This is a genomic window from Nocardiopsis nanhaiensis, from assembly GCF_054778635.1.
Genome location: NZ_BAAGZJ010000055.1, coordinates 1 through 50135, shown reverse-complemented (window position 1 = coordinate 50135; position 50135 = coordinate 1). Strand labels below are relative to the sequence as shown.

Genomic DNA, 50135 nt, shown 5'->3' with positions numbered 1-50135 from the left:
TGTGCCAGCGCATCCTGGCGCTGAACGCGGCGATCTGGCACAACTGGCTGATCGGTGCCCCGGTCAAGCGGTCACTGGTGGCTTACGACCACTGACCAGGACACATTTTCCCATCAACGATCTAGCCCTTCATCTCCTCCAGAGTCTTGCCCTTGGTCTCCTTGACGAACTTGAGCACGAAGAAGAACGACAGCAGGGCGAAGCCGGAGTACATCATGTACGTGCCGGCCAGATCCCAGTCGCGCAGGCTCGGGAAGCTCACGGTGATGAGCCAGTTGGTCAGCCACTGGGTCGCGGTGGCCACACCCATGGCGGCGGCGCGGATGCGCAGCGGGAACATCTCGCCCAGCAGCACCCACACGACCACACCCCACGACAGGGCGAAGAACAGCACGAAGGAACTGGCCGCGATCAGCGCCATCACACCCCAGCCGAACGACAGGGACACCTCGTCGCCCTGGACCACGGCGTTGCTGAACGCGAAGGCGGCCAGGGCGAGGGCCACCGCCATACCGGCCGAACCCACCAGGAGCAGGGGTTTGCGGCCGATGCGGTCCACCAGCAGGATCGCGATGACCGTACCCACGATGTTGACCACCGAGGTGAACAGGCTCAGCAGGAGCGACTCGGACTCGGCCACCCCCACCGACTGCCACAGGGAGCTCGAGTAGTAGAAGATGACGTTGATGCCCACCAGCTGCTGGAAGGCGGAGACCGCCATACCGATCCACACGATCGGCAGCAGGCCGTAGCGGCCGGTGAGGTCGCGCAGCTTGGGCCGCACCTCCGAGCCCAGGGCCGTCTGGATCTCGCCGATGCGCCTGTCGATGCGGGCGTCCCCGCCGCCCTCGACGCCACTGAGGATCTGGCGGGCCTTGTCCACGCGCCCCACCCGGACCAGGTAGCGCGGAGACTCGGGGATGACCAGGCTCAACCCCAGGTAGACCAGGGCGGGCAGCACCTCGATGCCCAGCATCCACTGCCAGGCCTGTACCGGGCCCAGCATGTTCTGCGCGCTGCCGTCGGCCGCCTGCGCGATCGCGTAGTTGACCAGCTGGGAGCAGGCGATGCCCAGCACGATGGCCAGCTGTTGCAGGGAGGCCAACCGGCCGCGGTAGGCGGCGGGTGAGACCTCGGCGATGTAGGTCGGCGCGATCACTGAGGCCAGGCCGATGGCCATACCGCCCAGGATCCGCCAGGCCGTCAGGTCCCAGATGCCGAACGGCAGGGCCGAACCGATAGCGCTGATCGCGAACAGCACACCGGCGATCTGCATGGCCCGGATCCGGCCGAGACGGTCGGCGACCCCTCCCGCCGCGGCGGCACCCACCACGCAGCCCAGCAGGGCTGAGGCGACGGTGAAGCCGAGAACACCCGCTCCCACGTCGAACCGGTCCTGGATGGCATCGACGGCGCCGTTGATGACGGCGCTGTCGTAGCCGAACAGGAAGCCGCCCATGGCGGCGGCCGCCGCGATCATGGTCACGTGGACGAGGCTGGCGTCCTGGCCGGACACGCCTCCCCCGCCGTTTTTGACTCGACTCACTCTGCTTCCTCCCCTGAGCACGCCCGACGGCCCGGGCTGGCACCACGATGCAGCACGGGTCTGGGGTACGCGTGAACGCAACGCTGACGTGGCCAAACATGCTCGGATGCCTGGCTCTCAGCTGGACGTTGGGGACCTTACTACTGAATCTTTCCCTAAGGTGCCATCGGGGGTGCCCTAAGTCACCGAATGGGATGACTATTGATATTAACCCTGGTCGTGGCCGGATGCGGTCACACCCCGGCCAGAGCGCACCCCACCAGGCACACAAGACTTCAGGCGGATTCTTGGCGGGTTCGTCGACTGCGCTGAAACGCTCCCAGGACCCAGGATCGACTGCGTGACGACATTCGACCCCTTGGCCGAGAAGGCCCTTCGCCGTGAGACACCCACCCGCGACGAACTCCTGGAGGTGCTGACCAGCAGCGACGACGACCTGATGGACCTGGTCGCCGCCGCCTCACGGGTCCGTCGGCGCTACTTCGAGCGCCGCGTCAAGCTCAACTACCTGGTGAACATGAAGAGCGGCCTGTGCCCCGAGGACTGCTTCTACTGCTCCCAGCGCCTGGGCTCACAGGCCGAAATCGTCAAGTACACCTGGCTCAAACCCGACGAGACCCGCCAGGCCGTGGCCCACGGGGTGAAGGCCGGTGCGAGCCGCGTGTGCCTGGTGGCCAGCGGACGCGGACCCACCGACCGCGACGTATCCCGCCTCGCCCCCGCCGTCGAGGGCATCAAGGACGAATACCCCGGCGTGGAGGTGTGCGCCTGCCTCGGGCTGCTCACCGACGGACAGGCCGACCAACTCCGCGAGGCCGGGGTCGACGCCTACAACCACAACCTCAACACCTCCGAAGAGCGCTACGCGGACATCTGCACCACGCACGACTTCGCCGACCGGGTCGAGACGGTCGAACAGGCCAAGCACGCCGGACTCTCCCCCTGCTCGGGCCTGATCGCGGGCATGAAGGAGACCGACGACGACCTCGTCGACGCCCTGTTCGCCCTGCGCGAGCTCAGCCCGGACTCGGTACCGGTCAACTTCCTCATGCCCTTCGACGGCACACCCCTGGAGGGCACCTGGGACCTGACCCCTCAGCGCTGCCTGCGCATCCTGGCCGCCACCCGGTTCGTCTTCCCCGACGTGGAGGTGCGCCTGGCGGGCGGCCGCGAGATCCACCTGCGCTCCCTGCAGCCCCTTGCCCTGCACGTCGTCAACTCGATCTTCCTCGGCGACTACCTCACCAGCGAGGGCCAAGCGGGCAAGGACGACCTGGAGATGATCGCCGACGCGGGTTTCGTGGTGCAGGGCGCCGGGGAGCCGACGCTCCCGGACCAGCGCCACGACCTGCTCAGGACACGCCAGCGGGGCGCTGGAACCGCTCTTCCGCCCAACGCCTGACCGCTGGCGTGCCCGGTATGTGGTCGGTGCCGTGCCCCCACGGCACCGACCGGTCTCTGGGTATCCAGGGACCTGGTCAGGCCCGCGCCTGGACCTGGCCCTGCTCCCCCTGCCACAGGGGGACCTGCTGGTAGTACTGCGCCTGTTCGGCCATGGCCACGTCCTCCTGGCGGTCACGGACGCACTTGGCCAGGGTGAACGTGGACGTGATCACGAACAGCACGCTCACACCCAGGAAGGCGCGGATCCACGGGTCGACGGGCAGGTAGATGATCCCGGCACCGACTCCGGCGGCCGAGACGGCGAAGGCGATCATCGCCTGGAGGTAGAACTGCGGGGTGGTGCGCGGTTGAGGGGTCGGTGTGTTCATGCACCCATCGTGGCCGCGACGGGCCAGCCCCCGCCTGAGCACTCCTACTCAAACGGCAGGTGGGTACCGGTACTCAGACCGGGACCTGGGTACGGTCGGGGACGAAGGCGGACAGGTCCACACCGGGGTCCTCCCCCATCGCCAGGCGGGCGGCGACCAACCCCTGGAAGGGTCCGAAGGTCAGTCCCTGCGTGCCCAGGCCGGTGGCCACCACGACCCCGGGCAGGCGCTCGACCGGCCCGAGCAGCTGTTCACCGTCGTGGGTGCCGGGCCGGAAACCGACCCGGGTCTCGGCCACGGTGGCATCGGCCAGCCCCGGCAGCACCTCCAGCGCGGTGGACAGGTTGTGCAGCAGGCCCGTGGCCGTCACCCTGTGGTCGAAGCCCGCCTCTGGCTCCAAGGTGCCCCCGGTGACCACCCGGTCGGGGCCGAACGCCAGCGCGAAGTAGTCGCGCTCACCGAACCGCACCACCGGCCAGTCCCGCGTGTCCGTGCCCGGGAGCGCGAAGTGGGTGATCTGCCCGCGGAGCGGGCGCACCCCCAGGTCCACACCGGTCTCCGCCAGCAGGCGGCCCGACCACGCGCCCGCGGCCACGATCACCGTCGGCGCGTCCAGGTCCTCGATACCCACCCTGACCCCGGTCACCCGCTGCCCGTCCCATCGCAGCCGGGCATCGCCCTTGAAGTAGTGCAGGCCCCGTTCTTCGGCGGCGTTGAACAGCGCGGACCGCGCCAACCGGCCGTTCAACCGGGCCATCCCTTCGATGCGCAGCCCGCCGTAGGATTCGGGCACCAGCGGGAAGTGTGTGCGCGGCTCGCCCTCGGCCAGCCGCTCCACGCGCCCCATCGACGCGAATTCCGGGCGCTCCGACAGGGAGTTCAGGAGTTCGAACCCGCCGTCGCCGCCTTCGCGGTCCACCGACATCCCGCCGACCACCTCGTAGCCTGTGGCCTGCCCGTCCTCGGCGAGTTCGGCCATGAGCTGCGGGTAGTGCTCGGCCGCGCGCGCCTTGAAGTCCCACACCGGTGGCGTGTCCCAGGGAAACGGCCAGGGGAAGATCACTCCCCCGCCAGCCGCGGTGGCCTGCCCCACACGGGAGGGGTCCACGAGCGCCGTGGAAACGCCCTTCTTGGCCAGGTGGAAGGCCGCGCTGGCCCCCACGATCCCGCCGCCGACCACGATTGCGTCCATGCGCCCCACCTTGCCCCGGCCAGGGCCTGCGGACAAGCCGTTCGGCCCGCGTGCCGGTCCCGGAAACCGGGTAAGGGGCCGCGATAGGCTGCGGCGTCCCCGACAGGACACGGCCCCCTTCTCTTTCCTACTCCAGGAGGTCGCATGGACGGATACACCTACCACGGTGTCGCCCTGATGCGCCGCCCCAGCCCCCGGCTGGAGGAGGGCATCGTCACCCACATCGCCCGGACACCGGTGGATCCGGTGCTGGCCGTGCGCCAGTACACCATCTACCAAGAGACGGTGGCCTCAGCGGGCTGGCGCGTGCACGAGGTCGACCCGGCGCCGGAGCACCCGGACTCGGTGTTCGTGGAAGACCCCTTGGTGGTGTGCGAGAACCTGGCCGTGGTGACCCGGTCCGGTGCGCAGGAGCGCCGCGGCGAAGCCGAGGGGGTGGCGGCGGCCGCGCAGACTCTCGGCCTGCGCGTGGCCCGGATCGAGGCGCCCGGAACGCTGGACGGCGGCGACGTCCTCCAAGTCGGCGAGAAGGTCTACGTGGGGGTGGGCGACCGGACCGACGAGGAGGGCGCCCGCCAGCTCGAGCAGCTCCTGGCGCCCCTGGGCCGCAAGATCCAGCGGGTCGGCCTGGGCAGGGCACTGCACCTGAAGTCCGCGGTCACCGCGCTTCCCGACGGCTCCCTGGTCGGCCTCCCCGAGCTGGTCGACACCACTGCCCTGCCGCCGATCCGGCGCGCCCTCGAGGAGCCGGGGGCCCACGTGCTGCCCTTGGGGGGGGCGACCGGAATACGTGACGAAGCGGCAACAGAGCTTATGTCCCCTGGTGAGGCTCCTCCACCGGCACGCCGTCCGGCTGGCCGTCGACGACGGTGAGAAGGGCACGACGTTGATCGCTGTTCAGCGGCGTGGAGCGCGCCGGTTGTACGGGTCGTGTTCGGCGGTGATCCGGGCAGCGGTCTCCTCGCCCAGGCGCACGTACTTGCCCAGGGTGGCCAGGTGGGCGTGGCGTGATTTGGCCTGGAGTTCGGGGGCGCTGCGGCCTTCGGCGGCCAGGTGCTTGAGGGCGGAGTGGCGCAGTTGGTGCAGCGTCCACCCCTGCCCGTGCGGGTCGTACTTCTTCGAGGCCTGCTTGAACAGGTACTCCGCGCGCGGGTAGGACAGCCGTCCCCGGCCGGTGGTGGGGTCGACGTCGGCCAGGGCGCGGGCTCGGGCGCCGGCGGTCGGGGAGCGGCGGTTGGAGCAGAACACCGGGCCTGTGGTGCGCCCGTTCAACAGCCGGGGCAGCAGGCGGGCGGTGGGGGTGGCCCAGTGCACGTACTCGATCGCACCGCCCTTGGAGCGAACCCGGGCCCGGCGCATGGCCATGTCCAGGTCACCCACGTCCAGGGTGAGGATCTCCTCAGCGCGGGCCGCGGTCTCGTACAGCATCCGCCACAGCACCTTCTCGCGCAGCCTCACGTCCGGGTCGGTGAACAGGGCTTCCAGCCGGGCGGCGGGGACGGACTTGTCACCGCGGCGGGGCTCCTTGCGCCGCTCCAACAGATGGGTGGGGTCGGTGGTGAGCCACTCCCGGCGCGCGCAGTAGGAGGCGAAGGAGCGCAGGGCGGCCAGGTGCTTGTTCCACGTGGCCGGGGCCGCGCTCTCCCAGCGGGCCAGGGCGGCGGCCGCCGCGTCGGGGGTGAAGGCAACCTCGACCGGCGCGGAGGGTCCGCACACGGCCGCCTGCTCCAGGGCAACAAGGGTCTGGGCGTAGGCGCGGCGGGTGTGCGGCTGGCCGCGGAACCGGTCCAGGAACTCGGCGCTCGCCTGGGCGAGGGTGAGGGCGCCGGGGCGGGGCAGGGGGTGGACGGTCACAACACCTCCCGGCTGGTGTGACAGAGAATGTTACGGAGTCACCTGCGGCCGGCGAACACCTCGACGCAGGCCGCGCGGGGCACACCCGGATCCGTGTGACAGAGAATATTTGATTCTCTGTCACACGGCTTGTCGGTGTCAGCGATGCAGCATCAGGGCTGGAAGTGCGTGCCGTCATGCTCACATGTCTTTGCGGTTCGTCGCGCCTCCGGGATTTCAGGTCAGTGCGCTGACTTCCACGTGCCAGGACGTCTCTGCCGGTGCACGCGCAGCCGTCGGTGGAGTCCGTCTGGCCCGGTTCACAGCGGCAGCAGGGTGCTGGCCAGGCCCAGGGCGGCGCATACGCCCAGCACCCGCAGGATCGGCCAGCGCAGGGCGAAGGTCAGCATGAGCGCGATGAGGGTGATGACCACCGCGACCGGGCTCACCGAGGCGACCTCGGGCACGGTGATGTGCAGGGGGCCCCAGTCCCAGGTGCCTGTGGTGGTGAACAAGGTGTTGAGGGCGAAGTACAGGGCGAGGTTGGCGATGACGCCGACCACGGCGGCGGTGATACCGGTCAGCGCCGCCGAGATCGCGGTGTTGTGGCGCAGGCGTTCGACGTAGGGGGCGCCCAGCAGGATGAACAGGAAGCAGGGCACGAAGGTCACCCACGTGGTCAACAGCGCCCCCAGGGTCGCGGCGGCCCAGGGGTCCAGGGTGCCGGGGTCGCGGTAGGCGGCCAGGAACGCCACGAACTGCACGACCATGATCAGCGGGCCCGGGGTGGTCTCGGCCAGGGCCAGGCCGCGCACCATCTCTCCCGGCGCCAACCACCCGAAGGTCTGCACGGCCTGCTGGGCGATGAAGGACAGCACCGCGTAGGCGCCGCCGAAGGTCACCACCGCGGTGAGGGAGAAGAACAGGCCCTGGGTGGTGAAGATGCTCTCGGATCCCAACAGCAGGGCCACTACGGCTACCGGCGCCGCCCACAGCCCCAACCCGATGGCCAGGATCCTGGTGAAACGGCTCGCGGTGGGCCGGTCGTGGTGCAGGGCCTCGTCGGAGATCAGGGGCGCGGGCCCGTCAGCGGCGTCGCCCACGCGGGCGGGGCGGGCGAAGTCGGGGTCGCGGCGTGAGAGCAGCCAGCCGACCAGGGCGGCCAGGGCGATCACCAGTGGGAAGGGCACGGCGAACAGGGCGAGTGCGGCGAAGGCGGCCACGGCCAGGGTGATCAGGGCCGGGTGGGTGAGTGATCGTTTGGCCACCCGTAGGACGGCTTGGGCGACGATGGCCAGCACGGCCGGGGCGAGTCCGGCGAAGGTGGCGGTGACGGCGGTGGTGTCGCCGAAGGCGACGTAGATCGCCGACAGGGCGCCCAGGGCCAGGATGCCGGGCAGCACGAACAGGGTGCCGGCCGCGATGCCGCCGCGGGTGCCGTTGAGCAGCCAGCCGAGGTAGATCGCGAGCTGTTGGGCTTCGGGGCCGGGCAGCAGCATGCAGTAGTTGAGGGCGTGGTTGAAGCGCTGCTGGCCGATCCAGCGCCGCTCCTCGACCAGGGTGCGCTGCATGACGGCGATCTGCCCGGCCGGGCCGCCGAAGGTCTGCAGGGAGACCAGGAACCACACGCGCAGGGCCGTGCGGAAGGGGACCAGGTCGCCCACGGGCGCGGCGTCTCTCCGCGCTTCCCCGGCGCCGCCGGGGGCGTCGTCGGATTCGGTGGTGGGGTGGTGGGGGTCGGTGCTCATGCGGGTTCCCGTCCCAGGAGGCTCTGGCGCCGGTAGTACTCGTACAGGCCATCGAAGAGGGGACCGGTGACGGCCAGGGTGCGCTCGTCGCTACCGGTCATCGACAAACCGCGCAGGACCACGTCCAAGCCGGGGGCCTCGGGGGCGTCGTAGCGTTCGTCGTCCAGGTCGGCCTCGTGGACGACCTCGGCGATCTTCCACAGCGCCGCGTCGGTGAGGTCGTAGCGGCGCAGGATGGTCTCGAAGCTGCAGTCGCCGCCGTGGTGGCCCAACTCGACGCCGCGCATGTCGAAGGCGGTGGCCTGCTCGGGCACGTCGGCGGGGTCGGTGACGAACACGAACTCGGCCTCGGGGTCGATGCGGCGGCGGATCAGCCAGGCGCAGGCGGCTCGGTCGATGTGGATACCGGCGCGGGTGGACCACTTCATGCGCTCTCCTGTTCGGTGTGGTCTGGATGTAGGGCCTCGACGGCCTCGCGTGCGGTGCGGCGCTCGGGCGGGGGGAAGTAGTCGCGGCGGGCGATGCGGCGCAGTTGGGTACGCAGCCGGCGCATCGCCCGGAGGCGTTCGGGTTCGGGCAGGCTACGGGCGTGGGCGGCCTCGGCCCGCACGGCGCGGTATTCGGCCGCGCGGGCCTGGGCCATGGTCTGGGCCAGGTGATGTTCCTGGGCCCGGGCGGTGGGCCGGGCCAGCCACACGGTGGCCGTCCCTCCGGCCTCCACGACCTCCTCGGCGATCCAGTCCAGGTGTTCGCGGGTGCGCGCATCGGCCGGCAGCGCGACCAGGCCGTCGCTGATCTGGGCGGGGCCGAGCTGTTTGAGTTTGCGCCACACGCTGATGCGGGGGGTGGAGGGCTCGCGCGGGATCCGGTAGCTCAACAGCACCCACTCGCCCGGCCCCTGCGCGGCGGGCTCAGCGTTCATTGCCGGGCCCGTCTGCCCACACCGATCACGCGGGCGATCCAGTACAGTCCGGCTGCGGCGATGAGGATGAACACCGTGTCGTCGAGTGGGTCGGCGATGGGTTCGAGCAGGCGGTCCAGCACGTTGACGTCGGTGACGAACGCCCCCCAGGCGAACGCGCCGATCAACAGCAACACGAAAGCAACCCAGTCCAGCGCGTTTTGCGGTCGCAACGCAGGGACTCCTCTCCTGGTGTGGTCCTCGATCGATCGGAAGTGGCCGCTAGCCGGTGGGCTCGACCTGGTGCTGGTCCACCGCGTTCCTCAACGCCCTGGCGAGCGTGGCCGCGTCATCGTTGGCCCAAAAGTGCATGTAGAACAGACGCGGTTGGTCGTTGAGGGCGTGGTTGTGCAGCGCGACGATGTCGATGCCGCCCTCCCGCAGCGCCTGGATCACCCCCTGGACCTCGTCAGCGGTCATGACGAAGTCGCCGTTGACCGCCGCCTTACCCCCGCCGGTGGGCTGGAAGTTGATCACCGTGGCCACCCCCATGCCTGAGGGCAGCACGTGGTCACCGGAGGTGACCTGGCCGGTGCGGGCGAAGGAGAACTTGTACACCCCGCCCTGGGCGCGGCCCTGGGTGCCCATCGCCTCATCCACGGCCGCGGTGTCCAGATCCAGCTCCTGCGACGGCCCGTCCTGGGCCTCGCGCGGGGTGGCGGTGGCCTCCAACGCCTCGTCGACCCCTTGTGCGAGCGCGGCCGCGTCCTGGCCGTGGGCGTGGAAGTGGGTCCACCACACCGCGGGCTCGTGGTCGAGCAGGTGCTGGTGCACCGCGGTCTGGTCGATGCCGTTGTCCTGCAGGGCGTCGGTGACCCCGGGCAGCTCCTCCTCGGTGACCACCAGATCGCCCATCATCATCGTCGTGCCGTCCTCATAGCGGGTGAAGGCCGCGTAGGAGCCCAGGGCGAACCCCGCTCCGATCTGCACCCCCCGGGAGGTCACGTCCAGGTCGGAGCGGGGAAAGCCCACCCGGTAGACCGTGTCATCGGAGAGCTGTCCCTCCCGTCCCAGCGCGTCGGCCACCTGCGCCCAGTCCTGGGCCTGTGTGGTGGCCGGCTCGACCAGGGCCTCGGACGATTGCTGGTCCTGCTGTTGCTGGTCCGCCTGGCCCGCCGAGCAGGCACTCAGCACAACCACCAACCCCAGCGCCAGGGCCGCCTTCGACCTGCTGTGGTGCGTGATCACATCCACTCCTTCCCCCGTACCTCCACCGAACATGTAACCATGGTTTCATAACTATCCGTATGTGGGGTGTAGGAAACAGGGAGTGTGCGGGCGTGGTGTTCTCCATGACCGGTGTCGGATTCGACCAGCAGGGGGCTCCCCTCCTCGACGGGATCGACGCCGAGGTCGGCCAGGGGCGCCTGACCATCGTCACCGGCCCCAGCGGCGCCGGGAAGACCACACTGCTGCGCCTGCTCAACCGTCTGGCGGAGCCCACCCGCGGGCACCTCGCCTTCCACGGCCGCCCGCTGGCCGAGACCGACGTGCTCGCCCCGCGCCGCCGTGTGGTGCTGGTCGCCCAGCACCCGGTACTGCTCACCGACAGCGTCGCCGCCGAACTGCGCGTCGGGCGCCCCGACCTCGGCCAGGCGGCTGCCGCCGATCTTCTGGGTCGCCTCGGCCTGCCGACCGGTCTTCTCCACCGCCCCACCGCGGGCCTGTCCGGAGGCCAGGCCCAGCGCCTGTGCCTGGCGCGTGCCCTGGCCCTGCAGCCCGAGGTGCTGCTGTTGGACGAACCCACCAGCGCGCTGGACGGGGCCGCCGCCCGGGTCGTGCCCGAGGTGGCCCGCACCCTCACGGCTGCCGGAACCAGTGTGCTCGCCGCCACCCACGGCCGCTCCTGGATCCGCGCCGCCGACGCCGTACTCGTCCTCGACCACGGCCGCCTGGCCGCACACGGGCCACCCCAGAGCCTGGACTACCTGATGGAGGGACCATGACCGCGGCACCGTCATGGGGCGTGGTCGCGCTGTGCACCGTCTTCGTCGCGCTGGCCCTGGCACTGGCCCATGCCCAGCGTCTGGCCCTGAGCCGGGATCTGCTGTGGGCGGCGGTCCGCGCCGCGTTGCAACTGGCCGCTGTCGGCGCGGTGCTGGGTGTGCTGTTCGCCGTGGCCGGGCACCGCCCGGTCGGCGGCCTCGGCCGGGCGCTCGCTGATCATCACCATGTTCTTGGACATGCGGGGCTGGCGGGTGCAAGCGGAGCGGCGGGGCCGGCGCATGGTGCGTCCGGTGCGCAGCAGCTTGGCCAGGTCGCGGCGCAGCTGGCCGCGGCCCTGGACGTAGAGGGCCTGGTAGATCGTCTCGTGGCCCACGCGCATCTCCTGGTCGTCGGGGAAGTCCCGGCGGAGCAGGTGAACGATCTGCTCGGGGCTCCAGCGCTGATCCAGGCGCTGTTGGACATACTCGCGCAGCCGCGAGTTGGCGTCGAGCTTGCGGGTCTTGGGTCGCTTCCTGCGCTCGTCCGTGCGGACCTGGGCGGCGTAGGGGCCGTACCGGTGTTTCTTGATGGAGGCGTAGTAGGAGCGGTTGCGGCGGACCTCGCGGCTGATCGTGGACGAGGCCCGGTCCAGCTCGGCGGCGATCGAGCGGATCGAGGACCGCAGACGCAACATGTCGGCGATCTGCGTCCGCTCCTGCTGGCTCAGGAAACGCGAAGAGCCCGGAGAGGCCCCGGGGCCCCTGAGGGGTGCCACGGGCCTCTCCAGGCTCTTGTGCGCTCTGCGACCGTTGCGCCAGACCTTGCCGGTACGCCGGTTGATGCCGACGATCCGGCAGGCCTCTCTGCTGCTGTAGCCCTGGTCCGTGAGCCGGAAGTATTCCTCCCGCTCACGGACGAGCTTCTTGCGCCCCTGCGGTATCCGGCGTTCTTTGCGGATCTCGTCGTCCATCGCACCCCTTCAGAGATGGGGTGTTGCAACGACCACTAGAACTCAAGGGCCAGCTAGGGGGCGTTTCTCTAGGCGGTGACGTTCCCTCAGGCCAGCGGGACGTGGACTGAAGGTCAAGGACCTGTGAAGCTGGCCGCGGTGGCCTGAGGGCCTCACGGCGTGTCACCGCTCCGGCTTGACAACTCCATCGGGAATCTCCTCGACTCGTGATCGATGACCGGGACGGGCACCCCGGTCGCCTGCCCTGATGCGCTGGGTGATGCGGTGCACGGAAAGGCGATCACCCTTCCGTGGTCTTCAGCGGCCCGACGATTCCTCGTTCTCGGTCATCGACGTACCAGTGCTCGGTGATCAGCCGCGGATACCGGGCCTGTAGCGCCGCCATGCTCGTCTCCACGGCATCGTCCTCGGCGAATACGGGAACGAACGCCTCCGGAACGGCCGGTTCGGGCGCTGCGTCCGCCACCAGGGCATCGAGGATCCGGTTGCGCAGCTCGAACGGGTCCTGTGTTTCCCGCAGGGCGGGCCCGTCCGTCCAGCACAGGGTCCAGATGCCCGCCAGCGAGAACGACCTCTCGATCCCCACCGCTTCAGAGGGCGGTTGAGTGGGGGTGACGTCAGCGGCGCCAGGGAGCAGGACGGGCAGCCCGGCTTCGAGCTCGGGGCGGATCCACAGTCCGAGCAGCCGGTTCGATCCCGGTTCATCCCCGAACTGCCGTCGATGGTTGACCAGATAGTCGCTCACGTTCTCGACCGCGGACCTGACGTCGTCCACGCTTCGAACCAACAGGAGCATGTTCATCGGGTACTTCCCTTTCCTGGAGTGAAGTGGCGCTGCACGTGCCCGGTCGTCATGTGCTCAGCGGTGCGGACGGACAGCTGCCCTCGGGGGTGACCGTGGCCGGAAGCCAGGGCCGCCAACCGGTGGAGGTGTAACGGAGCCAGGGTTCATCGGGGCGCTCGCGTGCGGCGAGACCGACCCAGTCGTGGTCGAACATGTGGCGCAGCACGGTGTGACGCGCAATGAGGGTGTCCAACCGCTGCAAGGGTGCCTGCACGATGGCGAGCAGGCGTTGCGGTTCGTGCCTGGTGTGGTGGCCGTCGGTGAGGGACTGCCAGGGCAGGCCGGACCGAAGGTCGCCGGTGTGACCGGTCATGACACCGAGGCCACCGCCGACGACATTGTGGAGGGCCTTGCTGCCGGCGCCGAAGGCCTGGGGGTCGGTGGCGGCGAAGTAGTACTGGCTGTTGATCCAGTGCGCGACGACGAGCGGCGCCGTGAGTATGGTCTCCAGGACGGTGCCGGCCGGGTCGAGGTCGGGGTCGTAGTCGTGGAGGAACAGACGGCCGTGCAGGTCGATGCCCCGGGTGAGGGCGCGGGGTGCGATGAGGAAGGCCGCGTTGTCGGCCAGACCCCATTCGGGGAAGACCTGGGCCCAGTCACGGGCGCGTGTGCGGGTGTGGCGCGCCGCGTGCCGTGGGCGGGGCCGGGAAGGTGCGCCCGGTAGGGTGGCGCAGCGCTCGGCGGCCAGGTGTGCGCCGGCCGTGCGAAGATCGGCGGTGAGCCGGTCGACGTCCCGGCGGTGGGTGTCGGGCAGGAGGTGGGTGTCCAACAGGCGCACGGTGTCGGTGGTGGTGTCGTGTTCGGCCGGAACGAACCGGGTGTCGTCGGGAATGCCGATGCCGCGTTCGGCGAGATGTCGGCGAACCTGCGGATCGTTGAGCAGGGCGGCGGCGGCGCGGGCGTTGGGACCGCCGGGGTGCCCCCCGCATGCACCGCAGTCCAGCGCGGCCTGGTAGGGGTTGTTGTCGGTGTGGGCACGGTGCCCACAGAATACGACGAGGCGTGCGAACCCCTGGGTCAAACCCATCAACGTGAGAATGCCTTCGGCGGTCGCGGTGCGCTCCTCGGAGGTGAAGGCGTCCTCGAGGGAGATCTCGGTCGCAGGGTCGGGGGTGATACGGCGGGTCCACCACGCGCGGGCGGCGCCGACGGCACCGGGAGCGAAGGTCTTGGCCGCGGCCAACGGGCCCAGGAGCCAACCGGCCGATTCGGCGAGCACGAACGGCGCCACCAGGTCGTCCTTGGCGGCGTGCAGGGAGTGGTCGGCCGCGGCCAGTACCCGGCGGCCGGTCAGCGACCGTTCGGCCGCGCGCCGTCGACCCTCGCTGGGGCGTTCGGTGACGGTGTGCCGGGGCGTGATCGGGCCCGGGCACTGGGCACGAGCGGTTCCTCCGGCGAGGTCGCGGTAGCGCATGGCGACGGCGAAGAATCCGGCGAAGCCCAGGGTCTGGTAGTCACCGAGCGCTTCCAGGTGGCGGCGCAGTCCCTCGGAACGGGGATCGATGCAGCACACCACCTGTGCCCGCGGAGGGGCGTCGGTCCACTCGGGCACCGAGCGGCTCAGGGTGCGCAGCAGTCGGCTCCGGTAGTGGTCTTCGTAGGCGTCCAGCCAGACGAGGGCTCGTTGCTCCACCGGGAGTCGGTCGAGGAACCGCGCCAATTCGGTGCGCTGTGCCGCGTCGGTGTCGGTGATCTCCAGGGCCGCCAGAAGGTGGCGGGCCCGATCGTCGGGTTCGGTGGTGGCCTGCCCGGTGTCGAGCAGGTCGGCGGAGGCCGAGTTCCACGCCGTACCGTGGGTATGGGTCTCGGTGAGCGCGGCGGCTTCGGTGGTCAACCGCAGGGCGAGGTAGGCGACCAGGTCGATACCACTGCCCTGCAGTTCGCCCCGCCAGCGGATGTGGGCGGCGAATCCGGGAAGGCATGCCAGATGGGCCTGGAGATAGCGGGTGCGCTGGTCGTCCGGGACACCGAGGGCGGCCAGAGCCTCCGCAACGGCCTGCTCGGCCCGTTCGGGCAGGTCCCGAAGACGTGTACGCACGCGCCGCGGCAGGGTCGTGTCGTGTGCGGCCAGAGCCCGCCACGCGTGGTAGAAGCCTCGGTCGCGGCCGGGCATCCGCCAGGTGGACTGGCCCTCGTCCAAATAGGCCGAGCACCACTGGATCGTGTGGGTGTCGAGGAGGGCGGCCATGTCCGGGGCCAGCGCTTCAGTCGCTGTGCGTGCCTGGCGGATCGGCGGGGGGTTGGTGATGCCCTGGTGCAGATCGGCCGACAGGAGTTCGACCGGGTCGTAGGGCCGGCCGCCGAGGGTGAGCGGTCGGCATCGCAGCACCTCGGGGTGGCGGCGGATCAGCGCGGCACGCACGTCGTCGTCGGTGATCCGCCCGTGCCGCCAGGCCGCCCGCAGCCAGCTCTCGTCCGGGGTGACCCGCGCTCCGAGCAGGTCCGCGGCGGTGATGGCCGCGTCCGCGAACGGGCGGTCCACCAGGCCGGACAGTGGGTTGACCGCGATGAAGTCGGCGAGCGGCCAGGTCGGCGCCAAGAACGCGGCGGCATCGGCGATCACGGCACGCACGGCGGCCGCCGAGGTGGCGGTCTCGGGAGCGGCCTTGGTGATGGGTCCGATGGTCATGGGTTGCGACTCCTCCTGCTGTGATGACGGTGGCGGAACGCGCGACCGCGTGAAGCCCTGGGTCCGCGCTTCCGGGAGGCCCGGGTGGCTCCGGTCAGAGCGCCGGACGCCGTCCGGCGGTCCCGTCGAGGGGCCGGCGATCACGCCCCGGCTCCCTCAGGTAGGGGCACCGGCCGTGGGTGCGGTGCGGGCACCGCACGTGACGGGAGACCCGGAGTGGTGTGCGTGCGCTGCTGTCCGGCGGACAACGCCAACACGTAGAGGCGGTCGCGCCAGCGGCCGAGACCGAGTGCGGATGCCCGGTGGACCAACAGCGCTCCGATCACCGGCACCGCCACCACGATCGCCGGCAACCAGGCCGGAACTGCGGCGGTGGCGGCAACGGGCACGCTCGGGGCCAGGAACTCCGTAACCACGGCCACCACGCCCAGGTAGCCGATCACCGCACCCGGCAGCACGACCACCACGGTGGCCAGCGCCCCCACGGTCGGGTGGCGCCGCAGCCATCCCCACGCCAGCCGTGCGGCGGTGGCCGCGGCGAAGATCAGTAGCGCCGAGCCTCCGGCGTGCGGAGGCAGCCACCAGATCGCGACGGCCACGGCCGCAACCGCGACGGCTCCGGCGAGGACGGCCACCTGCGCCGAACGCGCGGGGGTCGACCGGGGCGCGGGCGGAGCCAGGATGCGGTGGGTGTGGCGCTGCACCGCCGACCCCGAGCCCAGGAACAAGGTGGCTTTGAACAGTCCGTGCGCCACCAGGTGCACCACCGCCGCCGCGTAGAGGCCGAGCGCGCAGGTCATGAGCATGAACCCCATCTGCCCGATCGTGGAGTGCACCAGCGAGCCCTTGACGTCGGGGCGGGTCAGCATGATCGCCGTGGCGGCCACAGCGCTGACGGCGCCGATGGCGAACGCCAGGTGTGTCGCCGCCGGGGCTGCACCGAAGATCGGCGACAGCTTCACCAGGAGCACTCCGCCCGCGTTGACCACGCCGGCGTGCAGCAGCGCCGAGACCGGGGTCGGCGCCGCCAAAGTCGCCGACAGCCACCGGTGCCAAGGCAACTGCGCACACCGTGCGGCTGCGGCGATCACCAGCGAGCAGGCCACCGCCGTGCCCACCGCGCCGCCGAAGGCTACGCCGTTCTGGTCGCGCAAGTCGAGATCGCCCCAGGCGGCGACCGCGAGAACCACCCCGGACCACAATGCGACGTCTCCGATGATGACCACACGTGCGGTACGGCGGGAGGCGTCGATGGCCGAAGGGGCGGGTCGGTACATCCCCACGAGTCGCCACAGGGCGACACCGGTCAGCGACCACGCCACCGCCAGGGTGACCATCGTGACCGCGGCCACCATCACCGCGGTCGCGGCGGTCAGCGCCCCGGCCGTGATGGCGAACCCGGCCGCGGCCGGGTCGCCGCGCAGGTAGCGCAGGGCGAACACCTGGACCACCGCGCTGATCGCGCACACCAACAACAGCACGATCGCCTCGAGGCGGTCGGCCGCCAACCCGGTCCAGACGTGCCCGTCCGGAGCGGCCAACACCATCGCCACCGGTCCGCCGAGGGCCACCGTCACGGCCAGAGCCCCGGCCAGTGCGGTCGTCGACAGTGCCGCGCCCGCGCCCAGCGCGGGTGCCAGGGGTCGCAGGCTCCGGATCGATCCGGTCATCGCCGCGACGGCGGGAAGGGCCGCCAAGGCCACCAGCATCATCCCCGTCACGCGGCCGCACCTTCCGTCTCAGCGCCCTTCGCGGCGCGACCCGAGACCGGGGTCGCGGTGACGTCGGCGGCGATGGTTTCCGAGGGATGTGCGGGCAGGGCACGTCCGTGGAAACCACTGATCCGCACCCGTGCCGACTCACCGCGGGTCACGCGGCGGAGCGGCCGTCCCCGTCCCGCTCCGGGGGCACCGATGGAGCCCGGCGAGCCGGTGTTGATCGTCGCGTCCGGTGACGGGGACCACCGGTGCATCCGACCCCGCGAAGCCTCGTCGGCCGTCGGCTGACCAACGGTCGGCACACGCGCCATCTCGATGCCACCCATGACACTCACCTCCCAAGCACGTCACTGATAACGCGTGTTAGTATACACGACATGGATCGTACGACATCAATAGCGCGTAATGAAAATCGTGCTATCAGTCACCTGCCACGGGGTGCCATGGTGGATATGCAGGAGTGGACGTTTCTCACCAACCACGCCCACGTACTGCTGTGCGTGGTGCGGGATCCCCAGGCCCGGTTGCGGGATGTCGCCGAGCAGGTCGGCATCACCGAACGGGCCGCACAGCGCATCGTGGCGGACCTCGTCGAAGCCGGGTACCTGGAACGAGAGCGCGAAGGGCGCCGCAACCGGTACCGGATGCACCCCGAGTTGCCGCTGCGCCATCCGATGGACCGCGACACCGCCATCGGAGAACTCCTGGCCGTGCTCATCGGCACCCGCAACGGCCCTGACGAGGCCCTGTGACCACCACCGCCCACCCCTACGCGGACGCACGCGTCGCACTGGCCACCAGACACGCCAAGGAGAGGGTCCTGGGCCCGGCCTTGGCCCGCATCCCGGGTCTGCGCCTGGTCCTCGCCGACGACGTCGACACCGACGAGCTGGGCACTTTCACCGGTGAGGTCCCACGCGCGGCATCGCCGTCCGTGACCGCCGTGCGCAAGGCACGCCTCGGTCTACGGTCGACCGGCCTCGGGCTCGCCGTGGCCAGCGAAGGCTCCTTCGGTCCGCATCCCATGGCTCCGATGCTCAGTGCCGGCGACGAGATCCTCGCCTTCCTCGACACCACCCGGGACCTGTGCATCGTGGAGCGCCGCCTGGGCCTCACGAACTTCGCCCACACCACCGCCCGACGCCTCGATGAGACCACCGAGGCGTTCTTGGGCCGAACCGGTTTCGGCCCCCACGCGATGATCGTGCGCCCCCACACCCCAATCGATCCGCAGGACCCCGGCCCTATCAGCAAAGGCATCCGGACCCGCGCCGAACTGGCCGCCGCGATCAACGAGTGCGCCCTACGGTCGGCGGACGGCCTGGCCCGGCTGGAGACCGACATGCGCGCCCACCTCAATCCCACGCGCATGCGCGAGATCGGCCTGCTCGCCGACCGGCTCACCGACCGCCTCGCCACGCTGTGCCCCGCCTGCGGCACCCCCGGATACGGCCAGGTCGACCGAGAACCCGGCCTTCCGTGCGACAGTTGCTCTGAGCCCACATCACAGACCCTCGCCGTCATCCACGGATGCCAGCGGTGTCCTCATCGCAGCAGCCACCCCAGAGACGACGGTCGGGTCAGCACCGACCCCACGTTCTGCGACGGGTGCAATCCGTGATCGAACCCCGCGGTCCGACATCACCGACGCGACCGTCGGCAGGGCCCACCGGCGCAGACCTGACCATCGCCGCGCTGAAACCGCACCGCGTCGGGTTCCGGGAGGCGACCGCGTGGTCGGTCTTCTACATCGCGGTGGCCCTGATCTTCGGCGTGTGGTTCACCCTGGCTCACGGCGGTGAGCTCGGCACCGAGTACTTCGTCGGCTACCTGGTGGAGAAGAGCCTGTCCGTCGACAACCTCTTCGTCTTCGTCATCATCATCACCACCTTCGCGGTACCGGTCGAGCATCAGCACAAGGTGCTGACGTTCGGCATCGTGCTCGCCCTGGCCATGCGGGCGGTGTTCATCGCACTCGGAGCCGCGCTGTTGGCACTGTTCTCCTTCATGTTCCTCGTGTTCGGCCTGCTGTTGATCTACACGGCGATCCAGTTGTTCCGGCACCGCAACGAGGACCCCGCGATCGAGGACAACTCCGTGGTGCGTCTGGCCCGGCGGGTCCTGCCGGTCACCGACGGGTTCGTCGGTGGCAGGATCTTCACCCGGGTCGACGGCCGCCGTGTGGTCACGCCGATGCTCATCGTGCTGATCGCGATCGGCACCGTCGACCTGCTGTTCGCCGTGGACTCGATCCCGGCGATCTTCGGGATCACCCAGGAGCCCTACATCGTGTTCACCGCGAACGCGTTCGCCCTGCTCGGGCTGCGCGCACTGTTCTTCCTGGTGAAGGGCTTGCTCGACCGGCTGGTGTACCTCTCGACCGGGCTGGCGCTCATCCTGATGTTCATCGGCGCGAAGCTGCTTCTGCACTGGGCCCACGTGGACCTGGACGAACGGGTCCCGGAGATCCCGACGCTGGCGAGCCTGGTGGTGATCATCGTGATCCTGGTCGTGGTCACCGTGGCGAGCCTGGCCAAGACCCGCCGCGACCCTACGGCCAAGGCCCACGCGGGCTCACTTCGCGCGCACGACGCCGAGGCCGGGCGCGAGGACACCACCGAAGAGCCGTGAGCCGGGCCGAGCGTCAAAGAACATCCATCGCCGGCCAAGGCCTGCCGCCGGCGCGGTCACGAGCCCGAGCCGGCGCGGACGACACCACGAGTCCGGCGTCGTGGGGCGCGAATTCCAGGGCATCCAACACGGGCGGCGACGCCACCGACGTCTCGACCTCGACCCCGGGTTCCTGAAGGGCGACCGACGACGGGCCTCCGCCAGTGCGGTCTTCGCACGTTCCCGAAGAACAGCCGAAGATGGCACGACGTCCGGTTCACCGAAGGAGCGGATGGTGCGCGGCACATGCGAGGCGTTCATCAGGCGCAGATTCGAGCGACGCGAACGGACCTCCGCGGCGGCCCAGCCGAGGGCGACCACAGAGCCGGACGAGTTATACGACATGAAATACGCGTGCCGAAAAACGCGATACGCACTACGGGAAGGTGGGGTAAGGTACTGGCATGCAGGAGTGGACGTTTCTCACCAACCACGCCCACGTACTGCTGTGCGTGGTGCGGGATCCCCAGGCCCGGTTGCGGGATGTCGCCGAGCAGGTGGGCATCACCGAGCGGGCCGCACAGCGCATCGTGGCGGATCTCGTCGAAGCCGGGTACCTGGAACGAGAGCGCGAGGGGCGCCGCAACCGGTACCGGATGCACGCGGAGTTGCCGCTGCGCCATCCGATGGACCGCGACACCGCCATCGGAGAACTCCTGGCCGTGCTCATCGGCACCCGCATCGACCCTGACCAGGTGGCGTGACCGCCACCGCCCACCCCTGTACGGACGCACGCGTCGCACTGGCCACCGGACACGCCGAACAGCGGACCCCGGGCCTGGTCCTCGCCGACGACGTCGACACCGACGGGCAAGAGCCTTCGCGCGCAGGAGTCCAACCACGTGATACCTCTGACCGCAACCGCCATCGCCGAGGCCACTGGAGGTCGCCTGACCGCCGGCACCGACCCCCTCCTGTGGGTCACGGCACCCGCAAGCATCGACTCACGCCGGGTCCACCCCGGCGGCCTGTTCGCCGCGCTCTCCGGCCGGCACACCGACGGGCACGACCACGCCCCGGCCGCCATCGCCGCGGGCGCGGCGCTGGTGCTCGCCTCACGGCCGGTGGCCGCCCCGGCCGTCCAGGTCGCCGATGTCACCGTCGCGCTCGGCGCGCTGGCCCGCCACGTGGCGGGCCACCTGTCGGCGACCGTCATCGGCATCACCGGATCGAACGGCAAGACCAGCACCAAGGATCTCGCCGCCCAGGTGCTGGCGCACCACGGACCCGTCACCGCCACCGGCGGTTCGTACAACAACGAACTCGGCTTCCCCCTCACGATCCTGCACGCCACCCCCGACACGCGCTACCTCGTCCTGGAGATGGGTGCCCGGGGCCGCGGGCACCTCGGCTACCTGTGCGACCTGGTCACGCCCCATGTAGGCCTGGTGCTCAACGTCGGCACCGCCCACATCGGCCAGTACCCCGACGGACAGGCCGGGATCGCCGTGGCCAAGAGCGAACTGGTCGCCGGACTCCCCGACGCCGACCACGGCGGCCTCGCCGTCCTCAACGCCGACGATCCGCTCGTCTCAGCCATGGCGGACCGCACCCGTGCCCGCCCTCTGTGGTGGAGCCACCACCCCCATCCGACGCGCGTGCACGCCCGCGACGTGCGCCTCACCCAGGACGGTCGCGCGGGATTCACCCTGTGCACCCCCGAGGGCACCGCGCCCGTCACGCTCTCGCTCACCGGTCGGCATCACATCGGCAACGCACTCGCCGTCGCGGCGACCGCTCATGGCCTGGGTCTGGACACCGCGATGATCGCCCAGGCGCTGACCGAGGCACGGCCCAGGTCCGCCGGACGTATGCAGACCATCGTCCGGGATGACGGTATTACCCTCATCCACGACGCGTACAACGCGAATCCGGACTCGATGTCGGCCGCTCTCACCGCGCTGACCTCGGTGACCGCGCGTCGCCGCATCGCGGTCCTGGGAGAGATGGCCGAGCTCGGAGAGCACGCCGCTCAAGCCCATCGCCACCTGGGCGTGCTCGCCGCACAGGCCGCTCTCGACCTCCTGGTCGTGGTCGGCGATGACCACGCCGCCCTGATCGCCGACGCCGCCCGCGCCGCATGCGACCACCTCGACATCGTCTCCGTCCGTGACGCACGGCAGGCCCACGACGTCCTCCACCGCGGCCTTCACCCCGGCGACCTCGTCTTGATCAAGGCCTCCCGGGCCGCCCGCCTCGAAGACCTCGTCGCCGCCCTCAACGACCGCTGAACCGGCCGGAGCCACGACTCGCCTGATCGCGGGGCCCGGCCGCCCGGCCGAGCCGGTCCGCGATCGCCGATCCGATCCCCTCCAGGGCGGGAAGTGATGCCACGATGACCTCGCATCCGTGCCGGTCGAAGTCATGGAGGAACCCATAGAGCCGCTGCGCGTACTGTGCGGCCGAGTCCGGTACCGCGATCACGTGCTGCGCGGAAGACGACACGGCATCACCCGCGAACTCGGGGGGAAGAAGGACACCGACCCGTTGCCCTTGCGCCGCCAGCAGTTCGGCTTCGTCGAGGACCCGGTCCGGTTCGACCAGGAGCACCCGGGCCCGCGGCGCGTAGTGCGACGGGAACTGGCCTGGAACCCGGACAGCGCTCTTGGCCCGCACCGACACGGCACGGCCCAGTACGTGCTCGAGGTCCTCTCGACTCACACCACCGGGGCGCAGGATCGCCGGCTCACCCGTGAGATCGACGATGGCGGACTCGACGCCGACCGAGCACGGGCCACCGTCGAGCACATAGTCGACGTCCGCGCCCAATCCCGCATGGACATGACGGGTCGTCGTAGGGCTGACCTCGCCGAAGCGGTTGGCCGAGGGCGCCGCCACCCCGCCGCCGAAAGCCGTCAGCATCTTCAAGGCGACCGGATGGTTCGGCACCCGCAGCGCGATGGTGTCGAGGCCACCGGTGACCACACGGGGAACACGGGCCGCCCGCCGAAGCACCAGCGTCAGCGGGCCCGGCCAGAAGCGTTCGGCGATGAGGTGCGCCGTGTCGGGCACGTCGGCCGCCCATTCAGCGAGCTGGTGCGCGCCGCCGAGGTGCACGATCAGCGGATGCGTCGTCGGCCGCCCCTTCACCGTGAAGACACGTTCCACGGCGCCGACATTCTCGGCATCGGCGCCGAGCCCGTACACCGTCTCGGTGGGGAACGCGACCAGACCGCCCGCACCCAAGGTGCGAGCGGCGCACTCGATGCGGTCGAGTACGAGTTCGGGTTGGTCCGAAATCACCGTTCACCCCTCGTAACAACAATCTGACACACCGACATTCAGCGTGATCGGTTACCGTGCTGTATGCCGTCGGCTCTCCCGGGGAGTAGCGCTCTCAGCCTATCCTCGCTGGGCGCTGCAGCGTCCAGACGGACGACGGCCCCGCCCCTGCGCTCCGGCGACACCGAAGCCGACGCGCCCAAGAAGTGACAGAGGCCGCGCGGGGGCCGCCGACCTGTCGGGCCGCCTCACGACTCGGGGAGCCCTGCATCTTCGGGGTGTGAGTCTTCACCGCGTGCTCTCTTGTGTCTGGTCGGTCTCGTCCAGTTCCAGGTGGGCCTGGGCCGCGCCGGGCGGGGACACATCGAGCACGTAGTCGCCGAAGCGGCGGATGTGCGCGCTCATGTACGGGGCCAGACAGGCCACGTCGGGCCCGTAGACGCGGTGGCCCTCGTTCCTGAGCTGGGTCAGGGCCGCGGTGATGGCCACGGCGTTGTAGAAGATCACGCAGTTGGCCAGCAGTTCGTTGAACTTGACCAGCAGCTCCATGTGGTCGGGGTCGTTGTCGGCCAGGGTGCCGTTGTTGCCGAACCGCAGCCAGGAGGAGAACCCGTGGAAGGCCTCCACCCGGTTGGTGACGGCGGTGATGCCCTCGCGCAGCTCGGGTTCGTTGAGGTAGCGCAGCAGCACGGTGGTGCGCATCGCCCGCCCCAACTCACGGAACGCCCGGTACAGCCGGTTCTTCTTGGACTCGTTGCTCAGGCGGCGCAGCAGCACCGAGCTGGACAGCCGTCCCTCCTTGATGGACAGCACGGTGCGCATCAGGTCGATCCAGTGGGTGCGTATGAGTTTCCAGTTGATGACCGCGTCCTCGCCGAACAGCGCATCGATGTGGCGGTAGCGGGCGTTGGCGCTGGGGCGGTAGAAGACCAGGTCCTTCCAGTTGCGGATACGGGGCAGCAGCTCCACCCCCAGCAAAGCGGCCAGTCCGAAGGCCGGCAGGGACTGGCCCTGGGTGTCGGCGTGGAGCGTCTCGGGCTCCAGGCCGCTCTCCTGGCGCAGCAGTCCCTCGAAGATGTAGACGGCCTCCCACACCCCGCACGGAATGAAGTGGGAGAACAGCGCGATATAGGAATCGGCGATGTGCCGGTAGGCGATCCCCCCGTACCCGCCATACCGCACGCTCGTCTCCGCCAGGAGGTTGTCGTCCCAGGTGTCGATCTGGGTGCCGTCCGCCCCCACCCGTGAGCCATCGCCCCACCAGTAGGTGACGTCCAGGCAGCTGAAGGCGTTGACCACATCGGCGCTGGCCCGGTTCAGCTTGTGCGCGGTGACGTGCTCGCGGGCGGGCCCGGCGATCTCGTGCGGCGAGAGCCCGCCGCGCAGGTGACGCGACATCTGGTGCGGCCCCAGGTTGGTGCCGTAGGTGAAGCCGATGACCGAGTAGCGGCCCAACGGGTCCTTGATCTTGGGGTCCGACCCCGACAAGGGCCCGAAGTGGCGGTACCAGCCGATCCAGTGCGCGGTCCGGGTGACGATGTCCAACAGCCCGACCTCGTCCATGCGCTCGGTGACCGCGGCCTCCAGCGCGAGCGCGGAGGCGGTGCGCTCGCGGCCGCGGCGCCGCTTGAGCGTGGGCACCCCGTCCTCGTCGATCGCCAGGTCGGCGTTGTCAGGGTAGGCGGCGTCCGTGCGCGCGGCGTGCGCGTCCAGCAGGCCCCGGACCATGTCGCACAGCCCGTCGGCCGTGTCGGGGATGCCCGCCTCGGCGCAGTAGGCGGCGATCTTGCCCTGGGCCTCCTCGGCGCTCATGAGCTGGTCCAGGAAGCTGGCGTAGGAGTCGGCCCCCACCACAGCCACGTCCCCCGTGCGCAGCTCCGAGGCCAGGTAGGAGAACACGCACACCTCCAACTGGCGGCGCACGAAAACCCCCGGCCGACCGCGCTCGCGGATCGTCTTGGCCCAGTGCTCGGAGACGAAGGAGGTATCCAACGCCTCGCAGCCCTCCAGATGGTCAGGGACATACTCACCGCGTAGGTGCCGGTTGGCGCGGATGAACGCCACCGCCCGCAGCACCGAGTCATCAGCGCTGGTGGGCTTGAGCTCCAACACCTCCAGCAGCTCGAACAGCGCTGCCCGGTGGGAGCGGTAGAACCCCGCCATCAGGCCCGTGTAGTTGTTGCCGTGGTGGGCGGAGATCTCCTCGTGCTCCTGCGAGACCTTGGCGACGCCGCCGGCGTCGGCGAGCGGTTTGAGCATCAGCTCCCCGGCCCGCTCGCACACCGCCGACTCCGCCCACGCGGCGGCCTCGCCGTGGGCGTGGGCCTCCCGGGCTCCCGAGAGCATACGGCCGAACACGCCCCACAGCCGTTCGGTCTCGGCCCGCTGGCGTTCGCGGATCTCCTGCAGGCGCTCGCGCCCCTTCTTGTGGATCGCCGCCATCCGGCGGCAGAACATGCCCGCGACCTCATCGCGAGCCCGCACCCGGGCCACGTGGACCAGGCTGACCACCAACGCGATCCGCTTGTCATCGTTGAACTTGCGCAGTTGGGAGATATCCAGCACCCGCGCCTCAGCGGCGAAGTGCTCGACCTTGGCCTTGGGAACCTCTTCCAGCCACACCTGGGTCGGCCCGAGCAGGTCCAGGTCGCGCAGGTGCCGCAGGTGCTGCTTGAACCGCGACAGCGACGGGCGGCGCGCGGACTGTTTGAGGTCGTCGGCCGGGGAGGTGCGCCGTCCCGCAGGGACCTGGAGCAGCCCTTCCATCCGGGCGATGTCGTCGTCCCCCATGCGCTTGGTGATGCCGAAGAAGAACTCGTAGTTGACCTCGGCTCGCACCCGCGCGGCCATCTTGTCCAAGACGGTGAACCCGGGCAGCTCGAAGCTGTTGCGCGTCAGCTCCTCCAAGGCGACGTTGATCAGGTCGGCCGGGTTGTCCTTGACCCGCGCCTCGGCGCGCATGGTCTCCTCGGCCAGGACACGTGCGGCCTCGCGGTCGCTGTTGACGCCCTGGCGGTCGCGGACCAGTGCCCGGTGGTGGCGCCGGGTCCGGTCCGAATCGTGGGCACACTCCACATCGGCGGCCAGATCCAGGCGGCTGCGCACATGACCAACTACAGCGTCGGGGACCTCGTCCATGCGGGGGAAGTACCCCAGCCGTTGGAAGGCCTTGAGCTGGACCACCAGCGCGAGCAGGTGCTCATCGGAGCGGGTGGCGCGCTGGGCCCACTCGATCTCCTTTGGTGAGGGGGTGAAGACGTCGTACAGCTCCTGGGGCGGCACGCTCTTCTTGAACCGGGGGTAGGCGGTGCGGTCGATCGACGCCATCGGTCCTGCCTTGACTACGAAGCGGAAGTGGCGCGGACAACCTAGCGCTACTCGGTGCAGCGTGTCCGGGAAGTAGTCAAACCGTCACCATCAGGTTCAAGCCCAGGGCCTATTGCCGATCCGTCACGTATTCCGGTCGCCCCCCTTGGGCGGCCGGGACGTGCTGGTCAGTGCCGCCGCGCACGAGACCATCCACCAGCTCACCGCGGACCACTGGCGGGTCCTGCCGGTGGACATCTCCGAGTTCGAGAAGTTGGAGGCGTGCGTGACCTGCCTGAGCGTCCTGATTCCCGACCGCCCGCCGCTTCCGGGCACCTGATCGCCCCTGCGCCGAACTGCTCGGCACTCTCCCAAGGGCAGAACGCCCCGCCGTTGGTGAAGGGAACGCTCGACGCGGACGGTCCGTTGGTTCGGCGAAGCCTTCGGCACAAGGGAGAAAGGGCGTTCATGAGCAGTCCGGTCAAGCTGGTCCGCAACGACGAACTGACCTCGGCGGTGGACTACGCCTACGCGGCCTCTGCTCAGGCCCCGGCACGGGTGGTGTGGACCGCGGGGGCCTGTCCCTTGGACCAGGACGGTGTCACGGTGGCCGTGGGTGACTACGCGGGCCAGGCCCACCAGGTCATGCGCAACCTGGCAACCGCCCTGAAGGGTGCCGGGGCCGAGCTCAACGACGTCGTCAAGACGACGGTGTACGTGGCCTCCGACCGGCAGCAGGACCTGGTCGAGGCCTGGGAGGTGGTGCGCTCGTACATGGGTGAGCACGACGCCCCCGGCACCCTGCTGGGTGTGACCGTGCTGGGCTACGACCACCAGCTGGTCGAGGTGGAGGCGGTGGCCGTCACTGGCTGAGCCGGATCAGCCCCGGGCGGGGGCCGCCCCTCGACGGTGGGCGGCCACCCGTTCGCGGCCGGCACAGCGGCGTGAGCAGTACCGGCGCCGGCTTCCGTGCGCGGTGTCCACGAATACCCGCTCGCAGCCGCGCGCCGCGCACGTCCCGCCCGGCGGGCGCTGCCGTTCGCCGATGAGCTGGGCCAGCACCAGGCTGGTGGAGGCCAGGAACCACTCGGCCAACGGTGCTTCTTCGTCGTCGCTGTCCACGTGCAGGTGCCAGCGGTGGGCGCCTCCGTGGTTGGACAGCCGGGGCGGGTACGCGGTGCGGGCGAGCAGGGCGTTGACCCGTTCGGCGGCCAGGTCCACGGTGTCGGCGGCCAGCACTGACCGCAGTTCGGCGGCGGCCGCGCCCAGTGACACCACGTCCTCGGGCGTGGGTCCGGGGTCGACTTCGCCGTGCTCGCGCAGGACCACGGCGACCTCGGCAGGTGTGACGTCCTCGGCGGCCAGCGTGTCGATCAGGTCGGTGGCGCGGTCGACGACGGCCTGGGTCGCGCCTATGGCGACCACGCTGGGTGGCTTCACGCTGTCATTGTAACGCCCATGGCGTGGTATGGCGTTACCCCGTAGCGTCCTGTGGGTGACCAAGCGCTACGGACTGCCCCGGTACCTGTTCGGCGCGGCCGCGGCCCGCGCGGGCGACGAGATGTCGGGGCCCGCCCTGCTGCTCCTGGGGGTGGCGGCCACCGGCGCCGCGACCACCGGTTCGGCGCTGCTGGCCGGGATCACCGCGACCGCCGCCGTCGGCGGACCCGCTGTGGGCGTCCTGCTGGACCGGGCGTCGCGCCCCGGCCGCCTCCTGGCCGTGATCCTCGGCGTCTACGCGGCGGGGCTGGCCGCGGTGGTGCTGCTCCTGGAACGTGTTCCCTTCGCCCTCGTGGTGGCACTGGCACTGGGCATCGGCCTTCTGGGGCCTGCGCTGTCCGGTGGGTGGACCGCGCAGCTGCCCCGGGTCCTGGCCCCGGAACGCCTGGCTCGGGCCAACGCCTGGGACGCGATGACCTTCAGCACGGCCAGCCTGGTCGGACCGGCGGTGGCCGGGGCCGTGGCGGCCTGGGCGGGGGCTCCCGCCGCGGTGGTGGCCTCGGTGGTCCTCATCGCCTTCGCGGTGCCCGCGGCCTGGACCCTGCCCGCCCGGGTCAGTCGCCCCGAACCCTCGCCCGTGCTCGGTGAGCTGGCCTCCGGTGCGCGCGCGGTACTGGGCAGCCGGGCACTGCTGCGGGTCACACTGGCCTCCACGGTCTCCATCGCGGGGACCGGGATGATCGTGGTCAGCGCTCCCCTGCTCGGTGAACGCCTGCTGGGCGCGGCGGAGAGGGGCGCGATGCTGTTGTCGGTGATGGCCGCGGCGGCCCTGCTGGCCAACCTGGTGCTGGCGCGTCGGCCATCGCGGACCCGCCCCGAGACCGTCGTGCTGGTGTGTGTCCTGGTTCAGGCCGCGGGCGTGGGCGGTGTGCTTCTGGCGCCCTCCGGCGCCTGGCTGGTCCTGGCCGTCGCCGTGGTGGGCGCGGCCGAAGGGCCCCAGCTCACGAGCCTGTTTGCGGTCCGGCACCGGGAGGCGCCCGAACGGTTGCGCAGTCAGGTGTTCACCACCGCCGCGAGCCTGAAGGTCAGCGCTTTCGCCGCGGGCGCCGCTCTGGCCGGTCCACTCGCGGACCTGTCCCTGCCCGTCTGCCTGGCGGTGGCCGCGGCCGTCCAGGTCTGCGCCGCATTGACCTATCTGGCGGTGCGCCCCGAGCGCGATCCCAGGCGGAGCCGGGACGCCCACCTCGGCAGCGGCTGAATTGCGGACCGGAACTGACCGGCATGCCTGGCAGTATCGAGCTATGAAGTCGACTTCGGCCCGGCTGCTCCAGCTGCTGTCCCTCCTCCAGACCCGCAAGGACTGGCCCGGTGCGGACCTCGCCGAACGCCTGGAGGTGAGCGCGCGCACGGTCCGCCGCGATGTGGACCGGCTCCGGGAACTGGGCTATCCCATCCGGGCCACGATGGGTAGCGGCGGCGGCTACCAGCTGGGCGCCGGTGCCGCCCTGCCGCCGCTGCTGTTGGACGACGACGAGGCAGTCGCGGTGGCGGTGGGGCTGCGGACCGCGGCCCAGGGCGGGGTTTCGGGGATCGAGGAGACCTCGGTGCGGGCCTTGGCCAAACTCCTGCAGGTGCTGCCCTCCCGGCTGCGCCGACGGGTGGACGCCCTGGGCTCCTTCACCGTGCCGATGCCGGGTGAGGGGCCCACCGTGGACTCCGAGACCCTCACCCTGGTGGCCGCCACCTGTCGTGACAGCGAGCGGCTGCGCTTTGACTACGAGAGCCACGAGGGGGTGGACACCCGCCGCCTCGTGGAACCGCACCGGCTCGTGTCCCTGGGGCGGCGCTGGTACCTGGTGGCCTGGGACACCGACCGCGAGGACTGGCGCACCTTCCGGGTGGACCGCATGCGCCCCCGCACCCCCACGGGACCGCGCGTGCCCCCGCGCGACCCTCCCGAACAGGGGGTGGCCGCCTACCTGGCGCAGCGGTTGAACCTGCACATGTGGTCGAACCAGGCACGGGTTCGCCTGTTCGTCTCCGCGGAGGAGGCCGAGCGTACCTACGCGTCCACCATGGGGCGGGTCGAAGCGGTCGACGAGCACTCCTGTGTGCTGGTGTGCGCGGGCGAGGACATGAACGACATGGCCTGCTTCCTGGGGATGCTCGACATGGACATGGAGGTCGAGGAACCGCGTGAGCTGCGCGAGGCGATGGCCCGCCTGGGTGAGCGCTTCTCCCGCGCCGGGCAGGAACCGGCAGGAGCGCAGGAGCCAGCGGGCGGGCAAGTACCCGAAGGACCGTAGAACCGCTGCCCCGTGTGCTAAGCGTTGAGGCCCGCCCCACCCAGGGAAGGCACCGCGTGACTGAGACACCACGGCACGATCCCCCGCTCACCGACCGTGCGCTACGGGCGGTGGAACTCGCCGGTCATGAGTGCCAGGCCGTCAGGCACAGCTACTTGGGCAGCGAGCACCTGCTCGCCGGCCTGGTCCGTGAAGCTGAGGACCACGAGGAACAGGCGCTGGTCGGCCTCACCCCGCACGCGGTGCGCCGGGAGTTCGTGCGCATCATCCCCCCGGGCCACCAAGTACCAGAAGGCGAGATCCCCTTCAGCCCGCGGGTACAGCGGGTGCTCCGCTACGCCTTGGAGGAGTCCCGCCGGCTCGGGCACGCCGAGATCGACACCGGCCTCCTGCTCCTGGGGGTGCTCAACCTCGGGGACGGGGTAGCCGCCCGGGTCCTGCGCCGCCTGGACGTCGACACCGCCAAGGCCCACAGTGAGATCCTCGCCAGACTGACGGGCGAACCCCCACACGACGGGAGTCATGAGTAGGTGTACTCACAAAACCTGGGTACGAACACCGATGAGCGGGAACACCTTCTCCTTCTAAGTTGGCTGCCATGACAGACTTCCTCATCGGCCACACCGCAATGGTCCTCCACTACTTCTTCTACGCCTACGTGGTTTTCGGCGCGCTCCTGACCTGGAAATGGGCCTGGACTTTCTGGGTGCACCTCCCGGTGGGCGCCTACGCGCTCGGGATCGTCACCATCGGCTGGCCGTGCCCCCTCACCGACGTCGAGAACTGGTCGCGGGCCAACACCGGCCGGGAGATCATGGAGTACGGGTTCATCGACTACCACATCACGGGCGTCTTCTACCCGGAGGACCACCTGATGACGTCGCGGTTCGTCATCGCGGGCATCGTCGCGGTCGGCTACGCGGTCCTAGCCTGGAAGATGTACCGGAAGCGGTCGGGGAAGGCCGAGTCAACGCTGTCCCGATAGCCCCGGAAACCCCCGGTTGGGCGAAGTCGGCACAGGGAGCCACCAAAGAAGCTACGTTGGGGAGTCATTTATTTTCGTAGAGTGATGGAAGTGGGGCTTCCGCATGCCCGACCAGACCCGACACCCCTGCCCGGAACTGCGTGGCCTCAGCGCTCCCCCAGTCCTGCGCCCGCTACGGACCGGTTACCGGATCGCCCGGTGGGACGCGCCGTCGGAACTGGCGCCCGAATGCCGGGAACGGCTCCACACCGTACTACGCGACCTGGCGGCCCGGGCCTTCGGCGCCGACCACTCCGGGTACTGGCGCACCCGCGTAGCCTCCGGGTTCTTCGACCAGGTCTCCTCGCTCGCCCTGGTACTGGACCGCGACGGGGAACCCGTCGCCTGGGGCGGCTACCACCGGCGCCGCTTCGCCTCGCGCCGGGCCCTGTACCTGGACGCCGCCGGTGTGGTCCCGTCCCACCGGCGCGCCGGCCTCTCCGCCGCCCTGATGACCCACTTCCTCAGCCGTGAGGTCCTGGCCCACCCCCTGGCCAACACCTACGTGGTACTGCGCACCCGTCACCCCGCCGTCTACGCCGGATGGCGCAAAGGGTTGGGCCCCGCGCGCGTCTTCCCCCGCCAGGACCGCCCCGTCCCGCACCTGGTGCGACGCATCGCCACCGACGCCGCCGGATGGCTCGGCGACGGCCCCCGGCTGGAGCCCGAAACCCTGCTCGTGCGCGACGCCTACCGCATGTTCGACGGAGACATCTACGGGGTGGACCCTTGCAGCGGTGACACCGACCTGGACGCCCGCTTCGCCCGCGAGGTGGGCCCCAAGGACGCCATGCTGGTCGTCGCGCGCATGGGCGTGCTCCCCCTGGCCCGTGCCACCCTGGGCCGGATCCTGACCTCGCGTGCACACCGCGCGCCCGCCACCGGCTGGCGGACCGCCCCGGCGCCGGTCGCCAAGGACCTCACCGCGGACGCGTCCGCCACCGAAGCGGTCGGCCTCACCCTAGGGGGACGGCCTTGACCGTGGGCCTGCTGTAGACCAACCCCCCTATGTCCCGCACCTGGTCCATGACCCCGGCCAGCCGCAGGCTCTCCGACCAGGTCATGTCCGGGCTCTCCCGCTCACCCGCGGCCAGGCACCGGGCCACCTCCTCGGCCTCGTACTCGTAGCCGTTGGCCCGGAAGGGCCGGTCGAACCGCTCCGGCTCAGCGCCCTCCCGGTGCAGGACGAAACCTGTGGTGGTCCAGAAGCTCTCGATCTCGATCCTGCCCCCCGAGCCCGCCAGCACGGCCCAGTTGGGCAGCGACGAGCGCGAAGCGCAGTTCAGGGTGGCGGTCACCCCGTTCTCCCCGCGGGCGAGCACCGTCGTGCCCGTGTCCACCATCCGGTCCGGGGACAGCTGCCGGGTCGCACCCACCACGGTCAGCTCCCCCAGGTAGTGGGAGGCCAGCGCCAACGGGTACACACCCAGGTCCAGCAGTGCGCCGCCGCCGAGATCGGCGTTGAACAGGCGGTGGTCGGGGTCGTAGGGGATGTTGATGCCGAACTCGGCCGACACCGAGCTCAGTTCCCCGATCGCGCCCTCGGCGACCAGGTCACGGGCCAACCGGTAGGCGGGCAGGTAGCGCGTCCACATCGCCTCCATCAGGAAGCGGTCGTTGGCGCGGGCGGCCGCCACCAACTCCGACACCTGCAGGGCGTTCATCGCCATGGGCTTCTCGACCAGAACGTGTTTGCCCGCGTTGAGCATCAGGAGCGTGTTCGGGTGGTGCCAAGGGTGGGGGGTCGCCACGTACACGACGTCCACGTCGGGGTCGGCCGCCAGCTCCGCGTAGCTGCCGTGCCTGCGTGCAATCCCCCAGGCCGATCCGAACTCCTCGGCCCGGTCCCGGGTACGTGAGCCCACCGCCGTGATCCTGGCGGAGGGGGCGGCCCGAAGGCCCTCGACGAAGGAGTGCGCGATACCGCCGGTCCCGAGCACGCCCCAGCGCGGCCCACCGTTGTGTTGTGTCATGATCGCATCCTAAAAACACGGTCATGTCGGGGTCGAGACGTGGAAGGTCCTCGGTTTGCGAGCGTTGGAACCGTACGGTGGCCGAAGAGGCCACATACGTGAACGGAGGAGGAATGTCGGAGACACTCGCCCGGAGGTTGGGGGTCGAACCCGGGGACCGGCTGCTCGTCCTGAACGCCCCCGAACGCTACCTGCGGCTGTTGGACCCCCCGCTCGACATCCACATCGACCTCGGGCCGATCGAGGGCGCCGACTACGACGACGTGCACTTGTTCGCCCTGGACCGGGGCACCGTCGACCGTGAGGGGCCGCGTGTCCTGGGTCTCATGAGCGCCAAGACGCGGTTGTGGGTGTGCTTCCCCCAGCGCGGCGGCACCATCATCACGGACCTGGCCGCGGACAAGGGCTGGGACACCCTCACCGACGCCGGATGGCGCAGCACCACCCAGGTCCGGATCGACTCGGACTGGGCGGCGCTGCGCTTCGAGCCCCACTGATTGCCGCGACCGCTGGGCCCGCGGGCCCAGCGGGTTGGGTCAGCGACTGTCGATCCGCACCGATCCGCTGGTGGTGTTGGCCTCGATCCGGCTGTCGGCGTCGGCGGAGGTGTCCACGCCGAAGTCGCGTGAGCCCGAGGTCGAGTCGCCGCTGATGTCGTAGGCCTCGTCGGGAACGCGGGCATTGACGCTGCCGCTGGTGGTCTCCACCGCCATCAGGTCGAAGGAAGTGTCGGTGTCGATCTCGATGCTCCCGGAGGTGGTGTCCGCCTCCAGAGTGCTGAACCCGCTGCCAATGGTGGCGTCACCGCTGGTGGTCGAGGTCCGCACCTCTTCGGCTGCGAAGCCGGTCAGGTCGATCGTGCCCGAGGTGGTCGAGGCTTCCAAGAGGTCGCCCTCGCCACTGGCCCCGATCGTTCCACTGGTGGCGCCGAGCACGGCCGAGCCCGTCACGTCGGCCAGTTCGATCGCGCCCGAGACCGTGGTCACCTCCACGTCCCCGGCCGCTTCGGTGACCTCGACGTCACCGCTGGTGGCCTCCACCTCCAGGTCACCCTCGAGGTTTTCCACGGTGATCTCCCCGCTGATCGTCTCCAGCTTCACCTGGGTCCCTTGGGGGACGGTCACGTCGTAGTCCGCCGAACACGAGTGGAAGAGCGAGATGCCACCGCACTGAGCCTCGACGCCCAGGCCCCCGTCCCGTTCGGTGATGTCCTCGTCCGGCTCCGACAGCGGGCTGCCCCGGAGATCGCGCTCCAGGAGGACGTCGTCCCCCTCACCACCGCGCAGCGTGACCTCACCGCCGGTCAGGTTGGCCAGTTCGAAGGAGTCCGCGCCCTCGAAGCTGTCCTCTTGGGCCGACTGGCTGACCGAGACGTTGCCCAGGACGGAGACGGCTGTCACCACCACCAGGATCAGCACGAGAACGCCGCCCAGGAACATCCAGGGGCCCAGGCGGAAACGGCGCGGCTCCTTGCTCGATGAGGCGTACAGGCCTCGTGCCTGGAAAGTCATGTTTCTTCCTTTCTTGGAAGGCGGGGCCCTCCTTCTGCTTCGGTGCTGTGTCAGTCCTTGGCGGCGCCGCGCAGGTAGCGCAGCACCGCCTGGACCCTGCGGTGGTCGTGGTCGTGTTGGCCGAGGTCGAGCTTGGTGAAGATCGACCGGATGTGCTTCTCCACCGCCCGCTCCGTGATGACGAGCCGGTCAGCGATACCCGCGTTGTTCACCCCTTGTGCCATCACCTCCAGAACCTCGGTCTCCCGCGGGCTGAGGCTCTCCAAGGCGCGGTCCCCGTGCCTGCTCAGGAGCTGCGAGACCACTTCGGGGTCGATCGCCGCCCCGCCGTCGGCCACCCGGCGCAACACCGCCAGGAAGTCCTCGATGTCGGCCACCCGGTCCTTGAGCAGGTAGCCCACCTTCGAAGCTCCTCCGCCGAGCAGGTCCGCGGCATAGCGGCTGACCACGTGCTGGGACAACAGCAGGACCGCTACCTCGGGATGTGTCTCCCGGATCTTCACCGCCGCCTGGATCCCCTCCTCGGAGTAGGTGGGCGGCATCCTGATGTCGACCAGGCAGAGGTCGACGTCCGGGTGCTCGCCCACAGCCGCGATCAACGCGTCGGCGTCCCCCACCGCCGCGACGATCTCCACCCCCGAGTCCTCCAGCAGCCGGGCCATACCGCTTCGCAGCAGTACGGAGTCCTCAGCGATGATCACGCGCGGATCCGGCCGCTTGCCGTCTGTGCTGTCCACGCTCACGGTCATGCCTCCCAAGGGATGTCTGCGGTCAGGACGGTGCCCGCACCGTCCGGACTGTGTACGGTCAGCATCCCGTCGACGGCGTCCACCCGGTCCCACAGCCCGTAGAGCCCGGTGCCCGCCTCCGGGTCGGCCCCGCCGACCCCGTCATCGGTGACGGAGAGGCGCAGCCGGTCACCCGAACGTCCCGGGTGCGGTACCCGTTCGACGGCCACGGTGACCTGCTCGGCCCCCGCGTGCTTGACGATGTTGGTCAGGGCCTCGCAGGCCACGTAGTAGGCCACGCCCTCGGCGCGCGGCGAGGGGCGCCCGTACAGATCCACGTCCACCTGGACCGGGACCGCGGCGCGTTCGGCCGCGACCGGCAGCGCCGCCCCGAGCCCGTGGTCGGTCAGGACCCTCGGGTGCAGTCCGCGCGCCACCTGCCGCAACTCGGTCATGACCTCCTTGGACTCCTTTTGGGCCTCGGCGATCAGCTCCCGGGTCCCGTCGGGGTCGTGGGCCAACTTGGCCCGTGCCCGGGTCAGGGTCAGTGCGAGCAACCGCTGCTGAGCACCGTCGTGCAGATCGCGTTCGATCCGGCGGCGTTCGGCCTCGGCCGCGTCGACCATGCGCAGCCGGCTGTCCTGGACGTGCAGGAGCCGACGCCGCATGCGCACCTCGGGGGCGTCGAAGAGCAGCAGGCGGTGCAGGAGGACCTCGGAGGAGATCATGTACGGTGCCACGCGCAATCCCACCACTGCGGCCAGCGGCCCCAGCACGACCAGGGACAAGGGGCTCACCAGGTCCCCCGGAGAGCCCTGGGACAGGACGTACACGGTGCCGAAGAGGGCGCCCACGGCTGCGGCACCGCCGCACACCACGAGGACCACCACGAGTCCGCCGGCGAGCAGGCCGTGGAGCCCGGCGACGGTGGTGTAAACCACCATCGACCAGGCCTCCCGGCCGAAGACGAACCGCCACACACGCCACCAGGGACCGCGGGCGGCCATCGGGTCGGGCGGGCTCGTTTCGACGATCCCGAACACGTTGGCCAGCCGGTCCCGCTGGACCCTGCAGGCGAGCCGGGCCAGCAGGGTGGCGGTCACCGGCAGCACCACCAGGAACCCGACCAAATCCCTGGCGATCTGGATGGCGGTGACGCCGACCAGCATGTCCGAGTCCCGCGTCCAGGGCGGGTACAGCCCCACTCCGACCCAGGAGGCCGCGGTGAGCAGCAGCACCGCCGGCAGCAGGTAGAACAGGGCCAGCGCCAGGGAAGTCATCAGGTGCAGGATCTCGACCAGCCGCACCCGCCATCCGCCGCCGTGGGCGTCAACAGGGAAGGGCACGTCGACGGGGCCGATCACCCGGGCCCCCGCCCGTCGACCGCCCCGCGCCCGCTGTCCATGTGTGCCGCTCACAGGACCAATCTAGATTTCTGGGTGCTCGCAGACGAGGCCATCTGCACGAGGAAAACGGGTGGTGCTGGCACTACCCCGGTCCTGACAGCGGCACGTGGTCGAATGGGTCCAGGAGCAACGGAAGGGCGACGGGTGGACGACGAGCGGAGCAGGACTCTCCCGGTGAGTGCGCTGGACAGTGGTGAAAGTCCGGGCAGTGGGGTGGACGGCGGTCTGGAGCGATACCTCGTCGGGTTCGGAGCGGACGAGTGGATCGCCTGGCAACGGGAGGTGCCTCAAGAGGTCGTCGACCGGCTGGCCGGTCTGCTCGACCACGGCGGCGACCACCACCTGGTGCACGAGTACGAGCTCACCGGGGAGGCGCTGAGGCGTGCGGCCCACATGGTCGGTTTCACCCCGCGTCCGGACCTGACCTACTTCCTGTCCACGGTCCAGGCCGTCCACGGCCGGCCGGTCGGCCCGGTTCTGCGGGACATCGGGCGCGTCAACGACTTCTTCCGGTTGGAAACGCAGCAGCCCGAAGCGGGCTGGGGTTCGGTCACCGGTGACGGGCTGACCGAGGAGCGTCTGGCGGACGAGGTGGCGCGGGTCCGGTCCCGACTCGCGGCGCTCTCGGGTGCGCGACCGGAGTCGGTGGAGTGGCGGGTGGGTGCCTCGCTGTTCCACCAGGGTCTGGCCTCCCGGCTGCTCTCCCCCGTCTTGGCGGCGGGAGTGTGCCACGGGGTGGGGTTGAGCGCGCCGGACTTCTTCCTCGACACCCGCCGCGAGGGCCCGCTGGTCCTGCGCACCGTCGAGCTCCGTGTCCCCGAGCTGTCGGGTCCCGCCGAGGTCGCTGCATGGCTGGATGAATCCCTGGTGGGACGGGTCCTGGCCCCGGTCGAGGACGCGCTGACCCGGGTCGGCCGTATCTCGGCCGGACTGCTGCGGGGCAACACCGGGGCGGCGTTGGCGGGGGCCGCGCGCGCCCTGGGCAGGGAACGTCCCGAACAGCGCGGCGAAGCCGAGCGGGTGGCAAGGTTGATACTCGAACGCGACGCCCTGTCGGGGACTGGCGCGTACACGGGAAAGGACCCCGAGGGACTTGCGGTGTTCCGGCGCTCCACCTGCTGCCTGTACTACCGGCTGCCGGACGGCGGCCTGTGCGGCGACTGCGCGCTGCGCCCCTGAGCGGCCGAGTTCCTGATCGGCCCGCGCGTGTCCGTTCCCGGACACTGTCCGGGTGCGGCCAACGCGCGGTTCTGCCCGACCCCGAGGTGTACCTTTCCCGCGAGGCTTGAGGAGAGGGGACGGCATGGCGGGTTCCAGGGGAGGGCCGCCCGGTCACTGGCAGGGGCCGGGATACGGGCCGCCAGTGCACCCGGCTCAGCTGTATGGCCAGCAGCAGCGGCCCCCGACAGCCGATCCCCCGCCCACCGACCGGGAACGGCTCTGGAAGCCGCTCTTAGGCGCGACGTTGGCGATGGTACTCGCCGGGGTCGGCGTGGCGGTGACCGCCGGATTCTTCGCCCTGATCTTCGTCGCGCTCTTCGAGGAGCAGTCAGGGCTCGCGCTCCTGTACCTCCTGGTGGGTTTCAGCCTGCTCTGCGGGGTCGTCGCACTCATGTGGCTGGTCCTCAAACGGCTGGGAGTGTCCCTGCCGTTCCTCTTCGCTGTGCTGGTCCTCGCGCCGGCCGCGGGTACCGGGATCTCCTCCCTCGGCTTGCTCTTCACGGGGCTGGACGTCTGGGGATCCGTCGCGTCCCGCCTCGTCGCGTTGGTGCTGAGCTGGCTGTGGGCCTTCCTGATCATCCGCTGGCGCCTGACCCGGGCGCCGGTCCTGCCCGTGCGGCTGCCCGCGGCCGTGGCCGCGTTCGCGCTAATGGTGCCCCTCACGGCTGTGGTGGCGGAGGAGGCCCAAGTCCTGTGGATAAGCCAGGCCCAGCCCGAAGAGCTGGACATGGTCGTCCTGGACCATCCCGAGTGGACCGCTGTCGCCGTCAGTTACCGGGACAACGGCGGATACTTCCAGCGATACGAGTCCTCGGACGAGGTAGAGAACACCGTCCGTCTCGACTTCGTCGAGGACCCGGAGCAGTCGGTCGACGGTGCCTGCGGTGACCTCCTGGAGCTCTGCGAAGTCCGGGATGACCTGGTGCTGGTCACCGACGAGGACAGCGGCCAGTTGAGCGAAGTCCTCATGGACGTCGGCGATGAGGTCTACAGTCTCGGCCTCAATGTGCGGGGCAATAACGACCACCCCACTGACCTGGTGGAACTCAGCGACCATGTCCGTCCCAGTGCCTCCGGCGACCACCGCTGGCTCGCCAAGCTGGTCATCCACGCAACGGACTATCGAACCTGACGGGAATACTTGGTGGAAACAGCGAGCGGTGGACAGGCCGGGAACCAGCCGGGGCCGGGACACGGCTCACCAGGGCAGGAGCCCCTTTCCCGGCTCGACGAACCATCGTCGGTCCCGCCGCCCAGCGCCAAGGAACTGTGGTGGGGTCCGGCCTTGGCCGCGACGGTCGCGGCGGTGTGTTCCCTAGGCGGTATGGTCCTGGCCCCCGTGGCCGTGGTCCTGCTCGACTTCGCCAGGTACGAAGGAAGCTTCGTGGGCGGCACCATCATCGTCGCGTTCAGCGTGGGCCTGTTCCTCCTTCTCACCTTGATCACGGGCGCGCGGCTCCAATCCCTGGGTGAGCCCCAGTGGTTCCGCATAGCTCTCCTGGTCCTGGCCCCGCCCCCGTTCATCGGCTTCTACATCGTCGTCTACGTAGTCATGGCCTCCGGCATCTCGGGCGGACTCGCGTACTTTCTCGTCGCCTTGGCCCTGATCTGGGCGTGGGCGTTTCAGATCATCCGTTGGCGGCTGACCGGGATCAGGCTCCTGCCCTGGCGCCTTCCGACGGCGGTGACGGGCTACTCCTTACTGGTAGCGCTGCTCATCTGGGGCGCTCAAGAGGTGCAAGGGCTGCTCCTGCGCCAGGCCCAGCCCGAACGCCTGGAGATGATGGTCCTGGACCATCCCGACTGGCAGGCGACGCGGGCCGTTACCGAAACGGTGGAGGGACACGAGAGCTATTCCCAGACCTACACCACCGCCCGAGAGGGGATCGCCGACGTCGACCTCAGCTTGGTCCTGAACCCCGAGGCTTCCCAAACCCAAGTCTGCGAAGCACCTCTGGCGGAGTGTGAGCGCCGGGGCGATCTGCTCGTGGAGGTACACCGGGGCACCCAGCGCCACATCTTCTTGGACATCGGCGATGAGGTGGTCAGCCTCCGTTGGCGCGGGGGCGGTGGTGGGAGCGAGCCCGAGCAGCTGGTGGAGCTCAGTGACCACATCCGTCCCAGTACCCCTGACGACCACCGCTGGCTTTCCGTGCTGCTCTTCCGCGATCCCTGAGCACCGCAGGTCCCGTCGATAGTCCGGATCGAACTTCCGCATACTTCCCTAAACTTCCCTCCAAGAGGGTAATATCATGGAAGTTTAGATCTTTTTATTGCCATCAGGGAGAACAGTGACCCAGAAGTACTACTCGGTGGACCAAGTCGCGGACCTGCTCGGCCTCCACGTGAAGACGGTGCGCGCCTACGTCCGCGAAGGGCGCCTGGCGGCCACGCGGATCGGCAAGCAGTACCGGATCCGGCGCCAGGACCTGGAGGAGTTCACCGGGGGTCCACTGGCCGGCGAGGAGCCATCCACCGCATCGGAAGCACCGCACGCCGAGGTGTCCAGCATCGTCCAGGTCGACGGGGTCGACCGGGTCACGGCCGACCGCCTGATCACCCTGGTCACGGCGGCCGCGGCCGGGGATCCGGGCGGGCGGGCGCGTGCGCATGCCCAGGTCGTCCACGACCCCGAGCGCGCCAGGCTGAAGATCGTCGTCGTGGGCGGCCTCACGGCCACGGCGACACTGCTGGGATACGTCGACTCCCTGGTCGAGCGCGGATGAGCAGCATCCGGCCCTACACCGGAAGGAACCAAACCCATGCCCCACGACCTCAAGGACTGGAACGACGACCCAGTGCTGGTCTGCTCGGCCGAGGGTGAGCCCGTACGCGACGCCGGCGACGTCATCGGCGACGCCTTCGGCCTCGGCGCGGCCTGGATCGCGCTGCCCGCCGAACGCCTGGACCCGGACTTCTTCCGCCTGCGCACGGGCGTGGCCGGTGAGTTCCTGCAGAAGTGCGCCAACTACCGGCTCCGGCTGGCCGTCCTCGGGGACATCTCCGAGCAGGTGGCGGCCAGTGACGCCCTGCGCGACCTCGTGCGCGAGAGCAACCGGGGCGGACAGTGCTGGTTCCTCCCCGACCTGGAAACCCTGGCTGACCGCCTGGCCCCCGCCTGACAGGACCAAACCAGGGTGTTTCACGATATGAGAAAGTAATCTCATTATTAGAGACTTGGTGGTAGCGTCGATCGCCCACACCCCCGACGCGAAGGACGGCTCGCGATGGCCGAGTACACCCACGGGCAGCACCCGACAGTCACCAACTCCTATCTGTGGCGGAACGCGGAGAACTCCGCCGCCTACGCCTTGGAGGAGATGCGCCCCGGCCGCTCCCTGCTGGACGTGGGGTGCGGCCCCGGCAGCATCACCGTCGACCTCGCCCGCAGGGTCGCCCCGGGGCGGGTGATTGCGGTGGACGCGTCAGCCGAAGCGGTAGACCAGGCCCGCGCCACCGCGGCCGCCGAAGGGGTGGACGACATCGACTTCCTCGTGGGCGACGTCCATGGACTCGACCTGCCCGACGACACCTTCGACGTGGTCCACGCCCACCAGGTCCTGCAGCACGTGGCCGACCCGGTGCGTGCCCTGGCCGAGATGGGCCGTGTCGCCCGGCCGGGCGGTGTGGTGGCGGCCTGCGACAGCGACTACTCGGCGATGCACTGGTACCCGCGCCTGCCCGAACTGGACGCCTGGATGGACCTGTACCAGCGGGTGGCCCGAGCCAACGGCGGCGAGCCCGACGCCGGACGCCACATGCTGGCCTGGGCACACGAGGCCGGGTTCACCGACGTCACCTACGTGGCCGAAGTGTGGAGCCATTCCGCACCCGAACGCCGGACCTGGTGGGGGCGGATGTGGGCGCGCCGCATCCTGGAGTCGGCGCTGGGCACCCGAGCGGTCGAGGCGGGTTACGCCACCCAGGCGGACCTGGAGGCGGTCTCGGCGGGCTGGACCCGCTGGAGCGGGCACCCCGACGGCGTCTTCGTCGTCCCCCGAGGCGCGATCCTGTGCCGTGTCTGAGGACGCCGTGGTCAGAGGCCTCCCACAAGGGCCGAGGCGAAGCTGGCGGTGATCGCTCCGGGGGCAGTGATAGCAGTGCCGACAACGACGGAGAACGCACCGGCGCGGAGTGCCTGGCTCCCCTCTGCCGGAGTGGAGATGCGCCCCTCGGCGAACACCGGGGCCAAGAACCGCGACGTCAGATCAGCCACCAGGGCGAGGTCGGGACCGGCGGGCGAAGGGCGCTGGGGGACGTAGCCGGACAGCGTCGTCGACACCATGTCGGACCCGGCCTCGAGCGCCGCGGCGGCGTCGTCGACGTTGGCGATATCGGCCATGGCGAGGCGGTTCTCGGCATGGATGGCGGCGACCATCTGATCGGTCCGTGAACCGTCCGGCCGCGGTCGGCGGGTCGCGTCGAAGGCGACGATGTCGGCACCGGCCCTGGCGACGGCGATCGCGCGGTCGATGGTGGGCGTGATGTGGGTTTCCTCGGTCGGCACCTTCCACAGGCCGATCAAGGGTGCCGTGGTGACAGCACGGATGGCTTCGATATCGTCGATTCCCTCGGCGCGGATGCCCGCGGCTCCCCCAGCCAGGGCGGCTGTGGCCATCGCTGCCATGTACGACGGTCCCTCAAGCGGGTCCCCAGGAGGTGCTTGGCAGGACACGACGAGCTTGTCGCGCAGTTCGGCCAGGATGTCTTGCTCGGTCAACGTCTTCCTTCCATGAGCGGTTCGGCCGACCTCTCGAACGCGAGTGCGGCCGCCCCGGCGATGCTGGAACCGGACCCGAGTTGGGCTCGCACCAGCGGGATCGCCCCTGAACGGGTGTAAGGCTCGGCTGCGAAGGCCGCTTGGAGCGGCCCCCAGTAGATCGGACCCATTTCGGCCACTCCGCCGCCCAATACGACCACCTGGGGTGCGATCGCTGTCGCGAGCCCCGCGAGGGCACGGCCCAGGAACGAGGCACCCTCGGCGATGGCGGCCTCTGCCAAGCGGTCTCCCCCTCGTGCCCGGTCGGCTATGGCGGGCAGCGCGAGCGCCGCACCGCTGGTCTCCCGGTAGCGCGCAGCGATGGCCGGTCCGGACGCGACGGCTTCCAAGTGACCGGATCCCCCGCAACTACAGTCGCGCCCGTCGGCACCGGGAACGGGTACGTGCCCGACCTCGCCCGCGAAGTGGTGCACGCCCCGCCTCACCACGCCGTCGACCGCGACCGCACCGCCTACTCCGGTGCCCACTGCGGCGAAGAGCACGTCGGAATAGCCTTTGGCCGCACCGAAACTCAGCTCGCCCAGCGCATGCGTGTTGCCGTCGTTGTCGGCGCTCACGGGGAGCCCGCACCGTTCAGACAGCCAGGAACCGATCGGGGTACCGGCCCAGCCGGGCAGGAGGTCGGTCGCGGTCAGGACCCGGCCGTTGCTGTGGTCGACGACGCCTCCGGTGCCCACCCCGACACCGACGGGGCGTCGATCTGAGTGCCCACGGAGTTCGGCCACGGTGTCGGCGAGTACGGTGAGAAGCGCTTCGCGGCCGCCAGCGCGGGGGGTGGGGGCGCGGAGTGCCTGGGATACCGCCCTCCCGTTGCGATCGATGACACCGGCGGCGATCTTCGTGCCGCCGACGTCGATGCCGATCGCGCAGGTGTCGGCGGTAGCGCCGGTGGCCAATGGTGGTTTCATGTCGCCTCCCGGTGGACTTCGAACTGGATTTCATAGCGGTCGGACCGGTAGAGGCTGGTCGTTGACTCCACAGCCGTGTTGCGTTCGTCGAAGGAGACCCTGTCGACACGCAGTGCAGGAGAGCGGGAAGTGACACCGAGCAGGGCGGACTGCTCCTCGCTTGTCACGACCGACCGGACCGTCTGCTGGGCTCTCCTCGGCCGGATGTCGAAGTGCTCGGAGAGCAGGCCGTACAAAGATCCGCTGAGGTCCATGGCCCCTAGCCCTGGCACGCGTCCGGCCACCAGGCGGGTGGTCTCCAAGCACATGGGGCTCGAATCGGCCATGCGCACCCGCACGAGGCGGAGCAGGGGCGTGCCCGGCGAGACGCCGAGGTCGGTGCACTCTCGCTCGTCTGCGGGGGCCTCACTGACCGCCAGGACCCGGGAACCGGGGGTGAGCCCTTTGGCACGCATGTCCTCGCTGAAGGAGGTGAGTGAAACCGTCTTGGCGACCGTGTGAGGTGCGACGAACGTACCTGCGCCCTGCACGCGATAGACCAGCCCTGCGGATTCGAGGGCGTTCAGGGCATGGCGGACCGTGGCGCGACTGACGTTGTGACGGGTGGTCAGTTCGCGCTCAGTGGGCAGAGGCGCATCGTCCTCCAGGGACCTGATCGACACGGCCAGGGCTCGCCGGAGGTACTCGTACTTGGGCACAGGCCTGTCTTGGTGAGGGCTGTGGTTGGACAAGCGATCTCCGATTGGTTCGTACCAATATTGCTAATGGTTCTCTTGACACCCCGGATCATGACCGGAACTCTGTGGATAATCTTCGCACGAAGCCTATTGGTACGTTCCATTTTGTCAACACTCAGGAGGAGCACACATGGAGGCCCGCAGTGAGCCGCCAGCCCCCGTCACGGAGGGCAGAGGCGCCTTGGGAGTCATCACGGTCGCGGCGGTCGGAGGACTGCTCTTCGGCTATGACACAGGCGTCATCTCAGGGGCGCTGCTGTTCATCGAACAGGACTTCACCCTGACCCCCTTCCTGTCCGGTGTCGTCGTCAGCTCCATCCTGGTCGGCGCCATGATCGGTGCCCTGAGTTCCGGCTCGCTCTCCGACCGCTTCGGGCGGCGCCCGTTGCTGATCTTCGCCGCGGTGCTCTTCGCCGTGGGATCGATCGCCGCGGCGGCGGCGCCGAGCGCCGCTGTACTGGTCGCCGCACGCATCGTGCTGGGCCTCGCAGTGGGTATGGCCTCCACCCTGGTGCCCCTCTACATCTCCGAAATGGCCCCGGCCCGCCTGCGCGGACGCCTCGTCACGATGAACCAGTTGATGATCACCATCGGCATCGTCCTCGCCTACGCCGCGAACTACGCCTTCGTCGACTTCGGCGGCTGGCGCTTGATGTTCCTCGTAGCGCTACTGCCCTCCATCGCCCTCGGTGTCGGCATGCTGCTCCTGCCGGAGACGCCTCGCTTCCTGGTGCGCACGGGTCGGACCGACGAGGCCCGAGCGGTTCTGTCGCGGGTCCGCGGCGGCACCGACATCGAAGCAGAGATGGCTGAGATCTCCGCGGTTTCCGACTCCGGCCGGGGGTCGCCCCTCAAGAGCCTGCGCGAACTACTCAGCCCTTGGGTCCGACCGGCGCTCATCGCCGGGATCGGGCTACAGATCCTCGGTCAGGCCAGCGGTGTCAACACGGTCATCTACTACGCGCCCACCATCTTCCGCGAGACCGGCTTGGGGGCTTCGGCGGCGATCCTGGCGACCGTCGGTGTGGGCGTGGTGAACGTGATCGGCACGGTCATCGGCATGTTCGTGGTCGACCGCTGGGGCCGCACGAAACTGCTCACCGCCGGCGCTTCGGTCATGGCGGTCTCACTGATGGCCTTGGCGACCGCACTGAGCATGGACGGAACGGCGTCGTCCACCCTGGCGTTCGTCGCTGTCATCACGTACGTCATCGCGGTCGCCACCAGCCTGAACGTGGTGGTGTTCATCATCCCCACCGAGCTCTATCCGCTGCGTGCGCGCGGCGCGGGCATGAGCGTGACCCTGTTCGCCAATTGGGGGATGAACTTCCTCGTGGCGCTGACCTTCCTCTCCCTGCTCAATACCCTCGGCGGGACCACCACCTTCTGGGTCTACGCGGTGGTGTGCGTGGCACTGGCCCTGTTCGCCGCTTTCGTCATCCCCGAAACGAAGGGGCGAACGCTGGAGAAGATCGAGTCGGACCTGCGCAAGTCCAGCGGACCGAAGTCCGGTACGCAAGCAGGTAGGTAGACCGGGACCGGGCCGCCGTGTTCCAGGCTGAGCACCCCGGGTGCCGACACCTGCGTACTGTGCTGGCCCGGCCCCGTGGAGCCATATACGGTCGGTCCAGGGCGAGCGCAGTGGATCGTGCCCGTCGCGCAGCGGGGTATGTGTCCGCTCAACACGTCCTCGCGCCGTGCGGACACCGACGTCCCGGAGGAACCATGTCCGACCTGCCGATCGGCTTCTGGCTCAAGCACCTGGACCGACTCATCGAGCACGACTTCGACCGGGTTCTGGCCTCGGAGTCACTCGAACGGCGTCAGTGGCAGGTACTCAACTCCCTGCACAACGAACCCGGTACCGTACTCCAGCTGGATCAGCGCCTGGCACCGTTCCTGGAGGACGACGAGAGCACGGTCGCCCCCGCGGCGGAGGCCCTGCGCCAGCGCGGCTGGGTGAGCGGCTTGGTCGCACTGGAACTCACCGCTGAGGGGCACCAGGCCCACGACACCCTGTTGGAGCGGGTCCAGCAGAACCTGCGCAAGCTCTCCCTGGGCATCAGCGACCAGGAGTACCGGGACACCGTGAACGTCTTGGAGCGGATGTCGGCCAACCTGGAGGCGGACTGACCGGCGCTTCCGGCCCTGCTTCCTCGCCGGCTAATCGGCGGGCAGCTCCCGGGTGAGTTCGACGAAGGCCAGGTCGTCGCGTTTGGGCAGCCCGAAGTCCTCGTCACCGTAGGGGAAGGGCTCGGTCTTGCCGGTGCTGGTGTAGCCGAGCCGCTCGTACCAGGCGATGAGTTCGGGGCGCTGCTTGAGGACCTTCATCCGCATCAGGCGGCACCCCCACTCGCGGGAGGCCATGCGCTCGGCCTCGGCCAAGACGATCCGGCCCAGCCCCGCCCCTTGGAGCTCGGGGCGCACCGAGAACATCCCGAAGTAGGCCCCGTTGATACTGCGCTGCAGTTCGCAGCAGGCCACGATCTGGCCCTCGGACTCACCGACCAGCACGAGGGTGTTGGTGCGCCCGAGCAGCTCGGCCATGATGTCGGGGTCCACCCGCTGGCCGTCGAGGAGGTCGGCTTCGGTCGTCCAGCCCCGGCGGGAGCTGTCGCCCCGGTAGGTGGAGTTGACCAGGTCCACCAGGGCGGAGACATCGGAGGGTGTGGCCACCCGGAAGTCGACCTTGGACCGGTGGTCCGTCCCACCCTCACTGCTCCACATGCTGGTCACGCCTCAACTCCCCCTCTGCTCACTGCACTGCCCACACAGTATGGCCACCAGTGGGGGGCCGGTGTCGACCCGGGCCCGGAGGAAAATACCGTGTCCCCGTCCCGGCGGGACGGGGACACGGGGCGCTTGGGACACGGCCTTCAGAGGTGTTTGCCGAAGAATTCGTCGAGCTTGGTCACTGCAGGGGCGACCGCCTCCTCCCGGTCGTACAGGTCCACGTGCGTGGCACCGTCGACGGTGAACAGTTCGGCGCTCTCACCCGCACTTTCCACGGCACCCTGGCTGTGGGGCAGGGTGACGGCCTCCGTGCCGTCGATCATCAGCAGCGGCCGCGGGGCGATCCGGTCGGCGTCGGCGTCGGCGTCGGCGTCGAACTGTGCCAGCTGGTGGACGCTGCGCAGCGCGTAGGCGCCGATCGAACGCGGGTGCTGGGCGCGCGGAGTCTTGTAGTAGTCGAAGAACTCCCGGACCGGGGCCGTGGTGGACTCGTCCACAGAGTCGGGCAGCACATCCACCATGGCCACGGGTGCGCCCTCGGCCTCACCTGCACCCGCGTGCTTCAGTGTCGTCATGACACTGCTCATACATCGGCCAGACGTCTTTTCTCGTTTATCGTGGAGGTATGGATGAGGACGAGCGCATCACACTGCGGCTCCCCGCGGACCTGCACGCGCGTCTGGCCGACCAGGCCAGGCACGATCGGCGTTCCATCAACTCAGAGATCGTGTACCTGCTGGAGACCGCGCTGGGAGGCGCCGGTTCGCCTGGCGGCGAATCGGCTTGAGCTGGCCCGCTACGCGGGAGACCGGATTCCTCCCCGGCCTGAAGGCCGGGGCATCCTCCGAGAGATCAGGTGAAATGTCGATGAGAACTGACACCGCTCGGTGGCGGAGTCGACGTCTCTTCTCTGCTATTTGGTGATGCTGCTGTTCAGGATGTCTTCGGGGTTTGCTGCCCTCGCCGGTCCGCATCCTGTCGGCGAAGGCCCTCGAGGATGACGTTCATCAGAGGCCGTGCTGTTGCTTCCCATTCATCTCGGTCCAGTCGGCCGAGGTAGGCGATGAGCCGGAGGACCCCGCGGGCGTCCACGTCCGTGCGGATGGAACCGGCTGCTTTCCCGGCGTTCAGCAGGTGGCCGAGGGCGTCTTCGATGGGGTTCTGGCTGTGGGCGACAAGGTCTTGCCACGCTGCCGGCTCGAGCGCTGCCAGGACGCCGTACTTGATCTCGGCGTAGTCGATCACTCGGTCGAGCCAGTGACGCAGGGCTTCCACGGGCTCGTGTGCCGCCAGTAGAGCGGAGGCGGCGGTCACGAGTTCTTCGACGTCGCGCCGGTAGACCTCGGCGAGGAGCGCTTCCCGGTTGGGAAAGTTCCGGTAGAGCGTTCCCTGTCCTACACCGGCGCGCTTGGCGATCTCGTTGAGGTGGACGTGGTGGGACTCGGCGAGGGCTGCACGGGCAGCCTCAACGATGCGGGTCCGGTTCTGCAACGCATCCGGACGGCGTGCTGGCGCGCTCATGGGCCTCTCCTGATGTTCCGCCTTTGGCAAGTGGACACGTGTCCGGTAGGCTGGCAACGCATCGGACACGTGTCCACTTTACTTGGAGGCAGTAGTGCTCTCTCTTCACGGCAAGATCGTCGCTATCACCGGAGCGAGTGGCGGCATCGGCGAAGCCACGGCCCGGCTACTCGCCCAGTGCGGCGCTACGGTCGTCCTCGCAGCGCGCCGCAGCGAGCGCATCGACGCCATAGCGCAGGAGGTCCGGGAGCAGGGAGGCCGTGCCGCCACGTGCGTCGTCGACGTCACCAAGGCCGAGGACCTACAGCGCCTGGTCGCCACCACCATCGACCAGTACGGCCGTATCGACGTCCTGGTAAACAACGCCGGCATCGCCCCGATCAGTCCGTTGGCCGACCTCGACACCGAGAGTTGGTCGGCCATGGTCGATGTCAACCTTCGCGGCATGCTCAACGGCGTCGCCGCCGCACTGCCGGCCTTCCGAGAGCAAGGCTCGGGCCACCTTGTGAGTATCGTCTCCGTGGCCGGCCTGTCCGGCGCGTCCCCCTCGATGGCTGTCTACGCCGCGACCAAGAACGCGGTGCGCACCGTCCACGAGGGGCTGCGCAGTGAGTCGACCGACGGGGTGGTGCGCACGACAGCCATCTCGCCGGGATACATCCGCACCGATCTCGCCGACTCCATGGCAGATCCGAACATCCGCGAGCAGACGCGCAAGATCATGGACGCGGTGGGCATCCCTCCGGCGGCGGTCGCCCGCGCTGTGGCCTTCGCCATCGAGCAGCCCAGCGACGTCGAGATCGGCGAGATCAACGTTCGCCCCACCGTCCAGGCGTGACACTTGCCGTCACCGGTCAAGTGAGGCGGCCGCCAGCCGCTTGCACAACGCCACTGTCTGGCCAGGCCTCCCGACGAGCAGAACACAACTCCGGACCTGGCTGCCGGTCTCAACGGGAGCGATGCCTCCCGGTGAAGTGAGTCCGAGAACGGTCAGCCTGCCTTGCCGTCCTGGGCAGCTGCCCGGGCTTGGGTTATGGCGAGGCGGTAGGGGGCGAACCAAGTAAGCCCGAAAGACAGGTGGAACGGCCCCCAGGTGTGTCTGTCTACGGGGAGAACTCCACAGGTTCGAGTTCGAGATGGACATCGCTCGGGGGCCGTTGTGCAGCTATTAGGGCGTGTTCGGTGGATGCTGCCCGTCGCGAGCGGCGTATCCAGTGGTGCTGGCACAAGGCCGAAGGAGGAGTTCCCCTACTGTGCACTGCCTCGCAAGCTCGGCAGCATCGCACAGCGGGGCCCGCCCGGGTTTGGCTGTCGACTGAGAGAGGCGCAGTGACAGTGCCGCTGGGGCGACGCGCAGCAGGGTAAGTGTCCGCCGAACACGCCCTAGTGTCCTGAGTCGTTAATTCGTCGGCAGTACGAAGCAAGGGATTCGAGGATCTCCTCGGCCGTCTTGTGCCACACATAGGGTCGAGGGTCCTCGTTCCACACCCTGATCCAGGAGTGGATGTCC

Annotated in this window: 51 protein-coding genes and 4 pseudogenes; 28 read left to right on the top strand and 27 right to left on the bottom strand. The window is 69.7% G+C overall.

Features of this window, described 5'->3' with window-relative positions; genetic code table 11:
- Nucleotides 1-95 (top strand): annotated as a pseudogene (locus ACYVD1_RS23340) (IS982 family transposase); the annotation flags it as partial.
- Nucleotides 96-121: 26 nt separating this feature from the next.
- Here the strand turns inward: ACYVD1_RS23340 and ACYVD1_RS23335 are convergent.
- Entirely contained in the window at nt 122-1546 is a 1425-nt protein-coding gene (locus ACYVD1_RS23335; protein ID WP_460776621.1) for a sugar porter family MFS transporter, read from the bottom strand.
- Nucleotides 1547-1886: 340 nt separating this feature from the next.
- On the opposite strand from ACYVD1_RS23335, the gene bioB reads away from it, so the two are divergent.
- Nucleotides 1887-2948, top strand: a complete 1062-nt coding sequence (gene bioB, locus ACYVD1_RS23330; RefSeq protein ID WP_460776620.1) for a biotin synthase BioB — start codon at nt 1887-1889, stop codon at nt 2946-2948.
- Between the two features lie 76 nt (nt 2949-3024).
- Here bioB and ACYVD1_RS23325 read toward each other — a convergent pair whose 3' ends face one another.
- Nucleotides 3025-3318, bottom strand: a complete 294-nt coding sequence (locus tag ACYVD1_RS23325; protein WP_460776619.1) for a YiaA/YiaB family inner membrane protein — start codon at nt 3316-3318, stop codon at nt 3025-3027.
- 73 nt (nt 3319-3391) lie between these two features.
- The gene (locus ACYVD1_RS23320) at nt 3392-4510 is read right to left on the bottom strand and encodes an NAD(P)/FAD-dependent oxidoreductase (RefSeq protein WP_460776618.1); all 1119 of its coding nucleotides are present in this window, start codon (nt 4508-4510) and stop codon (nt 3392-3394) included.
- A 144-nt stretch (nt 4511-4654) separates the two neighbouring features.
- Here ACYVD1_RS23320 and ACYVD1_RS23315 point away from each other — a divergent pair, with 144 nt between their 5' ends.
- Nucleotides 4655-5383: an arginine deiminase family protein gene (locus tag ACYVD1_RS23315; RefSeq protein ID WP_460776617.1), complete on the top strand. Its 729-nt coding sequence runs from the start codon at nt 4655-4657 to the stop codon at nt 5381-5383.
- 24 nt (nt 5384-5407) lie between these two features.
- On the opposite strand, the gene ACYVD1_RS23310 is transcribed toward ACYVD1_RS23315, so the two are convergent.
- The 6 genes from ACYVD1_RS23310 to ACYVD1_RS23285 form a co-directional block, all read right to left on the bottom strand.
- The gene (locus ACYVD1_RS23310) at nt 5408-6364 is read right to left on the bottom strand and encodes a tyrosine-type recombinase/integrase (RefSeq protein WP_082768409.1); all 957 of its coding nucleotides are present in this window, start codon (nt 6362-6364) and stop codon (nt 5408-5410) included.
- Between the two features lie 299 nt (nt 6365-6663).
- Nucleotides 6664-8091 carry a chromate efflux transporter gene (gene chrA, locus ACYVD1_RS23305; RefSeq protein WP_061081137.1) on the bottom strand — a complete coding sequence of 476 codons (1428 nt, stop codon included), beginning with the start codon at nt 8089-8091 and terminating at the stop codon, nt 6664-6666.
- Nucleotides 8088-8519, bottom strand: a complete 432-nt coding sequence (locus ACYVD1_RS23300) for a chromate resistance protein ChrB domain-containing protein (RefSeq protein ID WP_061081138.1) — start codon at nt 8517-8519, stop codon at nt 8088-8090. Before ACYVD1_RS23300 ends, chrA begins: the two co-directional genes overlap by 4 nt.
- Nucleotides 8516-9013: a Chromate resistance protein ChrB gene (locus tag ACYVD1_RS23295; RefSeq protein WP_061081139.1), complete on the bottom strand. Its 498-nt coding sequence runs from the start codon at nt 9011-9013 to the stop codon at nt 8516-8518. The genes ACYVD1_RS23300 and ACYVD1_RS23295 overlap by 4 nt, the downstream gene beginning before the upstream one ends.
- The gene (locus ACYVD1_RS23290) at nt 9010-9225 is read right to left on the bottom strand and encodes a DUF378 domain-containing protein (protein ID WP_168443873.1); all 216 of its coding nucleotides are present in this window, start codon (nt 9223-9225) and stop codon (nt 9010-9012) included. Before ACYVD1_RS23290 ends, ACYVD1_RS23295 begins: the two co-directional genes overlap by 4 nt.
- 49 nt (nt 9226-9274) lie before the next feature.
- A complete protein-coding gene (locus ACYVD1_RS23285) occupies nt 9275-10240 on the bottom strand; it encodes a DUF1259 domain-containing protein (RefSeq protein ID WP_061081141.1) in 966 nt (321 codons plus the stop codon).
- A 104-nt stretch (nt 10241-10344) separates the two neighbouring features.
- On the opposite strand from ACYVD1_RS23285, the gene ACYVD1_RS23280 reads away from it, so the two are divergent.
- Together ACYVD1_RS23280 and ACYVD1_RS23275 are read left to right on the top strand one after the other, a co-directional pair.
- Nucleotides 10345-10998: an ABC transporter ATP-binding protein gene (locus ACYVD1_RS23280; RefSeq protein ID WP_106247094.1), complete on the top strand. Its 654-nt coding sequence runs from the start codon at nt 10345-10347 to the stop codon at nt 10996-10998.
- A pseudogene (locus tag ACYVD1_RS23275) lies at nt 10995-11114 on the top strand (hypothetical protein); the annotation flags it as partial. The gene ACYVD1_RS23280 and the pseudogene ACYVD1_RS23275, both read left to right, overlap by 4 nt.
- A gap of 48 nt (nt 11115-11162) precedes the next feature.
- Here ACYVD1_RS23275 and ACYVD1_RS23270 read toward each other — a convergent pair.
- From ACYVD1_RS23270 to ACYVD1_RS23250, 5 genes and pseudogenes are all read right to left on the bottom strand, one after another.
- Nucleotides 11163-11948, bottom strand: a pseudogene (locus ACYVD1_RS23270) (IS30 family transposase); the annotation flags it as partial.
- 280 nt (nt 11949-12228) lie between these two features.
- A complete protein-coding gene (locus tag ACYVD1_RS23265; RefSeq protein WP_061081143.1) occupies nt 12229-12750 on the bottom strand; it encodes a hypothetical protein in 522 nt (173 codons plus the stop codon).
- Nucleotides 12751-12799: 49 nt separating this feature from the next.
- A complete protein-coding gene (locus ACYVD1_RS23260; protein ID WP_061081144.1) occupies nt 12800-15421 on the bottom strand; it encodes a DUF2309 domain-containing protein in 2622 nt (873 codons plus the stop codon).
- Between the two features lie 140 nt (nt 15422-15561).
- Entirely contained in the window at nt 15562-17133 is a 1572-nt protein-coding gene (locus tag ACYVD1_RS23255) for a proton-conducting transporter transmembrane domain-containing protein (RefSeq protein WP_061081145.1), read from the bottom strand.
- A 5-nt stretch (nt 17134-17138) separates the two neighbouring features.
- Nucleotides 17139-17465, bottom strand: coding sequence for a hypothetical protein (locus ACYVD1_RS23250; RefSeq protein WP_460776616.1), 327 nt, complete (start codon nt 17463-17465; stop codon nt 17139-17141).
- Nucleotides 17466-17591: 126 nt separating this feature from the next.
- On the opposite strand from ACYVD1_RS23250, the gene ACYVD1_RS23245 reads away from it, so the two are divergent.
- The 5 genes from ACYVD1_RS23245 (at nt 17592) to ACYVD1_RS23225 (ending at nt 22040) form a co-directional block, all read left to right on the top strand.
- Nucleotides 17592-17891 (top strand): winged helix-turn-helix domain-containing protein, encoded by a 300-nt coding sequence (locus ACYVD1_RS23245; protein ID WP_061081176.1) that lies wholly within the window; start codon nt 17592-17594, stop codon nt 17889-17891.
- Nucleotides 17888-18760 (top strand): DUF6671 family protein, encoded by an 873-nt coding sequence (locus ACYVD1_RS23240; protein ID WP_061081146.1) that lies wholly within the window; start codon nt 17888-17890, stop codon nt 18758-18760. The genes ACYVD1_RS23245 and ACYVD1_RS23240 overlap by 4 nt, the downstream gene beginning before the upstream one ends.
- Nucleotides 18757-19770 carry a TerC/Alx family metal homeostasis membrane protein gene (locus tag ACYVD1_RS23235; protein ID WP_460747020.1) on the top strand — a complete coding sequence of 338 codons (1014 nt, stop codon included), beginning with the start codon at nt 18757-18759 and terminating at the stop codon, nt 19768-19770. The genes ACYVD1_RS23240 and ACYVD1_RS23235 overlap by 4 nt, the downstream gene beginning before the upstream one ends.
- Nucleotides 19771-20213: 443 nt before the next feature.
- On the top strand, nt 20214-20513 hold the full coding sequence (locus tag ACYVD1_RS23230; protein ID WP_061081148.1) for a winged helix-turn-helix domain-containing protein: 300 nt from the start codon (nt 20214-20216) through the stop codon (nt 20511-20513).
- A gap of 138 nt (nt 20514-20651) precedes the next feature.
- Nucleotides 20652-22040: a UDP-N-acetylmuramoyl-tripeptide--D-alanyl-D-alanine ligase gene (locus ACYVD1_RS23225; protein WP_061081149.1), complete on the top strand. Its 1389-nt coding sequence runs from the start codon at nt 20652-20654 to the stop codon at nt 22038-22040.
- Here ACYVD1_RS23225 and ACYVD1_RS23220 read toward each other — a convergent pair.
- Both ACYVD1_RS23220 and ACYVD1_RS23215 read right to left on the bottom strand, forming a co-directional pair.
- Complete coding sequence (locus ACYVD1_RS23220) at nt 22027-23052, bottom strand: L-threonylcarbamoyladenylate synthase (RefSeq protein WP_061081150.1); 1026 nt, start codon at nt 23050-23052, stop codon at nt 22027-22029. The two genes, ACYVD1_RS23225 and ACYVD1_RS23220, sit on opposite strands and share 14 nt — an antisense overlap.
- Before the next feature lie 267 nt (nt 23053-23319).
- Nucleotides 23320-26358 carry a Tn3 family transposase gene (locus ACYVD1_RS23215; protein ID WP_061081151.1) on the bottom strand — a complete coding sequence of 1013 codons (3039 nt, stop codon included), beginning with the start codon at nt 26356-26358 and terminating at the stop codon, nt 23320-23322.
- 94 nt (nt 26359-26452) lie between these two features.
- Between ACYVD1_RS23215 and ACYVD1_RS23210 the strand changes: the two are divergent.
- A pseudogene (locus ACYVD1_RS23210) lies at nt 26453-26677 on the top strand (N(G),N(G)-dimethylarginine dimethylaminohydrolase); the annotation flags it as partial.
- A 128-nt stretch (nt 26678-26805) separates the two neighbouring features.
- Nucleotides 26806-27210, top strand: coding sequence for a RidA family protein (locus tag ACYVD1_RS23205; RefSeq protein WP_460776615.1), 405 nt, complete (start codon nt 26806-26808; stop codon nt 27208-27210).
- Nucleotides 27211-27216: 6 nt separating this feature from the next.
- Here ACYVD1_RS23205 and ACYVD1_RS23200 read toward each other — a convergent pair whose 3' ends face one another.
- Nucleotides 27217-27777: a CGNR zinc finger domain-containing protein gene (locus ACYVD1_RS23200; protein ID WP_460776614.1), complete on the bottom strand. Its 561-nt coding sequence runs from the start codon at nt 27775-27777 to the stop codon at nt 27217-27219.
- Nucleotides 27778-27832: 55 nt separating this feature from the next.
- Here ACYVD1_RS23200 and ACYVD1_RS23195 point away from each other — a divergent pair, with 55 nt between their 5' ends.
- The 5 genes from ACYVD1_RS23195 to ACYVD1_RS23175 all read left to right on the top strand — a co-directional run bounded on the left by ACYVD1_RS23195 (nt 27833) and on the right by ACYVD1_RS23175 (nt 32086).
- Nucleotides 27833-29035, top strand: coding sequence for an MFS transporter (locus tag ACYVD1_RS23195; RefSeq protein WP_460776613.1), 1203 nt, complete (start codon nt 27833-27835; stop codon nt 29033-29035).
- A 43-nt stretch (nt 29036-29078) separates the two neighbouring features.
- Entirely contained in the window at nt 29079-30083 is a 1005-nt protein-coding gene (locus ACYVD1_RS23190) for a helix-turn-helix transcriptional regulator (RefSeq protein WP_460776612.1), read from the top strand.
- A gap of 56 nt (nt 30084-30139) precedes the next feature.
- Entirely contained in the window at nt 30140-30613 is a 474-nt protein-coding gene (locus ACYVD1_RS23185; RefSeq protein ID WP_460776611.1) for a Clp protease N-terminal domain-containing protein, read from the top strand.
- Between the two features lie 68 nt (nt 30614-30681).
- Complete coding sequence (locus ACYVD1_RS23180; RefSeq protein ID WP_460776610.1) at nt 30682-31068, top strand: DUF2784 domain-containing protein; 387 nt, start codon at nt 30682-30684, stop codon at nt 31066-31068.
- Nucleotides 31069-31171: 103 nt separating this feature from the next.
- Nucleotides 31172-32086: a GNAT family N-acetyltransferase gene (locus ACYVD1_RS23175; protein WP_460776609.1), complete on the top strand. Its 915-nt coding sequence runs from the start codon at nt 31172-31174 to the stop codon at nt 32084-32086.
- Here ACYVD1_RS23175 and ACYVD1_RS23170 read toward each other — a convergent pair.
- Nucleotides 32064-33080, bottom strand: a complete 1017-nt coding sequence (locus tag ACYVD1_RS23170) for a Gfo/Idh/MocA family protein (RefSeq protein WP_460776608.1) — start codon at nt 33078-33080, stop codon at nt 32064-32066. The genes ACYVD1_RS23175 and ACYVD1_RS23170 overlap by 23 nt on opposite strands.
- A gap of 113 nt (nt 33081-33193) precedes the next feature.
- Between ACYVD1_RS23170 and ACYVD1_RS23165 the strand changes: the two genes are divergently transcribed.
- Nucleotides 33194-33577 (top strand): hypothetical protein, encoded by a 384-nt coding sequence (locus tag ACYVD1_RS23165; protein WP_460776607.1) that lies wholly within the window; start codon nt 33194-33196, stop codon nt 33575-33577.
- Between the two features lie 39 nt (nt 33578-33616).
- Here the strand turns inward: ACYVD1_RS23165 and ACYVD1_RS23160 are convergent, their stop codons facing one another.
- Genes ACYVD1_RS23160 through ACYVD1_RS23150 form a run of 3 tightly spaced genes read right to left on the bottom strand, consistent with a single transcriptional unit; the run spans nt 33617 to nt 36737 of the window.
- Nucleotides 33617-34591 (bottom strand): DUF4097 family beta strand repeat-containing protein, encoded by a 975-nt coding sequence (locus ACYVD1_RS23160; protein ID WP_460776606.1) that lies wholly within the window; start codon nt 34589-34591, stop codon nt 33617-33619.
- 50 nt (nt 34592-34641) lie between these two features.
- Nucleotides 34642-35340 (bottom strand): response regulator transcription factor, encoded by a 699-nt coding sequence (locus ACYVD1_RS23155; RefSeq protein WP_460776605.1) that lies wholly within the window; start codon nt 35338-35340, stop codon nt 34642-34644.
- On the bottom strand, nt 35337-36737 hold the full coding sequence (locus ACYVD1_RS23150; RefSeq protein WP_460776604.1) for a sensor histidine kinase: 1401 nt from the start codon (nt 36735-36737) through the stop codon (nt 35337-35339). The genes ACYVD1_RS23155 and ACYVD1_RS23150 overlap by 4 nt, the downstream gene beginning before the upstream one ends.
- 162 nt (nt 36738-36899) lie before the next feature.
- On the opposite strand from ACYVD1_RS23150, the gene ACYVD1_RS23145 reads away from it, so the two are divergent.
- The 6 genes from ACYVD1_RS23145 (at nt 36900) to ACYVD1_RS23120 (ending at nt 41971) form a co-directional block, all read left to right on the top strand.
- Complete coding sequence (locus ACYVD1_RS23145) at nt 36900-37904, top strand: (2Fe-2S)-binding protein (RefSeq protein WP_460776603.1); 1005 nt, start codon at nt 36900-36902, stop codon at nt 37902-37904.
- A 286-nt stretch (nt 37905-38190) separates the two neighbouring features.
- On the top strand, nt 38191-39078 hold the full coding sequence (locus ACYVD1_RS23140) for a hypothetical protein (RefSeq protein ID WP_460776602.1): 888 nt from the start codon (nt 38191-38193) through the stop codon (nt 39076-39078).
- 12 nt (nt 39079-39090) lie between these two features.
- Nucleotides 39091-40122: a hypothetical protein gene (locus ACYVD1_RS23135; protein ID WP_460776601.1), complete on the top strand. Its 1032-nt coding sequence runs from the start codon at nt 39091-39093 to the stop codon at nt 40120-40122.
- Nucleotides 40123-40237: 115 nt separating this feature from the next.
- Nucleotides 40238-40672, top strand: a complete 435-nt coding sequence (locus tag ACYVD1_RS23130; protein WP_460776600.1) for a helix-turn-helix domain-containing protein — start codon at nt 40238-40240, stop codon at nt 40670-40672.
- 36 nt (nt 40673-40708) lie between these two features.
- Nucleotides 40709-41068: a DUF4180 domain-containing protein gene (locus ACYVD1_RS23125; RefSeq protein ID WP_460776597.1), complete on the top strand. Its 360-nt coding sequence runs from the start codon at nt 40709-40711 to the stop codon at nt 41066-41068.
- 105 nt (nt 41069-41173) lie between these two features.
- Complete coding sequence (locus tag ACYVD1_RS23120) at nt 41174-41971, top strand: methyltransferase domain-containing protein (RefSeq protein ID WP_460776594.1); 798 nt, start codon at nt 41174-41176, stop codon at nt 41969-41971.
- 11 nt (nt 41972-41982) lie between these two features.
- Here ACYVD1_RS23120 and ACYVD1_RS23115 read toward each other — a convergent pair whose 3' ends face one another.
- Genes ACYVD1_RS23115 through ACYVD1_RS23105 form a run of 3 tightly spaced genes read right to left on the bottom strand, consistent with a single transcriptional unit; the run spans nt 41983 to nt 44332 of the window.
- Complete coding sequence (locus ACYVD1_RS23115) at nt 41983-42666, bottom strand: N-acetylmannosamine-6-phosphate 2-epimerase (RefSeq protein ID WP_460776591.1); 684 nt, start codon at nt 42664-42666, stop codon at nt 41983-41985.
- On the bottom strand, nt 42663-43634 hold the full coding sequence (locus tag ACYVD1_RS23110) for an ROK family protein (protein WP_460776588.1): 972 nt from the start codon (nt 43632-43634) through the stop codon (nt 42663-42665). The genes ACYVD1_RS23115 and ACYVD1_RS23110 overlap by 4 nt, the downstream gene beginning before the upstream one ends.
- Nucleotides 43631-44332 carry a GntR family transcriptional regulator gene (locus ACYVD1_RS23105; protein ID WP_460776586.1) on the bottom strand — a complete coding sequence of 234 codons (702 nt, stop codon included), beginning with the start codon at nt 44330-44332 and terminating at the stop codon, nt 43631-43633. The genes ACYVD1_RS23110 and ACYVD1_RS23105 overlap by 4 nt, the downstream gene beginning before the upstream one ends.
- Before the next feature lie 169 nt (nt 44333-44501).
- Between ACYVD1_RS23105 and ACYVD1_RS23100 the strand changes: the two genes are divergently transcribed.
- Both ACYVD1_RS23100 and ACYVD1_RS23095 read left to right on the top strand, forming a co-directional pair.
- Complete coding sequence (locus ACYVD1_RS23100; RefSeq protein WP_460776583.1) at nt 44502-45902, top strand: sugar porter family MFS transporter; 1401 nt, start codon at nt 44502-44504, stop codon at nt 45900-45902.
- A gap of 194 nt (nt 45903-46096) precedes the next feature.
- Nucleotides 46097-46504 carry a MarR family winged helix-turn-helix transcriptional regulator gene (locus tag ACYVD1_RS23095; RefSeq protein WP_460776581.1) on the top strand — a complete coding sequence of 136 codons (408 nt, stop codon included), beginning with the start codon at nt 46097-46099 and terminating at the stop codon, nt 46502-46504.
- A 30-nt stretch (nt 46505-46534) separates the two neighbouring features.
- Here ACYVD1_RS23095 and ACYVD1_RS23090 read toward each other — a convergent pair whose 3' ends face one another.
- Together ACYVD1_RS23090 and ACYVD1_RS23085 are read right to left on the bottom strand one after the other, a co-directional pair.
- On the bottom strand, nt 46535-47098 hold the full coding sequence (locus ACYVD1_RS23090; RefSeq protein ID WP_460776622.1) for a GNAT family N-acetyltransferase: 564 nt from the start codon (nt 47096-47098) through the stop codon (nt 46535-46537).
- A gap of 149 nt (nt 47099-47247) precedes the next feature.
- The gene (locus ACYVD1_RS23085; RefSeq protein WP_460776579.1) at nt 47248-47679 is read right to left on the bottom strand and encodes a hypothetical protein; all 432 of its coding nucleotides are present in this window, start codon (nt 47677-47679) and stop codon (nt 47248-47250) included.
- Nucleotides 47680-47729: 50 nt separating this feature from the next.
- Here ACYVD1_RS23085 and ACYVD1_RS23080 point away from each other — a divergent pair, with 50 nt between their 5' ends.
- Nucleotides 47730-47891 (top strand): Arc family DNA-binding protein, encoded by a 162-nt coding sequence (locus tag ACYVD1_RS23080; RefSeq protein WP_460776576.1) that lies wholly within the window; start codon nt 47730-47732, stop codon nt 47889-47891.
- 146 nt (nt 47892-48037) lie between these two features.
- On the opposite strand, the gene ACYVD1_RS23075 is transcribed toward ACYVD1_RS23080, so the two are convergent.
- Entirely contained in the window at nt 48038-48625 is a 588-nt protein-coding gene (locus ACYVD1_RS23075; protein WP_460776573.1) for a TetR/AcrR family transcriptional regulator, read from the bottom strand.
- 94 nt (nt 48626-48719) lie between these two features.
- On the opposite strand from ACYVD1_RS23075, the gene ACYVD1_RS23070 reads away from it, so the two are divergent.
- Entirely contained in the window at nt 48720-49463 is a 744-nt protein-coding gene (locus tag ACYVD1_RS23070; protein ID WP_460776571.1) for an SDR family oxidoreductase, read from the top strand.
- Nucleotides 49464-50135 lie beyond the last annotated feature (672 nt).

Coding starts and splice junctions, on each gene's coding strand:
- ACYVD1_RS23205 (WP_460776615.1), top strand. CDS start 26,806: ATGAGCAGTCCGGTCAAGCTGGTCCGCAACGACGAACTGACCTCGGCG.
- ACYVD1_RS23315 (WP_460776617.1), top strand. CDS start 4,655: ATGGACGGATACACCTACCACGGTGTCGCCCTGATGCGCCGCCCCAGC.
- ACYVD1_RS23100 (WP_460776583.1), top strand. CDS start 44,502: ATGGAGGCCCGCAGTGAGCCGCCAGCCCCCGTCACGGAGGGCAGAGGC.
- ACYVD1_RS23085 (WP_460776579.1), bottom strand. CDS start 47,679: ATGACGACACTGAAGCACGCGGGTGCAGGTGAGGCCGAGGGCGCACCC.
- ACYVD1_RS23095 (WP_460776581.1), top strand. CDS start 46,097: ATGTCCGACCTGCCGATCGGCTTCTGGCTCAAGCACCTGGACCGACTC.
- ACYVD1_RS23160 (WP_460776606.1), bottom strand. CDS start 34,591: ATGACTTTCCAGGCACGAGGCCTGTACGCCTCATCGAGCAAGGAGCCG.
- ACYVD1_RS23125 (WP_460776597.1), top strand. CDS start 40,709: ATGCCCCACGACCTCAAGGACTGGAACGACGACCCAGTGCTGGTCTGC.
- ACYVD1_RS23260 (WP_061081144.1), bottom strand. CDS start 15,421: ATGACCATCGGACCCATCACCAAGGCCGCTCCCGAGACCGCCACCTCG.
- ACYVD1_RS23175 (WP_460776609.1), top strand. CDS start 31,172: ATGCCCGACCAGACCCGACACCCCTGCCCGGAACTGCGTGGCCTCAGC.
- ACYVD1_RS23245 (WP_061081176.1), top strand. CDS start 17,592: ATGCAGGAGTGGACGTTTCTCACCAACCACGCCCACGTACTGCTGTGC.
- ACYVD1_RS23230 (WP_061081148.1), top strand. CDS start 20,214: ATGCAGGAGTGGACGTTTCTCACCAACCACGCCCACGTACTGCTGTGC.
- ACYVD1_RS23075 (WP_460776573.1), bottom strand. CDS start 48,625: ATGAGCGCGCCAGCACGCCGTCCGGATGCGTTGCAGAACCGGACCCGC.
- ACYVD1_RS23325 (WP_460776619.1), bottom strand. CDS start 3,318: ATGAACACACCGACCCCTCAACCGCGCACCACCCCGCAGTTCTACCTC.
- ACYVD1_RS23110 (WP_460776588.1), bottom strand. CDS start 43,634: ATGAAACCACCATTGGCCACCGGCGCTACCGCCGACACCTGCGCGATC.
- ACYVD1_RS23180 (WP_460776610.1), top strand. CDS start 30,682: ATGACAGACTTCCTCATCGGCCACACCGCAATGGTCCTCCACTACTTC.
- ACYVD1_RS23280 (WP_106247094.1), top strand. CDS start 10,345: ATGACCGGTGTCGGATTCGACCAGCAGGGGGCTCCCCTCCTCGACGGG.
- ACYVD1_RS23255 (WP_061081145.1), bottom strand. CDS start 17,133: ATGATGCTGGTGGCCTTGGCGGCCCTTCCCGCCGTCGCGGCGATGACC.
- ACYVD1_RS23155 (WP_460776605.1), bottom strand. CDS start 35,340: ATGACCGTGAGCGTGGACAGCACAGACGGCAAGCGGCCGGATCCGCGC.
- ACYVD1_RS23215 (WP_061081151.1), bottom strand. CDS start 26,358: ATGGCGTCGATCGACCGCACCGCCTACCCCCGGTTCAAGAAGAGCGTG.
- ACYVD1_RS23120 (WP_460776594.1), top strand. CDS start 41,174: ATGGCCGAGTACACCCACGGGCAGCACCCGACAGTCACCAACTCCTAT.
- ACYVD1_RS23190 (WP_460776612.1), top strand. CDS start 29,079: ATGAAGTCGACTTCGGCCCGGCTGCTCCAGCTGCTGTCCCTCCTCCAG.
- ACYVD1_RS23265 (WP_061081143.1), bottom strand. CDS start 12,750: ATGAACATGCTCCTGTTGGTTCGAAGCGTGGACGACGTCAGGTCCGCG.
- ACYVD1_RS23250 (WP_460776616.1), bottom strand. CDS start 17,465: ATGGGTGGCATCGAGATGGCGCGTGTGCCGACCGTTGGTCAGCCGACG.
- ACYVD1_RS23170 (WP_460776608.1), bottom strand. CDS start 33,080: ATGACACAACACAACGGTGGGCCGCGCTGGGGCGTGCTCGGGACCGGC.
- ACYVD1_RS23090 (WP_460776622.1), bottom strand. CDS start 47,098: ATGTGGAGCAGTGAGGGTGGGACGGACCACCGGTCCAAGGTCGACTTC.
- ACYVD1_RS23320 (WP_460776618.1), bottom strand. CDS start 4,510: ATGGACGCAATCGTGGTCGGCGGCGGGATCGTGGGGGCCAGCGCGGCC.
- ACYVD1_RS23295 (WP_061081139.1), bottom strand. CDS start 9,013: ATGAACGCTGAGCCCGCCGCGCAGGGGCCGGGCGAGTGGGTGCTGTTG.
- ACYVD1_RS23300 (WP_061081138.1), bottom strand. CDS start 8,519: ATGAAGTGGTCCACCCGCGCCGGTATCCACATCGACCGAGCCGCCTGC.
- chrA (WP_061081137.1), bottom strand. CDS start 8,091: ATGAGCACCGACCCCCACCACCCCACCACCGAATCCGACGACGCCCCC.
- ACYVD1_RS23080 (WP_460776576.1), top strand. CDS start 47,730: ATGGATGAGGACGAGCGCATCACACTGCGGCTCCCCGCGGACCTGCAC.
- ACYVD1_RS23165 (WP_460776607.1), top strand. CDS start 33,194: ATGTCGGAGACACTCGCCCGGAGGTTGGGGGTCGAACCCGGGGACCGG.